Genomic DNA, 57,671 nt, shown 5'->3' with positions numbered 1-57,671 from the left:
CCATCCTAGCATCATGATTTCAATCTCCTGTAGTAGTGGGGGGTAAAAAGTTCTAACGCACGGTCAACTTGGCGTAATCGATATAAACCGATCGGGCTGGCTGAACGCCCAAGATGCGTTTTCGTACCAGCCGCGGCAAACGATCTTGATAAAGAAATACCCAAGGTGCATCGGCTGCAACTTGCTCGGTCGCCTGCCGGTAAAGTTTATTTTTTTTGTCTGCATTGACTTCACCGCGTGCTTGCTCAAACAGTTTGTCGACATCAACATTTTGATACCAGCCGCGATTCACACCGCGTGGTGGCCGCTGCGGACCGCTAAACATCCGTTCAAACCAGTAACCACTTTCGGCGCCAGTAGTCCAGCCATTAAATGAACCATTCACATCATCGTTATAGCCGGGCGACTCAAGCGATACGAGCGTGGTGAAATCAAGATACTGCGTTTGCAAATTGATACCGACCGCCTTCAAATCCTGCTGGATGAGCGACATAATCTGCGTTGCCAATCCAAATCCGGGGCCGCTATTTGGGGAAAGTAACTTTAAGGTCACTGGAGTCTTGATACCCGCCTGTGCGAGAAGTTGCTTCGCCATCGCCGGGTTATAACCATATCGCGGCGTTGACGACGCGCCGCTAATCTCATTACCCAGCGGCACTGGACCAAAAATAGGACTGGCCTGCCCATCCATGACCGCTGCAATTCCGGCGCGATTGATTGCATAGTTCAGCGCTTGCCGAAAGTGCATATCTTTAGTAATACCGCTGCGCGTGTTTAATCGAATGAAATAAAGATTTGCCGGCTCCGGATATAACACCTGTATGTTTTGATCCATTTTAAGTTGCGCAACCTGCTGGGAACTGGCGCTTGGAATGATGTCGATTTGACCGGTCTGCATTGCAATCGCCAACGCGGTCGGATCGGTAATCGGCTTAAAAATCAAACGCGCGACTCCGGGAACCCCGCCCCAGTATTTTTCATTCCGAAGCAAAATCAATTGCTGCCCCTGGGCGAATTTTTTCAGCATAAACGGCCCGGTTCCCACCGGCGTATAGCCTAGCTGATCACCTTTAAATTTGTTCAACGCATCAGGACTGACAATCGACATACGGCGATCACTGAGCAGCCGCGGCAGCCCTGTAAAAGGCTCCTTTAACACGATCACAAAAGTATGCGCATCGATGACCTTGGTGTGTTTAATCCAACGCGTAAGAAAAGTCATATTGCCACTCGCCCTTTCATCAAAAAATGGCGAGGACTTGTCAAGAATTCTTTCAAAATTGCTTTGTACGCTGGCCGCATTAAATGGCGTCCCATCATGAAACAAAACATTTTGACGAAGTACAAAAGTATAGGTTAAGCCATCTGCCGATACCGTCCAGGAACTGGCCAGCGAGGGCTGCAGCTCGGGCGCATTCAGTGTTGCTTTGCTAAGATCTTCACGCACGAGCGGATCAAAAATGGCATCGATCACACGCAGACCGATAGTACCGTTAGTCCGTTGCGGATCAAGGGCAGGAATTGCGCCTTCGGCACCGATCACGACCGTTTTTGGCGCTGCCGAAATGGCCTCTTTAACCAATCTAGTACTGGTTATCGCCAGCGCAATTATGACAAAAATCTGAAGTTGCCTGGCCTTGATTTGTTTGCTTTTCCACATGCGCATGTCCCGCTCCTTTATTAATGCAAAAACATTTATTAGGAAACCATTGCGCTATTTATTAACGGCAAAACCGCGCTTGGTGAATGATCCTAATCTGAAGATTCATGCCGACGCATTTACATTTAGTCTGCCCGAAGAAACAACAATTCAGTGGACCGACATGCGTGCAATTGGCATTTTTGGCAGGCTGACGTGACGCACAGCCCGACGTATGAATTTCATCTGATTTTTTTATTATTAGATTTATATGCACGTAACATTTTTGTTGCAATGATTATAGCGCCTCGAATAAAATAATTAAATACTATAATTTTTATTAAAATATTAGATTTATTTATATTTTTTCATTCATAAAACATTGTATTTTTAAGCAGCAACAAAAGAATTTGGTGTGTGCTCGGTTAAAAAATACTGATCACTGATAACAAAAAAGCGCACATGATTTCTCAAGCGCGCTTTTTCCAATTAGTCGTCAACTCACCAAGTGATCAATTCACTGATCCAGTCTCCATTAAAATCTATGACGCAGGCCAACAGTCACTGCTACCTGACTCTTATTCAGACCCGCAGCATTCCCCTCTACACCGGGATTATAAGCATCCGTCGCTTTCAAGTTCGATGCAAAAACATACACGTCGGTGCGTTTTGAAAAGAAGTAATCGGTTCCCAGATTAATTTGCGTCAACTTACCCTTGGTCTTGCCGCCGACAAAATCCAGCCTGTTATGTTGAACACTGGCCAGCAATCGCAACGGTCCGCTGATCGCATAATTCACACCAAGCTCGTAAAGATTAGCTTGTCTGTTATTAACCCCGCCAACAGTAAAGCCGGATGGCAGAATCCCGCTTGCAGGAACCACGCCAGCAAGTGCCTGCGGTTGCTTAGCGTTAGACCAGTTAGCGTAAAGACGTGCTGGCCCCGCTTGATAGCTTGCCCCAAGACTGAATACCTTTATCGCAGTGTCCCCTGCGACGCCATTACCCGCGACCAAACCGGCAGTATCGCTAGAAGTAGATGTTGCAGGCGCAGTCGGTGGCGTGCCCAGCTTCGATTGATAATAAGCTGCGAAAAGACCGAGCGGCCCATTTGCGTACTGTGCCCCCAACGCGAACGACTGTCCGGCAGAAGTCTGACCGGTTACCTCGCCGAGACCAATCATGGTACCAGCAGTAAAACCATCAAAATTTGGCGTATCGTAACGGATCGAGTTATTCGTACGCGCGCCTTCAGTGCGGTCCAGATAATGCCCCACCGTGCCGGTGGCGCCACCAAAATCTGCCACCGAAGTCCAGATAAAAATATCTTGCAAGAAGTCGGTCTGACGGCCCAACAGAACCGAACCGAAGTTCCCCGATAAGCCAACCACCGATTTACGGCGGAACAGGGTATTGGTGTTCGGGGCCTTATTGTTCGTGCCGTCCAGAGCGCCAGTATCATTGGCAAATCCCATTTCCAACTGGAACAGAGCCTTTAGCCCACCACCGAGATCTTCTATCCCTTTGAAACCTAGGCGTGAACCTGAATTAAGACCAGAATCCAGGCTCAATTTACTGCCAGTAGCGCCGCTTGTAGTTCCTGGCAGAAGCGCTTTTCTGGTGTAGGTAACGCTGGTATCGATGACACCGTAAATAGTAACGCTGCTCTGCGCTTGTACGGCACCGGCAATGCTACCGAGTGCGGCCAATACGACGAATGACTTCTTCATTTGACATCCCCATATAAAAATTATTTTGAATAGAAAAGTTGATGAAATCGTTGCAAAAAAACGGGCGTGTTACCCCATCCAGCCTAGGTAATCAAAGGCCAAACTTAATGCGCCGAAGCCGGCATTTTTTTGAATTTAATCGGCAATAAAAGACCGAACTGACAAATCTAGTTATTTAATTTTTTTGCCGTTCCCACTATCCGGTCAGGCTGTTAAAGCGCGTTTAGCCATTTCGGCCAACCGGCTTCATCCCATCAACTGATTTCAGAATAAGTTAAATGTCGATAAAACCACTGCACTGCAAGCACCATCTGCACTCTTCTACAAATTGCGCTAGCGGCTTTTTATTAGGCACAGTTCCCTCAACGCTCTCCTAAATCTAGCCAGAATTCACCAGAAAATATCTAGACTTCGTAGTCCGAAGGATCAACCGGATGTTTAGCCAAAGGCGTCACCGCGACATCACTCATCCAGGGGAAGGCGGGTAAGCCACTAATGATCTGATGTAATTCGGTCGCACTCTTTGCCCGCCAGACGCCCCAGTTTTCGAACCGACATGGCACCCGCCACATACGTACCAGATGGCCTTTTTCAATCAGGACAGCCGCATGGCTACGCTCATCGGTTATTACTTGCTGTTTCAGTGTTTCATCCATGTTTGGCGTCCACTGAAGTTTGATATTGACTAAAAATTCCATTTTATTTCCTAGGTCGGTTATTGAAATAATTGTTAGCTATTAGCAAGATCGCGAATCACCACATTGCTGGCGTTGAAGCCGGGAATACCGGTAACGTACCCGCCCGGCCACGTACCGGCACCGGAGAGGTAAAGACCTTTTAAAGGCGTGCGATAGTCGTGCGCATTCTGATGAGGCCGGGCACCGAATAAAGCATTCGGCAGCATGTCCCCATGCGTGATATTTGAGTGCACCAGCCCTAACTCAGACTCAAGCTCCACTGGACTCATGAAACGTTGCCCGACAATGCACTCTCTCAAGTCAGGCATAAGTTCGGCGAGAGTATCGATACAGCGCTGACCAAATAATTGCTTCTCAGTTTCCCAGTTCCCCTCCGCCAATTCATAGGGTGCATGCCATACATTGACACTGAGCAAATGACGATCTTTAGGCGCAACGCCTGGTGACGTAACGCTAGAAATAAGTCCCCACATGATGGGCTGATGTGAGCAGACACCACTCAGACCATCCATTACCGCGCGTTCGATATAGTCCATCGAAGGACCGATGCGGAATTGACATCCGGCGACAACTTCAGAGCCGATGGCGCTGGGAAGACCCGAATAACGCGGCAAGCGGTCAAGGGCAAGCGCAATCTTGAACGCTGAACCACGCATCGGGATGCTACTTATTTCACGACGTATGGTTGCACCGACCGCTTGATCATCTAAAAGGCGTGTAAATAGTGTCTTGGGATTAATGGTTGAAATAACGGTATTCGCAAAATACTCATCCCCGTTCGTCGACGCGACACCAATTGTTCGTCCACCATGATGTAGAACCTGCTCTACCGGTGTTCCCTTATGGAAGACAACCCCGTAATGAAGGCAGCACGCTTCCAGCGCATCGATAATCGCGCCCATACCACCCAAGGGAAGCCCGGTTGATCCGCGTAATGCAGAGAGCCGTGGATCTGCCGCATCGACTGGCGGCATTGATGCCAGCGACAGTGGGCGCATCATCAATCCGATAGCAGTCCCGCAGGCAGAAGGCGGCGCTAAAGTAGCGTTGAGGGCCACCATGCTAAGCAACGCCTTTGCTTCTTCAGACGCCAATTCTTCATCAAGAAGTTGTTTCAGGCTGCCCTGAAATACTCTCTTGAAAAGGCCGTGTTGCGATGTTGATAGTCGCTTTTCCAGATCGATCAAATTAGGTGATGTGGAGAATATAGATACACCTGCCGCGCAGACAGCCCGTCCCAACTCTTCCAGCTTATGTAACAAACCAAAATATCTGTCAGCCTCGCCCGGTGCGAATTGATTGAGTTGGGCAACTATCCGTTCTCGATCCCGCCATCCGATAAAACTGCCATTGGAAAAATGGTGCACCACCGTTGGATCGGTCCGCACGAACTGCAGACCGAAACGTGCCAGCTCTAGTTCTGAAACGAAGCGCGCCTCAAAGCTGCCCGGCGAGTTGGTTAAAGACGTGCGGTAGCCCGGCATGAATTCGTAAGTGCCGCATGGTCCGCCCAGACTTTCGCGTGCTTCCAACACTGCAACGCTAAGTCCGGCACGTCCCAAATAGGCCGCAGCGACCAGACCGTTATGTCCGCCACCAATAATGACAACGTCATACCGATGAGAAGACGCACGATTATCAAGCATCATTGTTCCTTTAAGACGAGCCCGCATAACGTTGCACCAATGCGGGCCAGCAGTGAATACTTTTCCAAGAAAATAACGCAGCATCAGAGTGCAGGTCATTAACTAACCTTACTTTTTTCCCACACTTCGATTTTTACCTCACTTACTCACTGGCTGGAAGCCCTCACGGAACATACGCAACCAGTTTTCGCCCGCAATCTTTGCTATCTCTGCCGCAGAAAATCCACGTTTTTCTAATCCAGCCAGCACATTTGGGAATGCTACAGGTGATGGGAACCATTCTGGCCAAGGCGAAAATCCCTTGATCGGAATAGCGCTTTCCCGTGCCCAGCGTCCGGCACGCCACCATTTAATTTCACTTTCAGGCCAACCTGTGTAGAAGTCTGTGCCGAAACCAACAGCATCAATTCCCACCAAATCGACCGTCCAGGATGCCATGTCAAGGAAAGTATCTAATGTGCAATTGGATCCGTTCTTCATTATCTTTGGATACATGCTCAATCCGACAACGCCGCTTGTTTCCGCAAGCCGCTTCAACAACGCAGTCGATTTATTGCGTCGATTCAGTTCGATGTCTGTACCAACGAAACCTGAAGGATTCGCATGCGAAATCGCAATCGGACGCGATGAATATTCGATTGCATCGAAGCAAGTCTTCTCGGTGCAGTGAGAAACATCGACCAGCATGCCTACGCGATTCATTTCCGCAATAACGCCACGACCGAAGAACTTCGATACACCCTGATCATCAGACTCCCAACACCCTGAAGCAACGCGATTCTGAACATTGTAAGTAAGTTGGGCAATACGTACGCCGAGCGAATAAAACACTTCAATTAGCTCAATATCGTCTTCAAAAGGTGAGGTATCCTGAAATCCATACACCACCGCCGTACGGCCGGATGCGACAATTTTTTCGATTTCATCAGCTGACGTTGCTAGCGCAATCAGATCACTATTTTTTTCCAGAAGGCGATTCCATTCGCCGATGACAGAGAGCGTTTCGCGTGCGTTTTCCCATATCGACAAAGTCACATGCACACACCCGACGCCGCCATCGCGCCACTCTTCAAAACGTGCCCTTTCAGGCTTGCTGTATTGAAGGGCATCAATCAGAAGCGGGCGCGAGCTTTGTATATTACTGGTAGGTTTCATACTAATTTTCCTTTAATTTGTACTGAGGTTAAGCAGTTATTCACATACCGAAGGGATTTTTGGCCGCGGCATAATCTATGATCACGGACTTGATCTGGCTGAACTCATCCAATGCTTCGACGCCATTTTCGCGGCCGATACCGGACTGTTTATAGCCGCCAAAAGGCACACGCATATCTATCGCGCGGTACGTGTTAACCCATACCGTACCCGCTTCAAGTTGACGACTTACCCGCCGAACACGGTGAAGATCACGGGTCCAGAAGCCCGCCGCCAAGCCGTATTGGCTATTATTTGCCAAGGCGATAGCCTCTTCCTCAGTATCAAAAGAATGCACAATAGCGACCGGACCAAATACTTCGTCTTTCCAGATAGCCATATCCGGCGTAACGTCAGCTAACACTGTCGGATTAAACCAAAATCCATTCTTTGCATCACCTTCCATGGACGGTGATGTACCACCAATAAGCACCGTTGCCCCTTGGGTAATTGCCTCATCCACCAAATGCTGAATACGTCCAAGTTGTCTACGAGATGCGATCGGCCCCAAATGCGTTTGCGGTGATGTCGGATCGCCCAAACGCAACTTGCGAATCAGGCCGAGATACCTATCCAGAAATGCCTGGAAAATCGAGGAGTGAATCAAAATACGGGAACCAGCAACACATGTTTGTCCGGTCGCAGAAAAAACGCCCTGCGTGGCAGCAATCGCAGCGGATTCCAGATCAGCATCTTCAAAAATAATATGGGCTGATTTGCCGCCTGCTTCGCAAACATAGCGCTTAAGTTGCCCTACCACTTGCGCACCAATGTTTCTGGCCGCCGCCGTGCTGCCGGTAAAACTCACCATGGCAACATCTTCATGCGCGATCAACTTCTCACCGACCGCCGCATCGCCAACCACCACATTCACCACACCCTTTGGAAACCCCGCTTCCAGTGCGAGTTGTGCAAGTCTGATAGTTGAACCCGGCGCCTCGGCAGGCGGTTTTAAGATAATCGTATTCCCCATTGCCAGTGCAGGCGCGAGTTTCCACGAACCCAGCGATAACGCCGCGTTGAAAGGCGTGATGGCGACCACCACACCAAGCGCCTCACGTGTAATGAATGCATCGACCGTACTTGATACATTACGCTGATGACTATCCCGCGTTTCTATTGCGCTGGCATAAAAGTGATACCACTGCGCAGTTGCGCGCATCTCAGCGAACGTGGCCGCGTGCGGCTTTCCATTCGCCAGACTTTCAAGAGCACCAAGCTCTGACGCATGCGCCACGATTAAATCGCCGAGCTTACGGAGCAACCCTGCTCGCTGAGCGGCGGTAAGGTCACGCCAGCCGGGATTTATAAATGCATTCCGGGCACTCTTGGCTGCGACATCGATAGCAGCCGAATCAATATAGGCTTTCGCCCAAATATTACCGTTACCGGGGTCGACAAGTGAGATAGCCGATCCGGTCTGTGCAGACGGTTCGCCGTCAATAAAAGAAGTAAATACGGGATGAGACTTCACCTTATCAGCATGTTGCACAGTGTCGTTATGCATTCCGGATGCCTCCCTGATTTATCAGCAAAACACGTGCGATATCAGCCATATTTTTATCCTTCAATTGAAATATACTAAAAAATTCTGATGAAAATCGATGGTCATTCGACGACAAAAACAGACCAGACATTGATAACTACTGAGGATCATTCGCGCCCTCAACTCCAGTCGTTCTTTACCACCGGTGATCAATACAATTCGGCATAATCCGATTTCATCAAACGACTTTACTTACTTGCCTGCATAAATTGTAGTGCGTCGCCAACTATTGTTAAAGTCTATAATTTTTATTAAAATATAATTTTTACTTATAAATGGCGCTCTCATCGTGTGTACGCCAATTAACCAAAGGGTCAGATCACATGAGTGCGTTACCGGACATTAAAATCGGCCAACTTCGTAATTTTGTCGCTGTCGTCGACCATCAGGGATTCAAGGCTGCTGCGCGAAGTTTGTTTCGGAGCCAGCCGGCCATTTCGATATCGGTGAAAGAATTAGAAAATTTAATCGGCGCTGCTTTGTTCGAGAAGAACATGCAAAGTGAATTAACGCCTTTTGGAAAGCAGTTTTATTTCACCGCCAAAAAATTGCTCGAACATTACAACAGCTCGATACGCGGCGCAGTCGATCTGGCACACTTGAACGCAGGACAAGTTCGGGTAGCTATCGTGCCATCCGTCGCACGTGATGTTCTTCCTCGTACCCTCACCCGGTTCATTGCCTCACATCCAAACATAGAGATCTGGGTCGAAGATGGCGATGCCAACTATGTGCGAGAGAGAGTAGCGACAGGAAATGTTGATTTTGGATGCAGCGGCGGTGCAAGCAATGACGCACGCCTAAGTTTCACCAAAGTTACTAGCGATGTGATGGGCGTGGTGTGCAGTGCAGATCATCCACTGGCAATGCAGAAACATGCCACGTGGCAGCAATTGGATGGTCAAACGTTAATTAGCAACGGCAGTATGCGGCTGATTGATAAGGCATTGATTGATCCCCTTTTGCGTAACTCTAAGATGCATATCGCCAATATCACGTCACTGCTGGGATTGATTGAAGCCAATGTCGGCATCACCATCCTGCCATCGTTAGCTTTTCCAAAACTGTCGGAAGGCATCTGTTTTGTGCCAATAAAATCGCCGGTAGCCAAACGTACAATTGGTATCTTGCAGTTAGCCGAGGTTTCTCTTAATCCAGCAGCGGAAGAATTTCGTTCTGAATTAATCGCGGATTTAGAGGTGCTCTAAGGCGACCTGCGAAGGGTTAAATGGTTAAATGGTTATAGCGTTGCGTGGACAAAAAAAGTGGTTGATGCTGCCGAGCTAAAACAACCGGCATCACTAAACCACTTTTTTGCACAAAACAACACAGCCAACGAAAACGATGTCACCGCATTTAATCGACTTTTAGGTGACTAGCAATGCGCCTTTTCAGTATAGGTTTAAGCCGCCTGGGTATTGTTTGCTGTAGCAGTCAACCCTGACGAAAACTGCGACAACAGCTTAGATTTTTTAACAGAGTACTCAGCAACAGCAACATCCTTCACATGCCCAAAACCGCGAATCTTCTCTGGCAGATTGCCAAGCTCCACCGCCACCTCGAGATTGTTGCTGTCCAGTGTTGCCAGCATGTGCGTCACCGCAGCACGGTAATCCTCAATCAAACGACGTTCCGTCTTGCGTTCATCGGTATAACCAAACAGATCGAACTTACCACCGCGCAGTTTTTTCAGTTTCGCCAGCAACTTAAAGGCGCGCCAGACCCATGAGCCGTACTCTGCTTTGATTAAATGGCCCTTGCCGTCTTTCTTAGAGAAGATCGGCGGTGCCAGATTAAATGTCAGCGAAAAATCGCCTTCGAATTGCTCTTTTAACTGTTTCTCAAACTGCCCATTGGTGTACAGACGCGCTACTTCGTACTCATCTTTGTACGCCAGCAATTTGAAGTAGTTTTTTGCGACTGCCGTTGCCAGCTTATTCCCAGTGCCGACTTTTGCTTCGGCTACGCGCACTTGCTGCACCAACGCGGCATACTGCGCCGCATAGTCCGCATCCTGATATTCGATCAAAAATGCCACCCGCCGTTTGATCAACGTATCCAGACTTTGCGGCAATTGCACAACAACTGATTTGACCGGGGTCGCAATACTCTCCACGCGCTTAAGATCGACCGCAGCCCGACGGCCCCACAAAAAGCTCTTTTTATTCGACTCCACCGCCACGCCATTGAGTTCGATGGCGCGGAGCAGCGCGGCCTCCGTCAATGGAATACAGCCTTTTTGATAGGCATATCCCAGCATAAAAAGATTCGCGGCGATCGAGTCGCCCATCAGCCCGGTGGCGATTTTGGTAGCATCGATAAAATCGACTTGCTGATCGACCGAAGTCGTGATCAGGCCACGGATATCTTCCACCGGATATTCCCAATCCGGTTTTTTAGCAAATTCGCCCGGCGGTTGTTCATGCGTATTCACAACGGCTTTGGTCCGGCCCGGGCGCATTTTAGAAATCGCATCATAGGACCCGGTCGTCAGCAAATCGCAGCCTAAAATCAGATCCGCTTCGCCCGTGGCAATCCGCACGGCACGGATGCCTGTGGAGGTTTCGGCGATCCGGATATGCGAGGTGACGGAACCATTTTTCTGCGACATGCCCGTCATATCGAGTACGGTGGCGCCCTTGCCTTCCAGATGCGCGGCCATGCCCATCAGCGCGCCGATAGTAATCACGCCAGTGCCGCCGATCCCATTGATCAGGATATTAAACGGTATGTTGCAAGACGGCAAATGTGGTTGTGAAATCGCCCCAAAGTCGTCTTGCTGCGCGGTGCCCGCTTTGGATTTTTTCAGCTTGCCACCGGCGACGGTGACAAAGCTCGGGCAAAAGCCTTTGACGCAGGAGTAATCCTTGTTGCACGACGATTGATCAATGGTGCGCTTCCGGCCAAATTCGGTTTCACGCGGCATGATCGAGGTGCAATTTGATTGCACGCCGCAATCGCCGCAGCCTTCGCAGACCGCCTCGTTAATGACCAGCCGCTTGTCTGGATCGGGATATTCTTTCTTTTTGCGCCGACGCCGTTTTTCTGCGGCGCAGGTCTGGTCGTAAATCAGGATCGACGCGCCGGTGCATTCGCGCAGTTCGCGTTGCACCGCATCCATATCCTTGCGATCATGCAGCGTGACAATCGCAGGTAAATCGCTGCGGTCGGCATAGCGGGTCAAGTCTTCGGTTACCAAGGCAATCCGCTTAATTCCTTCGGCGGCCATTTGTTGCGCGATCATCGGCACCGAGGTAATGCCATCCACTGGCTGACCGCCGGTCATCGCGACGGCATCGTTGTACAAAATTTTGTAGGTGATATTGACTTTGGCGGCCACCGCCGCACGAATCGCCAGAAAGCCAGAATGGAAATACGTGCCGTCGCCCAGATTGGCAAACACGTGCGGGACTTTGGAGAACGGCGCTTGTCCGATCCACGGTGCACCCTCGCCGCCCATGTGGGTCGTGGTTTTGTTGTATTCGGGATAAATCGCCGTTGCCATCACATGGCAGCCGATTCCGGCCAGCGCAAAGCTACCTTCGGGGACTTTGGTCGAAGTGTTGTGCGGGCAGCCCGAGCAATAATAGGCCGGACGTGGCGGGATGCTCAGCGCTTGTTTTAGTACGGCGTCTTTGGCATCAAGAAACACTAAGCGCGCCTTGATCAGATCGCTGGTATGGAATCGGGCAATCCGGCTGGCGATCACGCGGGCGATTTGCGCGACCGAAAAGTCGGCCTTGGACGTCAGCAGCCATTCACCACGCGGGGCGACCCATTCGCCTTTTTCGTCAAATTTGCCGATCACGCGTGGGCGCACGCCATCGTCCCAGTTATACAACTGCTCTTTCAATTGATATTCGACCATCTGGCGCTTTTCTTCGACGACCAGAATTTCATCGAGTCCGCGTGCAAACTCGCGCACGCTGTCCGGTTCCAGCGGCCATGGCATCGCGACTTTAAAGACCCGAATCCCGATTTGGGCGGCCATCGCTTCGTCGATGCCCAATTCTTCCATCGCTTCGAGTACATCCAGATACGATTTACCCGATGCAATAATGCCCAGCCGGGCTTGCGGGCTGTCGATGGTGACGTGGTTCAGACGATTCAACCGGGCGTAGGCTAACGCGGCATAGATTTTATAATCCTGCATCAGCGCTTCCTGCTTGCGCGCCTGCATGCCTAACGCATCGGTGGATAGACGGGCATTGAGACCGCCTTCTGGCATCACGAAGTCTTGCGGGATTTGTACTTGTACGCGCATCGGATCGGCGTCGACCGAGGCCGTCGATTCCACCGTATCGGCCAATGCTTTAAAGCCGACTGCGCAGCCGGAAAAGCGTGACATCGCCCAGCCATGCACGCCCAAATCCAGATATTCCTGCACATTGCAGGGATACAGCATCGGGATCATCGCAGCAGAAAAAATGTGATCGGACTGATGCGGCAAGGTCGATGAATACGCACCGTGATCATCACCGGCGACCAATAAAATACCGCCCTGACGCGCCGTACCTGCGTGATTCATGTGTTTAAAAACGTCGCCACAGCGGTCCACGCCCGGGCCTTTGCCGTACCACATCGCATACACGCCGTCGTATTTGGCGGGGCCGATGAGATCGACCTGCTGCGTGCCCCAGACGGCGGTGGCGGCCATGTCTTCATTGGTGCCGGGATTGAATTTGACGTGATGGGCGTCGAGATGTTTTTGCGCTTTCCACAAGGCTTCATCCAGACCGCCTAATGGAGAACCGCGATAACCGGAGATAAATCCGGCGGTGTTCAGCCCCTCCGCCAGATCGCGCTGCCGCTGGATAAGCGGTAACCGAACTAACGCCTGGATACCCGAGAGAAAAATAGTCCCCTTTGTGAGGGTGTATTTATCATCGAGGCTGACAGATGCCAGCACAACTTCAGCTGGCACAACATTTGGGGCAACATCGGTTGGCGCAACGACATCAGAATAACCAGCAGATGTCACTGTTGAATTGGCTAGCATTGTGTTTCTCCAAATGGATGATTCAGAATACGTTTGATATCAATGCGCCGGGTAAGCGCTGGACTAGCAAACAAGTTAACCGTGGTAACGGTCATCACAACAAAAATAAAACTGTCGAAATCTGCTGATGTGAAGAAGTGTACGGGGATCAAGATTTTTGAGGAAATACCGAATCGGGATAGGGCTATAAGAAAAAATGATAGCCCACTATTGATAAGGTAAAAAAAACCGTAGCAGCGAAGATTACGCTGTTACGGTTTCTTTAATGAGCGCTACGACAACACAAACCCGCCAAGTAAGGGGGATTTATCGCAATTCACATCAATCGGCAAACTCAATCAGCAAGTCCTTCGCGCTGATGACGGTGCCCGGTTTGACATGCGTATGGCCGACCGTGCCATTGCGCTCGGCGCGGATCATGGTTTCCATTTTCATGGCTTCAATTGAGACCAGCGGATCGCCTTTTTCCACTTTTTGTCCTGCCTTCACCGCCACCGTCACCACCATGCCCGGCATCGGCGCACCGACATGCTTCGGATTGCCTTCTTCGGCACGCACATGGGTCGCGGTCTTGACTGCACCGGCACGGTCGATACGGATCAGGCGCGGCTGACCGTTCAGTTCAAAGAACAGCTTGGTCTGACCATCATCGGTCGCTTCGGTCTGCCCTTGCAGACGTACGACTAGCGTTTTGCCCTGATCGATATCAATCGAAGTTTCTTGTCCGTCTTGCATCCCGTAGAAAAACACCGGAGTCGACAGCACGCTGACGTTGCCGTAATGACGGCGATGCTCTGCGTACTCTTTAAAGACTTTCGGATACATCAGATACGACGACAGTTCTTGCTCGGTGATGCTGCGCTCAACGGCTTTTTCAGCTTCAGCGCGAACTAACACCAAATCGACTGGCGGCAAATGTGCGCCGGGACGCCCAACCATCGGCTGGCCGCCTTTGAGTATTTTCTGCTCTAGCGGCTTCGGAAAACCATCCGCCGGAAAGCCCAACTCGCCCTTGAATAAGGAAATCACAGAATCCGGAAAAGCGACTTCTTTATCTGGATTACTCACATCCGCCGGGGTCAGATCGTTGGCGACCATGAACAACGCCATATCGCCCACTACCTTGGACGTCGGCGTCACTTTCACAATGTCACCGAACAGCTGATTCACGTCCGAATAGGCTTGCGAAACCTCGGTCCAGCGGTGCGCCAATCCCATCGCCCGCGCCTGTTCGCGCAAGTTGGTGTATTGACCACCCGGCATTTCATGACGATACACATCTGAGGTGCCGGACCGAATATCCGCCTCAAACGGCGCATACGCACGCCGCACGCCTTCCCAGTATTGTGAAATGCCAAACATCGCGGTCGAGTCGAGTTGCGGATCGCGTTCAGTGCCGCGCAAGGCTGCTGCAATCGCGCCCAGATTCGGCTGAGAAGTCAGGCCGCTCATCGCATCCATCGCGCCATCCACCGCATCGCAACCGGCTTCGATAGCCGCCAGCACACTGGCGGCGCTGATGCCGCTAGTGTCATGCGTGTGGAAATGAATCGGCAGGCCGACTTCTTCTTTTAACGTTTTCACTAGCAACCGTGCTGCCTGCGGTTTGCAAATCCCGGCCATGTCCTTGATCGCCAGAATATTGACCCCGGCACGCTCTAAATCCTTAGCCATCGTGACGTAATACTTCAGGTCGTATTTGACCCGTTTGGCATCCAGCAAATCGCCGCTGTAACAGATCGCGCCTTCACATAACGCGCCGGATTCGCGCACCGCGTCAATCGCCACGCGCATGTTCTCAACCCAATTCAGCGAGTCAAATACACGGAACAAATCGATACCACCCTTTGCTGCCTGTTCGACAAAATGTTTCACCACATTGTCGGCATAGTTGGTATAGCCAACCGCGTTAGAGCCGCGCAACAACATCTGAAACAGAATATTTGGCACGCGCTCACGCAATTGCGTCAGACGTTCCCACGGATCTTCTTTCAGAAAGCGCATTGCCACGTCAAATGTCGCACCGCCCCAACATTCCATCGAAAATAAATTCGGCAACGTCCGCGCATATGCAGGCGCAATCGCTAGCATGTCAGCGGTCCGCATGCGAGTAGCAAACAACGATTGATGCGCATCGCGCATGGAGGTGTCGGTCAGCAAGACTTGCGGCTGCTCTTTCATCCATTGGGCAAACTTGTCCGGGCCGAGGGCGATCAATTTGTCACGGCTGCCGGGCGCAATAGGCGCGAGTCTGTCGGTCTTGGGAATCAGCGGCGTCGGCACAATGCCCACCGGCTGCACGCGTCCCTTCATTTCCGGATTACCGTTAACCGCTACCTCACCGATGAAACGCAAGATACGCGTCGCACGATCACGTCGTTTGGCAAACTGGAATAGCGCAGGCGTCGTATCGATAAAGCGCGTAATACATTCGCCGGATTTGAATTGCGGATGATTGATGACGTTCTCAAGAAACAGCAGATTCGTCGACACGCCACGGATGCGGAATTCGCGCAGCGCACGATCCATTCGCGCAATTGCTTCTTCTGAACTAGGCGCATGCGCCGTCACTTTTACCAGCAGCGAATCGTAATACGGCGTAATCACCGCGCCCGAATAAGCAGTGCCGCCATCCAGACGAATACCGAAACCGGACGCGCTGCGATACGCGGTCAAACGACCATAATCGGGCGTGAAATTGTTTTCGGGATCTTCTGTCGTGACGCGGCATTGCAGCGCATGACCGTTCAGGCGGATATCCGCTTGCGCCGGGACGCCAGCAGAATGCTCGGCACTGGCGCTGGTATCACCAATCACCGCGCCTTGCGTAATACGGATTTGCGCCTTGACGATATCGATGCCGGTCACTTGTTCGGTGACGGTGTGTTCTACCTGAATCCGTGGGTTAACTTCAATGAAATAGAACTTGCCGGTATCGGCATCCATCAAAAATTCGACCGTTCCGGCATGGGTATAGTTGACCGCACGACCCAGACGCAATGCAGATTCACAGAGATCGGCGCGGGTCGCCGCATCCAGATACGGCGCGGGCGCGCGTTCCACGACCTTTTGATTGCGCCGTTGAACCGAGCAATCGCGCTCAAACAAATGCACCAGATTGCCGTGCTTATCGCCCAGAATCTGGACTTCAACGTGACGCGCACGCCGCACCAGTTTCTCCAGATACATTTCATCGTTGCCAAAAGCAGCCAGCGCCTCGCGCCGCGCCATTTCTAGCTGCCCCGGCAATTCCTCTGCGCTTTCGATCACGCGCATCCCGCGACCGCCGCCACCCCAGCTGGCTTTCAGCATCAACGGATAGCCGACTTCCGCCGCCATTTTGTGCGCCACGTCAATATCATGCGGCAACGCAGCCGTGGCTGGCATCACCGGCACACCGGCCGCCACAGCCGCATTACGGGCCGCAACTTTATTACCCAGCGTGCGCATCACGGTTGGCGACGGGCCGATAAAGGCGATGCCATTTTTAGCGCAAGCCTCGGCAAATTCAGGATTCTCGGACAAGAAGCCATAGCCCGGATGAATCGCATCGACTTTCGCTTCTTTAGCAATACGAATGATGTCGTCAATATCCAGATAGGCCGCAATCGGTTTTTTACCCTCGCCGACCAGATAGCTCTCGTCCGCCTTAAAACGGTGCAAGGCAAAACGATCTTCTGCGGCATAAATCGCCACCGTCCGAATACCGAGTTCGGCGGCGGCGCGCATTACGCGGATGCAGATTTCAGAGCGGTTAGCGACAAGAAGTTTACGGATAGGCGTTGAAACTGGCTTTTGGGAAGAGGTCGGAAGTGTATGGGTCATCGTGTTTGAAAAGGTAATTAAAAACCAATAAAACCTACGGTGTAGGCATCTTCCATCAAGTGGCCACACATAAAAGGAGAGATAACCCACTGCCCTGAGTTGCTAATTCGCACATAAAGCGCTATCAGTACAGCCACGCCGCTATAAAGCATGAACAATCTTGGCAGACCGGGGCCTTGCCATGCATGTTTGACGCCATATTGGTATTGGGGGGCGACTTCGACAACTTTACGCAACAAATTAACCTCAAGACGCTAGCGCTAAGAGCTACCCTGGCCGACTCGGCAAAGACTTTAATCTGTTCTGTATCCAGCATATAGAAATTTCTTAACCTAGACTATGCCGAAATTGTGCATTTAGCCTACAAAAATTTGCAACACAGCGTTGTTAATTTGCAATTAATTGTATAAATGATTCTGCACTTTCCTTGATCCACCTGCTAGCTACTCTGTGTCATCCGGCCAGCCATCGCACTTTTCCCGTCCATTACGCAAAAAGGGCAATGCACAATCGCATTACCCTTTTCGTACTTCCATCACACCATTCAGCGCATCGTCCTTTTGATGCGCTGAATGGTGAGACTTTTATTTACAAGCGCCGTTATCTTTCCAAGGATCGCCAGTCCATCCAGCGGAACCCGGGACGTGATGCGGCTCAACAAACCACTTCGACGTATAACTACGGCCATTTTTCTGCACTTCAGTACCGCCTTTATAGGACTTTTTGGTCCACTCCGGAACGCCTGCGCAAGCACCGACAACTTCAACGGGTGGCTGAATGACGCCCTTCTTTTCCACAACGATATTCTGCTGTGCAGTTGCTGAACGACCACCATGCGGGCTGGATACGTCAACAGTCGCCTGGTAATTACCCGGCATTAAAGTCGACAAAGGCAATTGCTGCTGCGAACCTTGCAAGATTTCAGCACCGTTCGGGTTGCGTACTTTCCAGCTATAGGTCGGTGCACTTCCACCAGAACCGCTAAAGTTAGCTTGCGCTTTCAGGCTAGAAACTTGCCCTTCCACGATCGAAGCTGCGCCAGAGATTTTTACACCGACCGCTGTCGCTGTCACTTTCATCGTTGACCGATGTTGCTGGCCGTCTTTGTTAGTGACCGTCAGCTCATACGTACTGACGCCAGTTTGATTTTTGCCAACGACCGCTTCTGCAACCGCGTTGTCAGCATTGCGCAATGAAAATGGACCGCTCAATTTATTCCATTGGTACGTTGCTGCATGCAAGCTCTTGCTGCCGTCAAGCTTGTAAGCAAAGCCGGAACTAGTCGTTGCAACGACGAAGATATCCTTACCGACAACGGCTTGTGCCGGCACTTCGCCCGGTACTTCTACGACGTTATTTGCTTTGACATCTAGCGCGTAGCTGAAACCGATCTTTTTGGCGTAGACCTGATAATTGGTTTTGCCCGAAGAAAGCGTGACATTGCCGCCTTGCAGAGAACCGATTTGGGCTGCAAAGTTCTTTGCATTAAACGCTGCTGCAATTTCATACAACCATTCTGCAGCGCTCATATCGCGGCTAAGCGACATAGACACTTCACCTGCAACCGTACCAGCACGTGCATTATCGAAAAGACGGAATTTGACTGTCGCGCCTTTTTTCAAATCTTCGGTCGCGCGAATACCCGTACCAACCGTGTTCCATGATTCAACACTCTCGCCCTGAATATCCACATCGCTGCATGAAATGAAGTTTTCATTAGTGCCATGACGTGCTTTCGACACAGGCCACATCAGTGCGATAACGTGTGGACCGCGTTGCCCCGATGGCAGACGTACTTTCTCCGTCCATTTTCCGCCGGGAGGATTTGTCACATTGGTGAATGTCTTGATTTCTTCCATATCCGACCATGCCAAAGGCTTGGTCAAGTCGGTACCATTTTTGGTAATGTAATACGTCATGAAATCGGTCGTGTGATGCGCGGTAAACAAATAGGTCAATGAAATTTCACCAGCACTATCAGGTTTAATCGCCGTTTTCGCCCATTTTGACGCAGGCAAATTCAGACTGTTATATTGCCCATTTGCACCACAAATTTTTCCATCAGGCAGTGAATTTTTGTAATCCTCATAATCTTCGCCCATATACAGAATGCCATTAGGGGTGTACATCGCTTCATTCTCACCATAGGACCGAATCGCATTGCAACCCTCTGAACTAGAGCCGGTATTACACATTTTGGAACGCACCGGAGGATCAAGTATATAGCCGTGCGCCAGCGCACCCTGGACTACAAATAATGCACTGCATGCAAGTAAAGATGAAAAGTTGAAGCGTTTTTTTGCAGGATATTTCATTACGTAAATTTCCACCTTGAAAAAGGGATGAGAAAACATTCATCAATTTTTATGCGATTTCGTCGACGCTCTCTAGCAGCAGTCATGCACACAAGTTGGCCTATGAACCAGCGCAAAAAATGGCAAGCATCGCTACGATGTCTGACGTGTGCAATCAATGTGGAAGAGCGCGTTGAAGCGATAAGAACTGAAGTCGAGCGTCCATTATCTTAAGGACGAAGACGGAAGAAAATGAGATAAGCACGGAGATCGATGCAGACGATTCTCTTTCTTCGCCGCAAAGCCTGCGCGCAGCTATCAACGCGAAAGTTGCAAAGAAAAAGAGTGCAGTCGCAACAGAGTTGTCCAATATACCCAGACAACGCTAATGACAATAAAGGGAGAGATTTCTCAGGGCGCTTTGACCGCGTCCATGCGTTGCCGATATTCGCCGGGAGATGCGCCAGTCCACTTCTTAAAAGCGCGATGAAACGCGCTAGGCTCGGCGAAGCCCAAATCCACGGCTATTTCCATGACGCTTTTTGAGGAATGGCAAAGATACTCAATCGCCATATCGCGCCGTAACTGGTCTTTAATCGACTGAAAAGACTGACCTTCTTGCTCAAGACGACGACGCAACGTCGATTGCGTCATATTCAAACCGGTGGCAAAGGCCTCAAAATCCGACCATTCGGTACGCGCCGTTGCACGTAATCTGCGCCTGATTTTGACTGAAAAACTGGCCGTATTTTTATATTTCAACACGATATTGGCAGGTGCAATCCGCAGAAACTCCGTCGCGGTCTGCGCGTTTTGAATCACTGGCAGCGCAAGATAGGCGGTATCGAACGTCAGCGAAGTCGCACTCTCGTCAAAGTGTAATTGCATGGCATACATGGCGCGATATTCAGCGCTATAAATAGGCTCTGGATAAGCAAAACTGGCCGATAGAACCGGAATGCGCCGTCCCACCAGCCAACAGGCCAGACCATGCTGCATCATCAGCAAGGTTTCATGACCGAAGATGCGCGGTTTCTGCGCCCGCGCCCGTTCCTCAATCACAATCCGGCTAGTTCGCCCGTCGGTCACCAGCGTGCTGTGATAATCATCCAGAAGCAAATTAAAAAAACGCAGCATGCACACCAAGGCGCTTTTCAACGTCGGGCAATGAATCAGCGTGCGGCACATCATCGCAAAACTGCCCACCTTCATGCGCCGTTCGTCCTGCCCAAACAGTTCATCATCCAGACAGCGTGCCACCGCCAGCCATAAAGCGCTGTAATGGCTGGCCGAAACCCGCGCCTGAGACGATTGCAGCAACGCCGGTGCAATCCCCGCCTCCATCAATATTGCAGCGGTATCCAGCCCACGGTCTTGCACCGAGCGCAGCGCTGACTGGACGAAATAGATAGAGATGCTGCCTTTTTCCATACCGGGCTTTAGGGCTACGCAAAGGCGTAATAGTGACAATTCGACAAATTCTAGTCGTAAGTGGCAAATTCTTCCAGCTAAATTGGGGCAATGCGGCATAGCCGCCAGCGTTCAGTTTCACTATTCTTACTTTAACGGTGCAAACTGCGCTAACGCAGTACTTTTGCCGCGCTCAATCGTGATGGACCATGATGGATCATGATTCAGCGCGCATCCGGCCTACTTTTACAAAATACAGGAGACGCCATGAATTTTGACTTATCGGAAGACCAACTCGCATTTCAACAAACCGCCCGCGATTTTGCGGCTGGGGAAATGGCCCCCCATGCCGCCCACTGGGACGAAGAAGGTATTTTCCCCCTGGACGTCATCAAGAAAGCCAGTGCGCTGGGATTTTGCAGCATGTACACCGCCGAAGATATCGGCGGCATGGGTTTATCCCGGCTGGACGCGACGATTGTATTTGAGGCATTAGCCAGCGCTTGTCCGTCGACCACCGCTTATCTGACTATCCACAATATGGTTTGCTGGATGCTGACCACCTGGGCCAGCCCTAACGTACGTGCACATTGGGGACCATTGTTGGCTAGCGGCGAAAAACTAGGGTCGTATTGCCTGACAGAACCGGGTTCAGGCTCGGACGCAGCATCCCTCAAAACCCGTGCCGAGTTAATTGACGGTCAATATCGTCTTAACGGATCAAAAGCTTTTATTTCTGGCGCAGGCGCGACCGATATGCTGATCGTGATGGCGCGCACCGGTGGCGAAGGCGCGGATGGCATTTCAGCGTTTGCGGTCCCAGCCGATACCGCTGGCATAACCTATGGTCGCAAAGAACAAAAAATGGGCTGGAATAGCCAGCCTACGCGCACGATCAGCTTTGATAACGTGCTGATTCCTGCCGAAAATTTGCTAGGCGCAGAAGGCGAAGGTTTCAAGATGGCCATGCGCGGACTGGATGGCGGCCGTATCAATATCGCGACTTGCTCTATCGGGGCGGCGCAGGCGGCATTAGACGCGGCGCAATTCTATTTGGGCGAGAGACGTCAATTTGGCCGCAAGCTGGCGGACTTTCAGGCATTGCAATTTAAGTTGGCTGATATGGCTACGGAGTTGGTCGCCGCCCGGCAAATGGTACGTCTGGCAGCGGTTAAGCTGGATAACAAGGCTTCTAACGCGTCAGTATATTGCGCGATGGCAAAACGCTTTGCGACAGATGTGGGCTTTAATGTCTGTAACGAAGCGCTGCAAATTCATGGTGGAAATGGGTATATCCGCGAATATCCGCTGGAACGATATCTGCGTGATGTGCGCGTGCATCAAATTTTGGAAGGCACGAATGAAATCATGCGTGTGATTATCGCGCGTCATTTGTTAAAAGCATCTACTACGGAAGAAATACGATGACCGGTACTTATACGAATTTGCAGCTGGAAATCATTGGGCACAGTGCGGTGGTGACGATTGCTAATCCGCCAGCGAATACCTGGACGTACGAGGGATTAGTGTCGTTGAAACAGTTGGTCAGTGATTTAAATGCAGACCGCACTATCTATAGTTTAATCGTCACTGGCGAGGGCCAAAAGTTCTTTTCGGCGGGGGCAGATGTGAATGCTTTTGCCGATGGCGACAAGTTCAGAGCGCAGGCGATGGCAGTGAGTTTCGGTGAGGCGTTTGAGGCTTTGTCGCAATTTCGTGGTGTGTCGATTGCGGCGATTAACGGTTATGCGATGGGTGGCGGGTTGGAATGTGCTCTGGCGTGCGATATCAGGATCGCTGAGGAGCAGGCGCAGATGGCGTTGCCCGAGGCGTCGATTGGCTTGTTGCCATGTGCTGGCGGCACGCAAAATTTGCCTTGGCTGGTAAGCGAAGGATGGGCTAAGCGAATGATTTTGTGTGGCGAGCGCGTGAATGCGGAGACTGCTTTGCGGATTGGATTGGTTGAGGAGGTTGTGCCCAAGGGGCAGGCGAAAACGGCTGCATTGGCGCTGGCGCAGAAGGTGGAAAAGCAGAGTCCGTCTAGTGTGACGGCCAGTAAGAAATTGATTCAGGGTGCGCGAAGTAATCCGTTGGCGCAGTGGCTGCCCGCAGAGCGGGAGATGTTTTTAGCATTATTTGATACTGCGGATCAGAAGGAAGGCGTGAATGCGTTTTTGGAGAAGCGTCCGGCAGAGTGGAAGAATGCTTAATTTGTAAAGTGGGATATCGGAAGCGATCCGACGCTGTCATCGTCATCGCTAAAATGCTGCTGATATTTCCGGAATTTTTGTTTATGTGGTGTTTAGTGCGGGCGCTTGTTTTGGTCCGCGTCTATTGTCTATTACTTGTTGGGGGGAGATGGGCCATCTTCGTTAATCCAGGCGGTGTGTTTGATGGCGTATTCGCCGAGTAATCGGGCTGAGCTTAGAGCGAATGTTTGGAGCGGTTCGACGTGTTCGGCGCAGAATTCCGCGGTGTCCTTGATGGTGAGGTCGTTTGCGGTGGAGTCGGCTTTTTCGATGACTTCAAGGCAGCTGGTAATGCCCTCACCTCACAAATGTTTGTTCTTAGTTCTGCAAACTCATGCAGGAAGTAGCGTTTTGAATAGTTTATGACAGGTCCCAATTACGGGATTTTTTCAGCTGGTGACTGAGGGAATTTTGGAGATAAGTTACGTGGATTGGTATCTGGCATAGTTCATCCTTTAATTATCTGTAGTAATCGTAATTTTATCTGACAGGACATGTCAGCTCGGGCAGGCGCAGCAGGTCAGCAGCACCGGTTCAGATAAGTCGATGCGGATTGAGTGACTATTCGCATTAAAGTAGCCGCTCATTCGCACTTCAAAGTCACCACCAACTGGCATCTCAAAATAGCCACTACCGATATGATGAAATGTCCGCTTTCCTCAAACCAGACGATCATCCAAATTTCTTTAATGTCTGCAAAGCAGCGGATGCAGCCGTTGGCTATCAATGAGGCGGTCATTGTCCCCTACTGTATTCGGCTTCCTTTGATAGGATTTTGGGAGGCCGCTCAACTGCGCATTACAGCCATTCGCCAATTAAGAAGACAACTACCCACAAATGCTTTTTGAACGGCTGGTTTCCGCCCCCTGTAAGACCGCAGCTGACCCGGAACGGCCATTAGACCGAACAATCAAGGTGACCGCTTTGCAATGCCTGTCAGTCGTTCCGGCTGACTTTACTTACGATCTCGTCTCCAATGGGGGCCTTGAGCTGGTTGACCAGCCACATTGCCAACGAAAAGTATTTGGGGTGCTGCGGATCTAGCCAGCGACGATCACGGCCAGACGTCGTCCGAGCATGTCAACGATCGTAGTTCGATTCGCCAAATTCATACAACGACCCAAGGCACGATTCTCCTCTGGCAAAGTGGTGCGCTAGCCGACGTCGATGAGGTTCATGTAATGTGGCTTGAATCCTTGTCCATCACACCAAGCCCTCAGCCGTGCAGCGTCCATGTCCACGTAGCCAGTGCCATCATCAAACGATGCAATTAGTGCTTGGCCTGTTACCTTTTGCAGAGTGTTCTCTCGCTTGCAGAAGGTGCTGGTGCCAACAAGTTCTGCAACGACATCATCCAACGCGACGCAATGCTCGCGTTGAATGTAGTTGTCAAGAGATTGTTCAAGCTCCAGACGGCCGCCCTTAAAAAAAACGAACTCCGCCAAGGCAATTGCCCCGGCGCTAAGTTTAACTGGCTCCCAAACCGTGACGGCGGCCCGCCGTAGCTTTTTCTCGGAGTAGGAAAAAGACCGCAATTCGAACCCTACTCGCTCATCCTTACAAGCACCTCGAGCCAACAACAGCTCCTTGATGTTCTCGTGATCCATGTCAAGCCCGAAAGGCATGCATACCTCACAAAACACCGAAATTTTGGTCCAGAGGAACTCGAGGAGGATTCGGGCGACATTGTGCCTGGCAGATGCCAGCAGTACCCATGTATCCTTCGGCCCACTGACAAGGTAAGGACGACCAGTGCACTTCACCAAACTAAAGGTGCCGGCGGTAATCAACGAGGGGAGTAGATCGGGCGATGTATCGCTGTCATTTCCAAGGTTAGACTCGACGATGTCCACCATAGCTTCTCGAAGCCCATGCTCGGTGCCGTAACCATCGAACCCAAGAAGCACAGTTACTGGGGCGTAGAGATGCCTAGCGAGCGTTGCGAACAGCAGCCTGTCCGGAGCGGGCAAGGCGTCAAGTGCAGCGTCGGTACGAGGTCCGGCACGCCCAGTAAGCTTCGCGTACGACTCTCGAGCCAAGTGGAAGTCAAACTCTTCCCCCGCCTCAATTCGAGCCGAGAAGCGTTGGCTAAAAAGTCGCTGGACCGCAGCCAGATGCTGGATTCCATCAATGAGATCCGACTTATTAAGCGTCTTCTTCACTTCCAGCACGCACAGCACCTGCTCAATGGGATATATGTACTGGTCGGTCAAACCATAGCGTTGGCCTTCTCCTCTGACCAACATGCCATCTATCTGGTTGGGAATGCCTTCGATGAAGCCGGATACGACTCGCAGGTCCAAGTTGGGAGGCAGAACGAACTCATTTTCGATGCCTGCATTGGCGATTGCCTCATATGCACTCCCAAGTGTGGGCATGTGTGGCATGTTGATTAGCTCAACATTCTTTCGTTCGGCGGCAATGAAGGATGTCAGGAGCTCGGAGGCGTTCTTAATCATACAGGGATTGTTAGAGATAGGTTATTAGAGTTCTAGAGCAGGTTGCCCGGACAAGCGCGCCGGACTAGTTCAAGCAGCACTTCTTGTATTTAAGCCCACTGCCGCAGTGGCACGGGTCGTTCCGGCCGAGTTTCTGGCGGCTGACTTCTCGCAAATAGTGGGGAAAAGCATCCCGCACTTTAGACATCGGCTTCATGTCGGCTGTGAGTCGCTCCATTTCTTCAGAGGCTTCCCACGGGAAGTCCAATGTGACGCCGAACTGGACTTGCCCAGCCGGGCTCACAGAGACACCAAACCACTGCGCCGCACGTTGCCAGTATTTGCGTTTCGCACAGTGTGTCTCCAACACTGCAATCGCTTCGGGGGATGGCGTTGGATTGCAATGGAAGCTGACCCCGCAAGGTTGTGTGCTCGATGCGAGCGTGACGTCGCGTCGCTTACCGTCGAGCTGTGCTTGTCGGGTGATGGACTCGAGTATGCGATGGACGTTCCTGCACGTATCTTCGTCCATTGAAAGCAAGTGAAATCCGAGTTCGAGAGTTGCCGGGTTTGCACTGCTTTCAATCTCTTTGATGAGACTCTCGTAGCGAGTTCCGCGCATCTTCGTGAGGATTCCCACCGGTGTATCGTCGCCAAGCTGGTTATCCCTGCGGACCATCATCGCTGTATCCATATCTTGAGCGACGGAGTCCTCGAGCATGACACAGTCGTACTTCTCATCCAGCCAGAGGTTCTGTTTCAGGTGGTAGCCAAGCACGGTCAGCTCGTGCCCGCTCATCAGTTTGTCCGAGACAGCTACGCGCAACTTCACGTAGCCTAACAGTCGCAACGGCGTCGTCAGCATCTCCGTCAACGTGTCGAGAAGGAACACGTCCATTACGAACGGAGGTCGGATGACATCGGTAGTCTGGAACTTCAGCGACTGGTTTGCCTGAAAGGCCAACGCTGGATAGTGTTCCGACACAAGACTGAACAGAAAGACATCTTTGATGCTCGGTGGAAGCTCGACTTCTTTCTCATTGTCGTCAATCAGCCGACATCCGCCGGCAAGCATCTCGTTCGCGCATGTCCAGCCTTGGTCGTACGCGTCTTGGATTGCAGCAGCAAAGTCAGCCTTCAGCTGGTTATCGTTCCCTTTGCGTGCGGCGATGGTCAGTTTCTTCGCCTTCGCCTGCACAATAATGAGCCGGTCTCCGTAGATGACCAAAACATCCACCTCACCCACAATGTCTTTGCCGCGATGCAGGTTCACATTCGTATGGACATGCTCACGGCCAAAGACACCGGCCAACCGGCGCGCAGCGAACTGCTCGGTGAAGGCACCGCGATGCTTGGCGGCTGTCGGGCGGTAGGGCTTGTCGTCCCACATCCAAAAGAACGGAGACTCGTATAGGGCCTCGTATATGGCGTAGTGCGAGAAAAGGAGCACGGTCCCCCGGTCGGTAGTTAGCAATGGCCGAGCGGCAACCTCATTGAAATCGCCCACCTCCTTGAACCCCGAGTTGTCCCCCGCGAAGAGGAATGCGCGGAAGAAGGCTTCGACCACCTCCTTCGCAACACCGCTATGAAAAGCCACCTCATCCAGCGAGAACTCAAATGCGGGCAACCAAGTGGCGGGAGGAACGTTGGCAGTCCGGGCGTCCGTGAGGAGTCGCGTTCCCTTCTCCTCCATCAAGGCGCACATTGTCTTTGCGAAGATTCGCGCCTGGCCGGACGTGAAGCCTTTGGTCTTAAGCATCCAACCGTCATCGGCCCCGTACTTTTCGGGCACAAGGTCTCTATACTGGAAGGCGTAGGCTGACTCGGTGCCATAGAAGATGGGCTCTCGCATCCCCGGTCCGCGCCACGGGTCAGGTGGCTCGGTGCCCGCCTTCACCGCCTCGAACATGGCAGCGAACATCGGGAAGGACATCGCTTCGTGCAACTCTCCCATAAGGGAATCAGTGCGCTTGACGTAGCCCTCGACCGCTTCACACGGCTGCGGAGATAAGTCCAACGGTTTTTTCACCATCAAGCCTATCAGCGTCGTCAATTCCGTCCGAATCAGCCGCTCTCTACTGAACAGCCGTTCCATGTCGGACGGCTTCAGCTTGCCCTTGATGTGAATGACGTTGTCGCGATTACAGATGTACGCGATCGCGTGAGCGTATCCAGGCGATGCGGCTAGCATCGCTAGGTCCTCAAGAATTTGGGACTCTTCCCGCGGTTGCTCCATGGCTTCCCCTTTTAAGTTCGCAAGCCTCGTTTGCGAGGCCCTTTTCGCGCTGATTTCCCTCTTCGCTTCAAAAGGTCAAATGCGAGGACCATCGGAGTGACCAACGATTGACTTTCAGCGCGTCGGCACGGTCCATTGAACGACAGGCCCCTATTCAAACTGTCGTTGAACAGCCGAGCATCCACCGGCAGCCATCAGCCTGAAAGCGGTCGTTCCAGCCTCCCCCTGATCGTCTGCTACTGGCCCAGAGTGTGTGAAAACACGACGTTCCTTGGGCATTATATTTTCACCATTTTTCGGCCATCTGTGTAAACTAAGTTATTCCCGAAACGTTATTTAGCTATCTCATCAAACGGCGGGGTAGCTAGATGAAGCGCTTTATCCAAGGAGAGCATCGCACGCAAGGCACGTTGCTCCCCGAGCATTTGGATGACTACATCAGCGAACACAATCCAGTGCGCGTTGTCGATGTGTTCGTTGACGAACTGGACCTGGGCAAGCTTGGATTTGGTGGCGTCGTTCCAGCGGAAACTGGTCGACCTTCGTATCATCCCGCAATGCTCTTGAAGATTTACATCTACGGCTATCTCAACCGGATCCAATCCAGTCGGCGTCTTGAGCGGGAAGCGCAACGCAACGTTGAACTGATGTGGCTGACCGGTCGATTGGCACCCGACTTCAAGACCATTGCCGACTTTTGTAAAGACAATGGCAAGGCGATTCGCAATGCGTCTCGCGAGTTTGTGATGCTATGCAAGAAGCTTGACCTGTTCTCCGAGGCGCTCGTCACCATTGACGGTAGTAAGTTCAAGGCAGTCAACAACCGCGACCGGAACTTTACCAAAGAGAAAATGCAACGGCGGATGAAAGAGATTGAAAACAGCATCAATCAATATCTCACGGCCCTCGACACCGCCGATCGTCAAGAACCCGAAGTAGCCCAATTGAGAACGGTACGCTTGCAAGACAAGATTGCCGCCCTCAAGAAACAAATGCAGGCACTCAAGGAAATCGAGGTCCAGCTCAAGGATGCGCCAGATGGACAGATTTCCCTGACCGACCCCGACTCCCGTTCCATGAAGACGCGCGGAACCGGGATGGTCGGCTACAACGTCCAGACGGCAGTCGATGCGAAACACCACATCATTGTCGAGCATGAGGTCACCAACGTAGGATCAGATCGGGAGCAGCTGTCCTCCATGGCCGAACAAGCACGCACTGCCATTGGGACCGAGAAGCTGACTGCCATTGCAGACCGGGGCTATTTCAAAAGCGAAGAAATTCTGGCGTGCGACAAAGCCGGCATCACCGTCATTGTTGCCAAGTCCAACACCTCCGGCGGCACTGCAAACGGGCGATTCGGCAAGGACGATTTCATTTACGACGCGCAGAACGATGAGTATCGCTGTCCAGCGGGTCAACGCCTGATTAGGCACACGACCACCACCGTGCGTGGATTGACCTTCCATCGTTACTGGTATTCAGACTGCAAAAATTGCGCCATCAAGGACAAATGCACGCCAGGCAAAGAGCGACGCGTTACGCGTTGGGAGGACGAGGCCGTACTCGAAGCCATGCAATCGCGCCTGGATCACTTTCCGGATGCGATGCGAATTCGACGCCAAACCGTTGAACACCCGTTCGGGACGATCAAGTTGTGGATGGGATCGGCGCACTTCTTGACGAAGACTTTGAAACGGGTCAAAACCGAGATGAGTCTGCATGTACTCGCCTACAATTTGAAACGTGTGATGCGGATCTTGGGTATCGGTCGATTAATGCGAGAGATGCGGGCCTGAAGTACTCTTTTTCTGTGAAAATGAACGCGATTTGGACCGCATTGCAGCGGTTTTGAGACCGCCATTCAGAAAATATTTTGTGCCGCAGTCGGAAAAGCTCGTCAGAATAAACCGCCCTGGTGACTTTGTTGGCGGTCGTCGAACACGTTATTGATAGTGCCAACGAATTTTTGTGTTTTTACACACTCTGGGCCAGAAGCCGACAGTCAACGGACCTACATAGATATCGCAAACAATAGCCGCCGGTTCGACGCCCAAAAGTGCTCAACAGTTTCAATATGCCCCAGGCATTGCTACCCAGGCCCCAAGCGGTCCTACGTTGATTCGATACTCGATTGTTCAAGTTTGCTGCAATAAATTGCGGACTCCATAAGCAACGTCAGAGCGATATCGGGGGCCAACACTTGTTTCACGTCTTGGATAGGGCGATTCGAGGCTTGTGCTGCGATGGCAGACCACCATGCGACAGGTGCGGCTCCAAATTCGCGCTTGGCACCAGGAATTTTTCCTGAAAGACAGGTGAGCGCTAAAGGCCACACTAGCTTCAGCAGATCTCGTGCCGCAAGGTGAGCTTGATGCTGAGCAGGAACTGAAGATCGACCTTCATTTATTCCGCCAATCGTCGACACGACGTGTTTAAACATTGCATCGAGATTGGGTATTTGTTGAGGCTGCAGGCCAGCACCTAGTGCGCCGCCAGCCGCCAACGACCATAGGCAGCGACTCCCATCGGCTTCCGTTTTGGGCATGAGCATATTGTTCAGTGCATCGCCAAACCAGTACTGTTCGCCAGACTTCGTGTCTATGCGATGAATGTTGCGCCCGACAACCGGCGGCGTTTCGGCGAACAGCGTGCGCTGCGCAGCGTAGCCCGCAATTGCACCGACCGCCGCAATATAGGTTTCAGCATGGACACGGCCATTGACCTGCAATCGCGGCTGGAGGTTCATAAGAAGATGACCCATCGCAAGATTGCAATCCATCTCATACGGGGTATTTTTCCAGGGAAGTACGTTTGGCGTGGATTTCATTTGGTCTTTCTCGATATTGGCTGGATATGATTTCTTAGCGGCCCACAGTCCGAGAAATTCTATCGCATCCACATGATTGTCGGATAAATGGTCGCGTCGAGCGTCCGATGTGGAGAAAACGGACAGACCGCTTCGGGTCGAAATCGGTCCCTAGCCTATGAATGTGACCGGTAGCTGCCGCGGCTACTACATGCGGGGCAGGCCGCTGCCGCGCTCGCTGTGCGATGGCCGTGTACTGGTGCTGTGCATCTAGACATGTCGTAATCCTTCTATTTTTAATCGTTTTTTTTAAGTAGAGGGTTAAGCAGCCGTTTGTACCGAGTACCATCGACTCGTTCTAGCTTTACCACAGAGCGCCGCGCGGTAATGCTGGATGAGAACTCTAACTCATCTGACAGCTTGTGTCAGGTCAAGGCTGAGCTAATACAAATTATCAAATAACCAAAATAACCAAAAACTATATCAACGGTGATGACCGAAATAAAACCGTCTTCAATGCAAAACTAGATTTAATATGCGCCACCCCCGGAATCCGTGTCAGCGTCCGCGTCAAAAATTCGTTATAGGCATCCAAATCCCGAACAACAACCCGCAAACTATAATCTGTATCCCCCGTCATCAAAAAACAACTCATCACCTCGGGCGCCAACGCAATTTTCTCCTCAAAACTAGCAATCACCTCCTCCGATTGCAACGCCAACGTCACCGACACCAACACACTAATCCGCCCCGCCAAACGCCCCTCATCCAGTCGCGCAACATACCCCTGAATAAAACCAGCCTCCTCCAAAACCCGTACCCGCCGCAAAACCGGCGTCAACGACAACCCCACCTGCTCCCCCAATTTACTCCACGCCATCCGGCCATCCTTAGCCAGCTCTTTCAAGATTTTAAGATCGATTTTATCCAAATCATCAATCGTAGTCATATATACCTACCTATTAAACAAAAAGTAAGCCAATTATACTAAAAATAGCCAATTCAATGGCTAACTACGGTTCCAAACACTAACCCCGAAAGCGTAATATTTCTTACCTTCCCGAGACAGCATTTGGAAACAAAACATGCCCAAAATCAACCAAACCTTTAATGCCAAAAACATCTACACCCACGTAGAAGGACGCACCTTTCTCACCGGCATTCAAGCCCTCGTCATGCTCCCAATGCTGCAACGGCAACTTGACCGCCAAGCCGGACACAACACCGCCGGACTGGTCTCGGGATATCGCGGCTCACCACTCGGCGCCTACGACCAGCAACTCTGGAAAGCCGCCAAAGACCTCGCCGCCCACGACATCGTCTTTCAACCCGGCCTGAACGAAGACCTTGCCGCCACCGCACTCTGGGGCGCGCAAATGCACAGCGCTTACGGCGCAACCACCGCCGATGGCGTGTTCGGCGTCTGGTACGGCAAAGGCCCCGGCGTCGACCGCACCGGCGACGTATTCCGCAGCGCCAACATGCTCGGCACCTCGTCACTGGGCGGCGTACTAGCTGTCTCCGGCGATGACCACGCCGCCCAATCATCTATGTATCCGCATCAAACCGACGGCATTTTTCAATCGGCGTCGATACCCGTTTTACAACCTGCCAGCGTACAAGAAGTCATCGACCTCGGTTTAGCCGGGTTCGCGATGTCACGCTATTCCGGCCTGTGGGTCGGCCTGAAAACGATTGCTGAAGTTATCGAAACCGCCGCCTCATTTGATATCGGTCAATTACCCTCCTACGTGATGCCAACCGATTTCATCGTCCCAAGCCACGGCCTGAACTGGGACCCTAGCATTGCCTGGCCCGGTCAACGCGCTGAGCTTGAACGCCGCTTAATAGACGAACGTCTGCCCGCCGCCCGCGCATGGGCCCGCGCCAACAAACTAGACCGTACTATCATCGTCGCACCAAACCGCAAACTCGGCGTGGTAACCGTCGGTAAAGCACACCAAGACTTGATGCAAGCGGTGGAAGATTTAGGCTTAAGTAAAACTGATCTGGAAGCCATGGGCGTGTCGGTCTACAAAGTCGCCATGAGCTGGCCGCTGGAAACAACTGGCATGCTGGCCTTTGCCGACGGCCATGCAGAAATATTCGTCGTCGAAGAAAAACGCGCCACGGTCGAAATCCAAATCAAAGAAGCGCTGTACCACCGCGCATCTGACCAACGGCCAAAAGTCAGCGGCAAAACCGATCCAGATGGCGCGCCGTTATTGGCCGAGGTATCTGAATTCACGCCGCTATTAGTCGCCCGTAAACTGATCGCCCGTCTGGTCGAAGCTGCACCAGATATCGCGCCAATGCTGCATGAACGTCTGATCGCGCTGGAAGCACGCCACAAGCCGGTGCGCGCAGCGGTCATCCCGATTCGCACGCCCTACTTCTGTTCCGGCTGCCCACACAATACCTCCACCAAAACACCTGACGGTTCGGTTGCCGGTGGCGGTATCGGCTGCCACGTGATGGCATTGGCGCAACCCGAATTGAAGACTAAAACGTTTAGCCAAATGGGTGGCGAAGGCGCGCAATGGATCGGTGCCGCGCCGTTCTCTGCGGTTAATCATATTTTTCAGAATCTTGGCGATGGCACTTATCAGCACTCAGGCTTGCTGGCGATTCGCGCCGCAGTTGCCGCCAAAACCAATGTAACTTACAAGATTTTATATAACGACGCGGTCGCCATGACCGGCGGTCAGGCGGCAGAAGGCTTGATCGACCCAGCGCGGATTACGCGCCAACTACACGCAGAAGGCGTCAGCCATATCGCCCTTGTCTCCGAAGATCCGCGTCGTTGGGATGGTAATCAGGATCTCGCCGCAGGCACCGTGGTTCACCATCGCGACGCGTTGGATACTGTGCAACGCGCCTTGCGCGAGATGCCGGGCGTCACCGCCATTATCTATGAGCAAACCTGCGCCGCCGAAAAACGCCGCAAACGTAAACGCAAAGAAATGCCAGACCCAGATAAACGCCTGTTTATCAACGAACGCGTCTGCGAAGGCTGCGGTGACTGTTCGGTGCAGTCCAACTGCATCGCCATCGAGCCGCTAGAAACCACTTTTGGCCGCAAACGCAAGATTAACCAAAGCGCGTGCAACAAGGATTTTTCTTGCGTGAAAGGATTCTGCCCGAGCTTTATCGAGGTTGAAGGTGCACGCTTGAGAAAGCCCGATGCCGCGCCACTTCTGGCATTGGAAACAAGCGTCGCTGCAACGCTGCCTATGCCGGTTATTCCTGCCATTTCCGGCACATTCAACGTGCTGGTTACCGGTATCGGCGGCACTGGCGTGTTGACGATGGGCGCATTACTGGGCGGAGCCGCGCATCTGGAAGGCAAAGGGTCGACGGTACTCGATTTCACTGGTTTGGCGCAGAAAAATGGCGCGGTTGTTAGTCAAGTGCGGATTGCGGCATCGCCTGAAGATATTTACGCGGTACGGATCGGACCGGGATCGGTCGATTTGTTGTTGGGCGCGGATCTGGTCGTGGCGTCGGCTGCCGATACGTTGATCAAACTATCGCCGACTTGCACAGCGGCCATATTGAATCTGGATGAGACACCAACCTCCGCCGTGATTGCCGAGCGCGATGCAACCCTGCCCGTGCAGCGGATGGTAGACCGGGTGAGTCAACGTTGTGCGGATAGCGCCTTTCATTCGTTGAAGGTCGGTGCGCTAGCCCAGAAAATCTTCGGCGATACGGTGACGACGCATACGTTGATGTTAGGTTATGCGTGGCAAAAAGGCTTGGTGCCGTTATCGTTTGAGGCGATCGATCGGACGATTGAATTGAACGGTGCGGCCGTGGCGCTGAATCGGCGTGCCTTTACGTGGGGGCGGATTGCTGCTGCTAGTCCAGAGACTTTGTTGATGCTGGATGGCAATGCCGTCGCTGACATTGCTGAAACTTTGGATCAACTTATTGCACGTCGTTTTCAGGATTTGATTGCGTATCAAAATATTGGTTATGCAGAGCGTTATCGGGCGCTGGTAGAGCGTGTGCGTTTGGCTGAAAAGGCTATCTCGACTAGCGAAGAATTGACCCATGCGGTGGCGGTCAGTGCGTATAAATTGATGGCTTATAAGGATGAGTACGAAGTAGCACGACTGTATGCCAGCGCTGAATTCAAGGCTTCTCTTGCGGGTCAGTTTTCAGATTCCAAGAAAATTTCTCTTTGGTTATCGCCACCATTGATTTCTAAAATTGATCCCGCTACAGGACGGCCGCAGAAACGGAAATTCGGTCCTTGGATTTTGTCTGCGTTTAATGTTCTGGCGCGGCTACGGGGCTTGCGGGGAACGCCACTGGATGTATTTGGCTATAACATCGAGCGTCAGCATGAGCGCCGTCTGGTTGCGGAGTATTTTTCGGAGATAGAGGAGCTGTGTTCGACTATTACAGCGACCAATCTTTCGCAGGCGATTTTGCTGGCGGCATTGCCACAGGATATTCGTGGTTTTGGTCCGGTGAAGGCGGAGGCGATTAAGAAATATGCTCTTCGTCGGGCGGAACTATTGCGCAGTCAACCGGAGGAAGCTGTGTTGAAGGTGGCGTGACAGGTTGGTTGCCTGTTCACGCAGTTTCAGTCAACTCTTGGTCTATTAACGTTGGGGATTTACTGCGTTAGTAGACTTTTTTCCATCTAGTGCGTCGATAAGGTTTTGCGCTGCGCAGACGGCCATACCGTGTCGGGTTTCGTGTGTGGCTGAGCCGATGTGCGGCAGCGCAACGACGTTTTTCATACGTAGTAATGGGGAGTCTGCGGATACGGGTTCTTGGGCAAATACGTCTAGCCCGGCACCGCGTAGCTGGCCTTTTTCTAGTGCGGCGATTAATGCGGGTTCATCGATGATGCTGCCACGTGAAATGTTGATCAAAATGGCGTGGGCAGGCATTAGTGCTAATTCGCGCGCGCCGATCATGCCTTGGGTTTCTGGTGTTAGCGGGACTGTGACGCAGACGAAATCGGCGGTTTTTAGCAGGTCATCTAGTGCGGTGAACCTGGCGCTGTAGGCTTGTTCTGCGGCGGGATTAGGGGAGCGGTTTGTATATAGCACGCGCATGCCGAAGCCGAGTGCGGCGCGGCGGGCGACTGCACCGCCGATGCGGCCCATGCCGATGATGCCGAGGGTTTTTCCCTGGACGTCGGTGCCGAAACAGTCGGGGCCGATGCTATGTTTCCAGTTTCCGGCACGGACGTAGTCGGCCATTTCTACTACGCGTCTTGCTGTGGCTAAGATTAGGGCGAAGCCGGTGTCGGCGGTTGTTTGCGTCAGGACATCAGGGGTGTTTAACAGGACTATGCCGCGCTGGGTTAGGTCGGCTGGATCGAATTGGTCAATGCCTACGGAGATTGTTGAGATGGCTTTCAGGTTGGGGGCTGCGTCGAGGATTGCGGCGTCAATTTTTACGCTGGCGCCGATGAGTCCTTCGGCGGTTGCCAACTCGGCGATAAAGGCATCGTGGTTGGTAGCGTTGATGGTATCGAACTGGGTTACTTGGAAGCGCGCTTTTAGCATCGCCAGGACGTCGTTGGAGACTTTTTTGTAGAGGATGATTTTAGATTGCATGATTAATTTTTGGTGTGGTTTAGATTGAGTGGTAATTGAAACGGTTTGCGCTCCGTAGAGGCTCTGTCGGCGGTAGCCCGACCGGTAGTCACTTTTTCTTGCTTCGGCTAGGCACCCCCGGCGAACTAACCGCGAAGAACATAGCATTTCAATTACCGACTAACCGAACCAAACCCTTACGCCGAACGCAACTGCCCACCCACAGCCTTAACTTCAACCGGCCCCTTAACCCACAAAGTCAACACCACCGCCATTAACAATCCCCCAGCCATAAACAAATACGACGCCATCGGGCTACCAGTAGCCCCATTTAAATAACCCACAACATACGACCCCAAAAACGACCCCAACGCCCCCATACTATTAATCAACGCCATCGCACCACCAGCGACATTCTTCGGCAACAACTCCGGAATAATCGCAAAAAATGGCCCATATGGCGCATACATAGCGGCCCCAGCAATCACCAACAAAGTATATGACCACCAAAAATGCCCACTACCAATCAAAAACGACCCCAGAAAAGCAATCGCCGCAATCAACAAAGCAGGCCAGACAAACAACTTCCGATTCTGCAATTTATCCGACGCCCATGACGACAACAACATCGCAATAATCGCAGCCAGATAAGGCACCGCAGACAACCACCCCGTCTCAACCATACTAATCGCCGAAGCATTCTTCAAAATCGACGGCAACCACAAAACGAATCCATACACCCCAATACTCCAGCAAAAATACTGCGCGCAAAGCTTCATCACTGCTGGCGACTTGAATGCCTCGGTATAATTACGCACCGGCTTCATCCCTGCTTGTTCGCTATCCAGCGCCGCTTTAATATCCGCCTTTTCCTCCGGCGATAACCAAGTCGACTCAGCCGGTTTATCCTGCACCACAAACCACCAAATTACCGCCCAGATAATCGCCGGGATACCCTCTGCAATCATCATATGACGCCAGCCGAAACTGTTGACCAGATAACCCGACAGCACTGACATCCACAAGACCGTCACCGGATTACCCAGAATCAAAAATGTGTTCGCACGCGAACGTTCCGTTTTGGTGAACCAATTGCAAATGTAGATCAGCATCGCTGGCATTACCGCGGCCTCCACCACGCCGAGCGTGAAGCGGATCACCATCAGCATGGGGATATTGCTGACCATCCCAGTCAACGCAGCACAGGCACCCCACAAAATCAAGCTCCAGAAAATCATTTTCTTGACGCTGCCGCGCTGGGCATACATTGCGCCTGGAATCTGAAAGAAAAAATAACCCAGAAAGAACAACGCACCGATTAACGATGACGTGCCATGCGTAATACCAAGGTCTGTATTAATTCCCGCAGCGGCTGCAAAGCCATAGTTGGCGCGATCCAGATATGCCAGACTATAGGTAATAAAAACGATCGGCATGATATACCACCAACGCCGGGCTGCTAATTTTTTTGTCTCCATGATTTTCTCTTAGATAGATTGTTTTTAAGGTTCTTATTGAGGACTTACGAAATTTTTTAAACGATCATACTCAGGCAACTAATAACTCTTCTTGCGCCAGTCTGGCCCGCGTCGGCAATCCTTCGCTATCGCCGATCACTTGAATCGCCATGCCGCCGATGCGATTCCCGCGCTCTACTGCAAACGCGATATCGCGGCCTTCCAGCAATGCGCTAATCACGCCGACTGCAAAGCCATCGCCCGCGCCGACCGTATCGACCACTTTTACAACAGGTTGCGCGGCGATGGTGCATTCACGTTCTGCGGTGCGGACATAAGCGCCCTCTTCGCCCAACTTGATGACGACGCCTTTTGCACCTTGCGCCAGATAGAAATCGGCGATCTCACGCGGGGTATCCAGCCCTGTCAAAATCCGTCCTTCCGCCAAGCCGGGCAGGACCCAATCAGCGTAGGAAGCCAACGTATTCAAGCGCGCAATCATAATTTCACGCGAAGCCCATAACGTTGGCCGCAAATTAGGATCGAAGCTGATACTTTTTCCAGCGGCGCGCATTTCTTGCGCAATATGTAGCGCCAGCGTGTACGACGTTTCAGAAATTGCCGGTGCGACGCCAGACAAATGCAGATGACGTGCTGCGCCAAAATAGTCAGCGTTATAGTCCGCCAACGACAAATGACTGGCTGCCGAGCCTTTCCGAAAGTATTCAATTTGCGGATCGCTGCCGTCGTCGCTGCGGGATTTCAACTGAAAGCCAGTACGGTATTGGGGATCAACAGTCACTGCGCCGGTATCGATATTTTCATCCGCCAGTGTTTTCAACACAAAGCGGCCGAAAGAATCAGCCCCGACACGACTGGCCCAGCCAACTTTAAAACCTAAACGGGCTAACCCGATCGCCACGTTTAGCTCTGCACCAGCGGCGCGTTTGACGAAGGACGTGACATCACCCAGATCGCCGGTTTCAGTCGCCACGAATAAGGCCATCGCTTCGCCGTAGGTGATTACATCAAGTGCTTGCATACAACTCTCCAACTGAATTTTATAGTGTGATTTTTTTAAACTGTCAGCGCCGGGCTTATCTGTTTAGACCGTACTTACTTGTTGCAACTGACGCAATTGCAATACATGCTGTCTGGCAACGGCGACCATGCCGCCTTTCGGCAGCGGATATTCAATCCCGCGTGGAACTTCGTTCGGCAATACATCCAGACAGGCGTTCCAATAGGCCAGCGTCTCTGCATCGGGGACAGCAGCAAATCGACGCACTCCTTCGCCTTGCACGCCTTTGAAATGGATGTAATCCACATACGATGCGAGTTGCTGCGCAGCCTGTAAGGGATCTTCGCCAGTCCAACGCCAATTGCCGATATCAAAAGTCATGCTGACCGCAACATCTGCCGCGTTACAACGGGCGAAAAAATGCGCAAAGTCGGCGATGCGTCCACCAGTCGGCAATTGTCCATTTTCAACCAGCAACGCGACCTTGGTCGTCGCTAAAACGGCGCGCAAATCAGCGACGTCAAAGTCGCCGGAATAGTCTACGAACTGAAGTTTAAGAGAGCGCGCATTCAGTGCTTCAGCTTCACGCAACAATGCGCCAAGTTCGGCCAGATTCAACTGACCATTTTCGAGAAATAACGATGCTGGCGCAGAATACACGGCATGCAAATTGTGCTCGCAGATAAGCGTTGCCAACGCCCGTAACGCAGCATCGGTAGTGCAAAGAGGATCGTGGAATAGTTCACGCCGGATTTCAATGCCATCGGCCCCGGCAGCCGCAGCCATGGGCACTATCTCGGCATGACCGTGTTTGATGACGTTATCCGCGCCGTACGCCGAAGCGACAACAACAATGTGTGGTGATGGCAAAACTGTCTCCTAATTTACCGGCGGCCTGATATGGCTCGCTGCGGTAGATGTTGCAATTCTTATTATTATTTGCTTAAATTTTCATGGTTTTAATGCTGCTGCAATACTTGGAACCGATTCCAAAAATAATTACAATTAAACCTAAGTTGTCAGATTTTCTATGCTTGTTAGAAAGAAATATCAAACAAAATAGCTTGGAACCGATTCCAAGATAGTCGGTAAAAAACCCTTCGTCAAGTTTTTTTTGGTGATATCACTGGCAATGTTGAGCTGCGCACTTTTAGCTCGCCTGGAAAACTCAAGACCCGCGCAGCTGGCGTCGCGCCCTCGATACGCTGAATCAAAAATTCGACCGCCGCATGGCCAATGTCAAAAGTTGGCTGGCGAATACTGGAAACATCCGCAGCAGCCAAACCGGCCCATTCCGGATCGTCAAACCCCAGCAATCCGACATCTTTCGGCCACTGCGCCCCAAGTTCACGCAACGCCAGCGCGACCCGTAATAACACCCGTCCATTACTTGCCAAAATAGCCGTGTGGCGCTGCGCCGCGTCTGCCAAACATAATCGCAATGCCGCATCCAGTGTTTGCGTATCACTCAAATCCACCTCCGAGGTCACGCCGATACATGCGCCGCCGCTGGCATTGACCAAGGTGTGCATAGCGCGTTGACGTTCCAACCGACTACTAATAAATCCAATGGGTTCGGTGATGAAATGAATCGCGCTGTAGCCCTGATCCATCAGATGTTGGGTTGCCAGACTGGCGGCCTGATCGTTATCCAGCCCCACCATGTCGCATTTGATCCGATCGGCGCGGCGATCAATCAGCACCATTGGCACGCCGGTGCGCTGTATCACTTCCAGATCTTCCTCTGGCAATGCAATTGGATTGATGACCAAACCTTCTACCCGATAGTTGGTCAGCAACGCCAGATAACGCTGTTCCAGCTTCAAATCGTTGGCCGAATTACACAGCATCAACATAAAGCCGTGCTGCTGACAGGCCGATTCCACCCCGCGCATGATTTCTACTGAATAGGGATTAGTAATATCGGCGACCACCATGCCGATCAGACGCGTGCGCCCACGCTTGAGGCCCTGCGCCATTTGATTCGGCCGAAAGCTCAGCTTCTCGATGGCGGCGGCGATACGTTTGCGTAAATCTTCTGACAACGCATCCATTTCGCCATTGAGATAGCGCGAGACGCTGGTCTTGCCCACCTTCGCTTCCCGCGCAACATCGCTGATGGTGGAAGTACGAGGAATGCCGGATGCAACGCTAGTTTTTTTAATCATGGTCTGGTAGGTGATGGCAACTGTTTTGCCGCGCCTATTATTCCACGCTTGTTTGCGCTTGTGTGTGGCGATAATCTCTTAAAACGGGAATAAAAGGCGGGAATAGCAGGCATCCCCGCCCCGGAAACAAGCATCCTAAACGGGTTGGATTACTGCGCGACTAACGTCAGTAACTGCGTACCGTCAGCCACCTGATCACCCACTTCGAACAGCAATTCTTCGATCACATCGGCGCTTGGGGCTGAAATGGTATGTTCCATTTTCATGGCCTCCATCACCAACAGCGGCGCACCTTTAGCGACAATTTCACCTTTTTTGACGTGAATCGCGACGATTTTTCCCGGCATCGGTGCCGTCAGACGCCCGCCTTCGGCCTCCGCTTCGCCGGCATGCGCCATCGGATCGGTATAGATCAACTGCGTATGCGGGTTCTGTCGCGTTGAGCAAAGTCATCGAGCCGCTCAGGTAGACTGCTGTCTTTGAAAAAAGGGCGAACCGACATGCTCAAAACCAAAGGAATGCGATTTCCCATCGACGTGATTCTGGTCTGCATCCGTTGGTACGCAGCCTACCCATTGAGTTACCGTCACCTGGAAGAAATGATGGAAGAACGCGGCGTGGTTGTCGATCACTCATCGATCAATCGCTGGGCGATCCGGTTTCTGCCGTTACTTGAAAAGGCTTTCCGCAAACACAAGCGGCCGGTTGGCGGAAGCTGGCGAATGGACGAGACCTATATAAAAGTCAAAGGCGTCTGGAGGTATCTCTATCGGGCCGTGGACAAGGACGGCAATACGGTCGACTTTCTATTGACGGCCAAGCGGGACAAGTGCGCTGCGAAACGTTTTTTCAACAAGGCCACGCAAGCTCATGGCGTTCCTGAAAAAGTCACGATGGATAAAAGCGGCGCCAACAAGGCGGCGATTGATGAGATCAATGCCGGCATGGACATTCCGATGGTCGTTCGGCAGGTCAACTACCTCAACAATATCGTCGAACATGACCATCGGGCCATCAAGCGCGTGACCAAGCCGATGCTCAACTTCAAATCATTTCGGTCCGCCAAACACATCTTGGCCCGCATTGAACTCATGCACATGATCCGTAAAAGCCAGCTCATGATGGAAGGCACCGATGAGATGACTTTTGCGGACCAATTTTATGCATTAGCGGGAAAAATCCGTCGAGTTTGAAGGCCGGTGCACCCGCCAGCTAGAAATCCGACTTGTCCTTGCTAACGCGACAGAACCCATCAGGTCGGGAACGACGCGCTTAGCGCGTTTTCAGCAAACGATTCGTGAACAATCAACAGCCATCGAATCTCGCCCGCCCCCGCCTGACGCAAAAATATCAGCGCGACATCAAGCTGCGACGACGCTTTTTTCTGGATGCCGATAACGGGCTAACAACTGCGTGCGCTTTTTATCGGCGGCGGCCATGTTGCGTTCTTTGACATGCCCAAAGCCGCGAATATCATCGGGAATGTTGGCTAGTTTTATCGCCAGATCTAAGTTGTCGCTGGTTAATGAACCGGACAACTCGTTAATCAAGCCGATGTAATCCTCAACCAATGCACGCTCGGCTTTACGTTCTTCGGTATAGCCAAAAATATCGAACGACGTTCCACGTAAACCTTTGCATTTCGCCAGCAATCGGAATGCAGGCAACATCCAGCTACCAAAATTCCGCTTAATCAACTCGCCCTGATTATTGCGTTTAGACATCAGCGGCGGCGCAAGATGAAACTTCAGTTGATAATCCTTGCCCGGTTCGCCCTCAAATTGCGAGCGCATTTTTTCAAGGAATTCCGGTGCTGAATACAGTCGAGCAACTTCGTATTCATCCTTGTAAGCCATCAATTTCGCTAGATTGCGGACAACCGTCGTCGTCAATGAATGTCCGCCGTCCAAGGTTTTTTCCTTGGCCCTGATACGTTCGACTACTGACAGATAACGGTCGGCATAAGCCTGATTCTGGTAGGCGGTTAACAGCTTTTGGCGATAAGCGATTAACTTGTCGAGCGACTCCGGCATATGTAAAACAATCGCGGTTTCGTTCGCTGGTGCCATAATATCTGCCAGCACGGCAGCGCCATGTTCGGCCAGATAACGGCCCCAATCGAAGGCGGATTTATTCTTCTCAACCGCGACCGCATTCAGTTCAATAGCGCGAATCATACTTTCGTAGGCCAGCGGAACCCAGCCTTTTTGCCAGGTATAACCGAGCAGCAAAGGATTGGCATAAATCGCATCGCCCAGCAGCACCAGCGCGCATTGATTTGCATCTAAAAATTCGCAACCTTCGCCGATGCTCTGACGTAATTCACTGCCGATTTCTGCGCTAGGGAAAGACCAGTTCGGATTCGTCAAAAATTGCGCTGTCGGCGTTTTTTCACTGTTGATGATGGCGCGGGTGATACCGCGCCGTGTCTTCGATAAAACATCTGCCGACGCCGACACAATCGCATCGCAACCGATGATCAATCCGGCCTCACCGGTGGCAACACGGGTCGCATAAATCGCGTCTGGCGTAGGTGCAATCTGGATGTGGCTGACGACTGCGCCGCCCTTTTGTGCCAACCCGGCCATGTCTAATACCGTCACGCCCTTGTTTTCCAGATGTGCTGCCATCCCTAGCAAACCACCAATGGTGACCACGCCCGTCCCGCCGACGCCGGTGACCAAAATGCCATATCCAGTCTCTAACGGCGCAATGATCGGACGCGGCAATGTAGTGAAGTTTGGCGTTGCGCCGTTACCCTTGGCCTTGACCACCGGCTTGCGCATTTGCGCGCCTTCTGCCGTCACAAAACTAGGGCAAAAACCCGTCACGCAAGAAAAATCCTTGTTGCAGGAAGACTGATTAATCTTGCGTTTGGTGCCCAGCGGCGTGCCCAGCGGCTCCACCGATAGACAGTTGGACTTGACCGAACAATCGCCGCAACCTTCGCACACGGCATCATTAATAAACACGCGCCGCGCCGGGTCTGGATACGTACCGCGTTTTCTGCGACGACGTTTTTCTGTCGCGCAAGTCTGGTCATAAATCAAGATCGACGTGCCCGGCATATCGCGCAGTTCGCGTTGCAGATCATCCAATTGTTCGCGATGATGGACGGTCACGCCTTCTGGCAATTTAACGTCGGTCGTGTATTTTTCAGGCTCATCGGTGACAATGATGATCTTCTTGGCGCCTTCGGCATGCATTTGATGCGCAATCTGCGGCACGGTCAGAATCCCGTCGACCGGCTGACCGCCAGTCATCGCGACGGCATCATTAAACAGAATTTTGTAGGTAACGTTGGCACTGGCGGCAATCGCAGCGCGGATGGCTAACAAACCCGAATGGAAATACGTGCCATCCCCCAAATTCACAAAAATATGCTTGTCATGGGTGAAATGCATCTGGCCCAGCCAAGACACGCCCTCGCCGCCCATTTGACTGAACGTTTCGGTGCTGCGATCCATCCACATCGACATATAGTGGCAACCGATTCCCGCCAGCGCACGCGATCCTTCTGGCACTTTGGTCGAGGTATTATGCGGGCATCCTGAACAAAACCACGGCGGACGCTCGGTGACGGCATGAGGCTTGCTGGCTTCGTATTCCTTGGCTTCGATAATCGCGATACGCGCCGCAATCCGTGCGCGGATATCCTCGGGCAGATCGGCCTTTGCCAGCCGTGTCGCAATCGCTTTGGCGATCAACGCGGGCGACAACTCGTAACGCGCTGGCAGCAACCAGTCGCCACGCGGCACCGACCATTCGCCGCCTTCATTATCGCGCTCATCAAATTTGCCATACACTTTTGGGCGCACGTCATCGCGCCAGTTGTACAACTCCTCTTTCAAGGCATATTCAAGAATTTGACGCTTTTCTTCCACCACCAGAATTTCTTCCAATCCGGTCGCAAAGGCGCGGGCGTCTTGCGCATCCAGCGGCCAGATACAACCGATTTTGAGCAAGCGAATCCCAATTTTTGCGCAGGTTTCATCGTCTAGCCCCAACTCTACCAACGCCTGACGCACGTCCAGATAAGCTTTACCAGCAGTCATGATGCCAAAGCGAGCAACCGGCGATTCGATCACGACGCGATTAAGTTTATTGGCGCGGACATAGGCCAGTGCTGCATACCATTTATAGTCGAATAATCTGGCTTCTTGCGCCAGCGGCGGGTCTGGCCAGCGAATGCTGACGCCATCGGCAGGCATCACAAAATCTTCAGGAATAACGATCTTGACGCGCTCTGGGTCCATTTCAACCGAAGCTGTCGATTCAACCACATCGGTGACGCATTTCATACCAACCCACAAGCCTGAATAGCGGCTCATCGCCCAGCCATGCAAACCGTAATCGATGTATTCCTGCACGCTAGACGGATAGAGCACAGGAATCCCGGCAGCGATCAGCGCATGCTCAGATTGATGCGCAACAGACGACGATTTAGCCGCATGATCGTCACCAGCCAGCAACAGCACGCCGCCATGCGGAGACGTTCCGGCAGAGTTGGCATGCTTAAAAACATCGCCGGATCGATCTACGCCGGGGCCTTTGCCGTACCACATCCCAAACACGCCATCGTACTTACCGGTCGGCCACAAATTTGTTTGTTGCGTACCCCAAACGGCGGTGGCGGCAAGCTCTTCATTGACGCCTGCCTGAAAGACAATGCTATTTTCCGATAGGTGTTTTTTTGCTTTCCACAATGCCAAATCGACCGCACCAAGTGGCGAACCGCGATAGCCCGAAATATAGCCTGCTGTGTTCAGACCCTGCAACTGATCGCGTTGCCTTTGCAACATCGGTAATCTGACAATCGCCTGCGTTCCACTGATGTAGACGCGACCTTTGTCGACGGTATATTTATCCTCAAGAGAAACCGCGGACAAAGCTTCCTGCATGGGGATCGACAGTGGAGAATTCACGCGGCTTGCCTCTTAATTTTTAATTAGGAGAACAGTATATTTATGCGTTAATCTTCCGTAAAACCACAAATAAGCATACCCAGTATCGGAAAAACGCATGGCATCCAATCTTACGCTCAGGCAACTTCGTTATTTTGTGGCAGTGGCGCAAGCCGGACAAATTTCATTAGCCGCCATTCAAGAAAACGTCTCCCAATCCACCATCAGCAATGGCGTGATAGCGATTGAGGATGAGTTGGGCGTGCGGCTGTTTGACCGGCTGCCGCAAGGCGTTTCGTTAACGCCCGAGGGTCAAGATTTTTTGCGTCATGCGCGGCATATTTTGGAGTCGGTGCGGGATGCTGTAGACAGCCCACGTTTTAAAGAAAAATCGCTATCAGGAACGGTAAAAATTGCGGCTTCGTACACGTTGCTAGGATATTTTTTACCAGATCAAATGGCGCGGTTTCGGGCCAGTTATCCAGATGTTGAGATTCAATTGCAGGATATGAATCGATTGGATATCGAGGATGCCGTGTTAGCTGGCGAGGTCGATATCGGCATTGTAATTTTGTCGAATGTGCAGCGGCAAAATCGCTTCGGTCATGCAGTATTGGTACGATCAAGACGGCAATTATGGGTAGCACCGACGCATCCTCTGGCACTGATTCGCTCGCCTTCGCTGAAAGATATCGCTGAATTTCCGTATTTATTATTAACCACGGATGAAGGCGAACATTCGGCGTTGCACTACTGGCGGCAAAATAGATTGCATCCAAATATTGTGATGCGAACCGGATCGATTGAGGCATTGCGCGGGTTAGTTGGACATGGCTTTGGCGTGACTGTGCTGTCAGATATGGTGTATCGCCCCTGGTCTTTGGAAGGAAAACGGATTGAAGCACGTCCGGTGCTGGACACTATTCCACATATGGATGCGGGGATGTTGTGGAAACGCGATGCAACGTTTTCAGAGGCAGCGCTGGCGTTTCAGCAATTCCTTATTCAGTCGTTTGGGGTGTAAAGAGCTGAAGTGACGGGTGAATTTTGTCCTGCCTGCCGCGAATCAATTTTAGGTGTAGATGAATCCCGGCGCAAAAGAGGCCACTTTAGGTAAAGTGTTAGTATCCGTACTAACCTGCTCATCAATAGCACTATCCCACGTGCATTGGATTCACCTATTCGGATCACAGTAGGTGACAAATCGTGGCCAACTTTGCCCCCACATCCAATTCGTGCGCCAACGCACATACAGTTCCAATTTTGCTATGTATTCTGCATAAGTTACCATGCAGTCAAAGCAGCTATTCCAAATCGCCTCAAATAGAGGTGATTACGTTTGAAAATTGACGTTCTAATGCATCCATTGCAACTTTAAGAGTTTGATCTCTTTAGGACGGTTATTGCGAAATGGACAAGTATGTATCTCGTTGGTTTTCTTGTCCTGATTTGCGGTCTTCTGGCGGCTATCTGGAAATTAGATACCCAGTGACCGTCTGGAAAGGGAAAGCGCCATATGAAAGAATCGTCAGAGTTAGCGGAGTTAGTCACCGCCAATAAAAAGCTTGCATTTCAAAACGATGAGAAAGAAAAACGGGCTGCTGAGCTCGTTATTGCGAACAAAGAGCTTGCCTTTCAAAACGGAGAGAAAGAAAAACGGGCTGCTGAATTAGCCATTGCCAACAAAGAACTCGCCTTTCAAAACGAAGAAAAAGAAAAACGGGCGGCTGAGTTGGTCATTGCCAACAAAGAACTCGCCTTTCAAAATGAAGAAAAAGAAAAACGGGCGGCTGAATTAGTCATCGCCAACAAAGAACTCGCCTTTCAAAACGAAGAAAAAGAAAAACGGGCGGCTGAGTTGGTCATTGCCAACAAAGAACTCGCCTTTCAAAATGAAGAAAAAGAAAAGCGCGTAGCAGAGTTAGTTATCACCAACAAGGAGCTTGCCTTTCAAAACAAAGAGAAAGGAATACTTGCCATTGAGCTGAATAACTTAGCCTTCTACGATACGCTGACCGGCTTGCCCAATCGACGGCTTTTGCTAGATCGGTTGCATCAGGCATTCGCCTCCAGTGAGCGTAGTGGTCGCGACGGTGTGCTGATGTTTATTGATCTGGACAAGTTCAAAGACCTCAACGACACGCTCGGCCATGACTTTGGGGATTTACTGCTACAGCAGACCGCCCTGCGCCTGGAATCCTGCACCCGTGAAAACGATACCGTCGCACGACTGGGTGGCGACGAATTTGTAGTAATGATGGGGGATTTGAGTCATCAGCCCATTGAAGCGGCATTACAGGCAAAAGCCGTGGGCGATAAAATTCTCTCGGCGCTCAATAAGCCTTACCTGCTGGCCTCGCATGAGTACCACAGCACCCCCAGCATCGGTGCGGCGCTTTTTAACGAGCAGGGAAAGTCTGCCGAAGAACTGCTGAAACGTGCCGATATCGCGATGTATTAGGCCAAGAAAGCAGGCCGTAACACCCTGCGATTCTTTAACCCGGAAATGCAGGACGTGATCAACGCCCGCACTTCGCTTGAAGCCGATTTACGCAAGGCACTTGAGAGCCAGCAATTTCAGTTGTATTACCAAATTCAGGTGGATGGTGCACACCGTCCTTTTGGCGCTGAGGCATTGATTCGCTGGCTACATCCAGAACGCGGCTTGGTATCGCCCGCACAATTTATCCCGCTGGCGGAAGAATCTGGTCTAATCCTGCCCATCGGACAATGGATACTGGAGACGGCTTGCGCTCAGCTCAAAATATGGCAGCAACATGCGCTCACCCGCGATCTGATTCTGGCGGTTAACATCAGTGCCGTGCAATTTCACCAAGCCGATTTCGTGGGGCAAGTGCTATCGCTCGTGCAACGCCACGGCATCACCCCAACGCGACTTAAACTGGAAATTACTGAAAGCTTGCTGCTAAAGAATATCGAAAATGCTATCGCAACCATGATTGCTTTGAAAGATATCGGTGTCCACTTCTCACTGGATGACTTTGGCACCGGTTATTCCTCCTTGCAATACCTGAAACGTCTGCCGATCTCTCAGGTCAAGATCGATCAATCGTTCATCCGCGATATCGCTACCGATATCAGTGATAAAGCGATTGTGCGTGCAATTATTGCCATGGCGCACAGTCTGAATCTGGACGTTATTGCAGAGGGAGTTGAAACAGAAGAACAACGACAAATTCTGCTGAACAAAAGCTGCACGCATTTTCAAGGATATCTGTTTAGCAAACCGATACCGATAGCCCAGTTTGAGGCTTTACTAAGGCAGCGTCACAATAGGTAAAGCGCGGACCGGCAGGCTGCAAGCGATCAAAATCAGAGATTGATGCACGAGGCGTACAATATCGCGAAGTTTAGTTAGCAAGCACAACGCTGACTGACACAAAAAACTGCCGTGCTTTCCAGCCCTGCCAACGCACTACGATGTAATGCGAACTGCACGATTGCCGACAAGCTTTTTCCACATCGCTTTGGCAATTATCTCTAGAAAATTTTCATGACATCTCAATTCAACTTCGCTATTTTTGCCCTAAGCACGGCGGTCATCCTGCTGACGCCGGGACCGACTAATACCTTGCTGGCGGCGGCTGGCATGGAACGAGGCGCAAAGGGCACGTTGCCACTCATCGCATGCGAACTACTCGGCTATTTGATCGCGATCTCGGTGTGGGGTGCGGTGCTGGCGCCCATGCAAAGCAGTTATCCGTGGGTAGCGATCCTGGCCCGCTCTGCCAGCAGCCTTTATCTGATTTATATTGCGGTGACGGTATGGCGGGCGGCATCCGTGCTGCCGACATCGGGACAACGGTCGATTGGTCCCAAAGCCTTATTCGTCGCAACCCTTCTCAATCCAAAGGCGCTGCTTTTTTCATCCGCGATTTTCCCCGTCTTTGCGTCTGATAACATGCCAATCTATTTGGCAGCGATGGCACTATTTTCTTGCTTGTTGATTCCTATTGGCATCATCTGGACCATGTTCGGCGCAGCGCTAGCCAACGGACGCTTGAAGTTTGTGGACCGGGTCAAGTTGCAGCGCGCAGCTTCGTTGGTACTTTGCGCGTTCTCGGCAACCATCGCTTGGGCTACTTTTCGTTGAATTTATGCGGTGGCGTTGTTGGATGCCCTATTTGCCAACGGTGTGAACATTAGCGCTTACGCACCCTACTCGGCCCTGCAATGCGATACTCGTGCTAATTTATTTCTGCCATAGTGCGGTCAGCCGCCGTGAGGTTTTGTTAGTTAGATGCGTGTTGTCGGCCAAAATCTGACATTCGCGACGGATACTCAATTTAGTCGCCCGACCGCTATTTGAGTGGCAAGTAAATATCCGTTATCAACGCGTGTTCAGGGGTCTCCGGCATTAAGTTCCGGTAATGGAAATACAACGGAAAGTCGCGCAATTCCTCCCCGCTCTCAGGCAACCATTCCCGATACAGGTAATAAACACTCCCCCCTATCCTATCGTGCGAACCGAAATGGCGTATCACAGCGCAGCGACCGCCTGGGATTACCTTATTACCCACCCGCTGTGGATTATCCGGCACGTCTTCCGACACTGAACCGCAGATGTCGAAACGAAATTGCGCCGGCTCTGTCGTGTCGGGATTGTCGTACACAATGCCGAAAGACTGGCTGGATTCGACGGGAGACAATCCGCTTGCCTTACGCCACGCGATAAAAATGCCGACCGAGTCGTTTATAGATCCCGGAGAGCCGCGATGTTCCAACACCGCGACCTTGGTTTTTTCAAATTCGACAACGTTAACTTCCATACTATTCTCCCTTTCTCTGCTGGGTAAATGATAACGTTCAGTCCAGGGTTGCCATGCAGGACTTCTCCGAAACTCAGAAGGAGTTTGTCCGAACGTATTTTTGAACGCACGGGAAAACGACTCCGGATTTTCGAAACGGGCATCTAAGGCAATGTCGGTAATCTTTTCCAACTGATTGAACACAAGCCGATAAGAAGCCCGTTTTAGCCGCATCAATTGGATATATCTGAAGACGCTTATGCTCGCGTACTCAGAAAATTGCCGGTGAAAGTGATATTTCGAAAAATTCGCCACTTGGCTCAACAAGTCCACAGTCAGCGCATCACCAAGGTGTTCGTCGATATAATCGAACACCCGGTTGAACTTTGCCGCGTAAGCGCTGGCCTTCGACATATTTTTCGTCCTTTATCCTTGACTGAGACCAAACTATACGTTGTCGTACAGTGCGTGTCCTGACTGAAATTGCGGAATTCAGGTATTAAAAAAATCGCCTCGATTCGGATGCTAAAGACCGCTTTGCTTAAGCATGAGGACTGCTGCGAGTAACGTACTGCCAGTCACGAACCATAGCAATCTGCCACCAGTAGTCATTGATTGACGAACATACATAAATATGCGATCTTAAAACCTATGAAATTCTTCTACAAAAAAAACTTCGGCGATTATTCGCACCATTCAAACAATGGTGGGATAGCGCTTGTTTTGCAGTAGCGAATAACCCGCCCTCGAGGCGGTTTTTTTTCGACTGCTTCTTGGGAATTCCCCATGTAAACAGGAGGTGTAAATGAAAACGAATACGAGTACGGGTACGCAAGAGCTTCAACAATTTATCGCATCTGCGGATAACGCAATCAATCGCGAGGATTTCGACGAACTAATGCGTTTTTATTCGGATGACGCGACGCTGGTCATCATGCCAGGCAAAAACGTCAGCGGAAAAGAGTCTATTCGTAAAGCATTCGTTGCTATCGCCGAGCACTTCAATCACAGCCTGGAAGTGACGCAAGGTGAAATAGTGGTGATCGAAGCCGGCGACACCGCACTGGTCATTGCGAATACGCAGCTTGCAGCAAACAGCAAGACCGAATCACCATTTTCAATGGATCGAAACGCGAACTACGTCTTTAAGAAACTGGACGACAGATGGCGCTGTGTGATCGATAATTCCTACGGTGCAGAGCTGTTAACAAAGACCAATGTCCCCACTCTGCACATGATCTGCGGAAAAATTGCCTCTGGAAAATCGACGTTGGCCCACCAACTCGCTGAAAAACCAAAAACAATACTTATCAGCGAAGACGAATGGTTGAGTCGGCTTTATCCCGGCGAGATAAACACCGTAAACGACTATGTGCGATGCGCGGCCAAACTTCGCGACGTAATGGGTGGTCACATTGAACAACTGCTTCGAGCAGGAAATTCAGTCGTCCTGGATTTCCCTGCAAATACACCGGATACCCGCCGATGGATGCGAGATATCTTTAAAAATGCCGACGTTGCTCATTGCCTGCACTATCTGAACGTCTCGGATGAAGAGTGCAAAATGCGGCTACGTCGTCGCAATGAAGACGGCTCGCACCGATTTACGACAAGCGAAACAGAATTCGACACGATTACCCGGTACTTCGTGACGCCGTCTATCGATGAAGGCTTCAACGTCGTGGAAGAGTAACTTATGCTGACCATGCGGACATGACGTCAATGTACGCATGCCGTCGAATGCTCCGGATCAGGATAGGCAGCATTCGACTAGAATTTATCGAACAAGCTAGCGCTCGCAAAAATCGAAATTACGAGTAGGTCGCAAAATGTCGCAATCTTGATAACCAGATATCCGAACCAAAAGAAAACGAAACTACAAATCAGATATCTAAAAAATCCTGAAACAATGCCGACAAATATTTCCATCCGGTGCACTCTCCTCAGAACCTGTTAATTAAAGCCTATTCAATGCCATGCCTTAAGGAAGAAATGGGGTATCGCGGATTAAGGCTGTGGATGCTGCCAGCTCTTGTAGACTGCCTCGATGCTATAACCATCGGGATCTAGGATATTGGCTGCGTAGTAGCGTGGATCGTAATAGACGCGAGCGCTGGGCGGGCCGTTGTCCGTGGCTCCTGCCGCAATGGCTGCAACGTAAAAGGCGTTCACCTCGGACTCACTCTGGGCAACAAAGCCGACGTGAGCAGCCTTGGCATCTGAACTTCCCCGTCGCAGCCAGAAGAATATCCGACCATCGCGGCCGAAGCCTTTCAGATCGGGATGTCCCTCAGGACCATCGGCTCCGTCATAGTCCACTAAATGACGAATGCCTAGCGGTGCTAATGCTTGCTCGTAAAAATCAATAGATCGATCCAAGTCGCTGACCGTGATGAAGACGTGATCCAACATAACAACTACCTTCCTTGATATAGATCTATGTTCGTTCAAATACTGCCTGAAACAGACTTCATGAGGCAGGTCCGGCGCGGCACATTATCCAAACGCGCCGCACTGCATTTATTTATTCCCGTTTTTCTCTAGCGTGGCCTTATTCCGTTAACGATCAGCCGTCGACCCTATCGCCAGAATCTGTTTTCTGGTTCATTTCAGTCGGTCTTTGGGTGACTAGTTTAGCGGCGCGCTTCTAACGCCATGCGAACGGCCAAGCCAGCGAGTACCGTACCCATCAGCCAGCGCTGAAACACCATCCATATCGGACGCTCTGCGAGAAAAGTAGCGATTGATCCAGCCATGATGGTGATCACGCCATTCACGCTTAAACTGATAACAATCTGCGTGGCGCCAAGAATGAGCGATTGCGTGAGCACGCTGCCATGGTCCTTGCTGATGAACTGCGGTAGTAAAGATAAATACATGACCGCAATCTTGGGATTTAAAAGATTGGTGACAAAGCCCATCAGAAACAGTTTTCGATTACTGTCATTCGGCAGATCACGCACTTCGAAAGGAGAACGGCCACCAGGCTTCACCGCCTGCCACGCCAGATAAAGAAGATACAGCGCACCGCCGAAACGCAACGCATCGTAAGCAAAAGGCACCGCCAGCAGTAGCGCGGTGATACCAAACGCGGCACAAAGCATGTAAAAAAGAAAACCCGCGGCCACTCCGCCCAACGAAATCAGCCCAGCCTTTCGCCCCTGACAAATCGTGCGCGAAGTGAGATAGGCCATATTCGGGCCGGGTGTCAGGACTAAACCGAGGGCAACAAGGCTAAAAGCCAGCAAACTGGATATTTCAGGCACGACGCATCTCCATCAAGAAGGACAAGGGATTTTCGGGTAAATAATCGATACACAATAGGGCAATTTCTGACGGAGATCTCGCTGTCAGAAATTCTGTAGCCCATATTGAAAATGGCCAATCATCATACTAGAAAATTGACTAATCGATTAGCGTTGCGAAGCCGTAATTCGATAACGAGGCTGTGAGCGTCGGTGGGGTCATAACAGTTGTAAGGTCATCGGCCGCAAACGACCGAGGCTGTGTAAAAACGTAAATATGACAAAAATTCGTGAATAGAGAGACCATTGCGGACCTGCGAAAAACGGGATAGCAGTTGTTTTAAGAAGTCGATTTTTCATTTGTGTTTTTACGCAGCCTAGGCCGGAAGCGATCTTTCTGCTACCGGCGCATCACTGAGAAACTATCACACCACAAACCGCAACGCCATCTTCCGTCAATAACAACCCCGGCATCGAATCCCGGCTTTACGTTTCTACCTATTTTGTATGCGAATGCAGTCTGAGGCCATCCGGAATAGTTCGTTTATCTAGCCCACCCGCTTCGAGCCATAGACGGGTCTCCATTCCTGCACGATCAATCAAATGGCCGCACTGACTATAATCATAAGGCGAGATATCCAGCGGGCACAGCGGGGCAACCACGGCAATCGCGGCCTGCGAACTCCAGCGCTCCAGATCCGATACCAACTGCCGTGCAACCAGCAGATTGAGTGCGCTCATGGCGTGCTCGAATGCGCCTTTAGGCTGTCGGCGTTGTGCACAGGTGAAGCCGGTAGTCAGCACAATGACGCGTGTAGCCCCCAATCGGATCGCCGTAGAAACAGGCGTATTGTTGGCTACGCCGCCATCGATCAGCATGTTTCCAGCAAATGAGACCGGAGGAAAAACACCCGGTATTGCCGTGCTGGCAAGCACTGCATCCACTGCTGATCCAGATGAGAGTACGACTTCGTTGCCGGTTCTCATTTCGGTTGCGACCACATGCACAGGGAGTTCCGCATCCTCCAGATGACGATTGCCATAGTGCATGTAAAGCAGTCCGCGCAATTTCTCGGAGCTAATCAGATGCGTGCCATCTCTACGGAAACCACTCAGCAAAGACAGCAATGACCAGGGCATGATGTGGTGGCGACGAATGCCGCGCCACACGTCCTCCAGCGCCAAGGATCCGGCCTGATGCGGCTGAAAAGCAAAAAACACACTATTGATGGCACCGGCAGAAGCGCCGACCAGGAAATCTGGGCGCACGCCAAAGGCAATCAGCTCGCGCAACATGCCAGCTTCAATGGCGCCGAGACTTCCACCACCGGCAAATACAAATGCGGTTTTTTCCATAAGGACACCTTGGGCGGGCGGACATAAATAATGCCGGAGATAGGTAAAGACTACTCTGGCTGGCGTGATTTTTCCAGAAACCAGCTTTATGAATCAGAAAAAAGGCTATTTAAAACACAATCGAACACCTCGCCCAGAGTACTGCATGTTGCCGATGCATAAACAGATTGCCCCAGTCTGCTCAACACTGGTCCTTGTCAAGCACCTGCGTCAGACGCATCGTGGTTACCACACACAGGCAGTCAGTCGAGATTGCTTGCTTTTTTGCAAGAAGTCCGTCGGCCGAACCACTTCCTACAGACTGGCGGCAGCGCAAAAAATTGTTGATACGCTGAAGTGAAGTTATATCCTGATCCCGGTGTGAGGCAAATCACCAAAAGCTGCCGGTATAGGAAACTGGCAGCGACTGAAGTTCACATACGGGCAGATTCTGGACCGGCCGACTTAGCCTTGAGGTCCTTATGCTCTTGCCTATGTTCGGCAATTTTGATCAGAAAAGTCATGAAGAAGGAAATCGCGAGCAATACGGCCAGGAATAACAAGCCGGTAGTAGTGCTATTTCCGCGGCCTTTGATATAACCGATAAGGAATGGTCCGACGAAGCCACCTAGGTTACCGATCGAATTGATAATTGCAATGGACACCGCTGCAGTCTCGCGTGTCAAGAACAAAGTGGGCAATGCCCAGAACGGCGACTTAAATGCATATAAACCCGCCAACGTAAAACTCACCATGGTGATCGACAAATATGGATTGCTGACCAATCCAGCCCCTAACATTGCCAGTGCGGCTAACGCTAGTGGAATTGCGGAGTGCAGACGGCGTTCACTCCGTTTGTCTGAGCTGCGGGACCACAACACCATGATGATCGTTGCGAAAATATAAGGAATCATCGCAATCAGCCCAACTTCGGTATGCGATAGTGATGCGGAAAAATTCTTGATGATTTGTGGCATCCAGTAACCGACGCCTAGACTGCCACACTGATATACGAAGTAAATGAACGACAGGTATAGCACGCGAGGATTGCGCAGTGTCTTCAATAACGGGAGGTGTTGCGATGCCGGGCGCGACTTGCGATCATTCTCCAACTCATTTTCCAGCCAGGCCCGTTCCTCCGGCTTGAGCCATTTTGCGTCCTTTGGCTTGTCGGTCAGATATAGAAAGCACAGTACGCCGCCTACAACGGCGGGCACGCCTTCAAGAACCAGCATCCAGCGCCAACCTGACCAGCCTAACCAATTCACGTTGTCCATTATCCAGGTGCTGAACGGGGCGCCGATAATGTAAGAAACTGGAATCGCAGAGGTAAATAACGCGACGGTCGTTGCCAACTCCTTTGCCCTGAACCAATGGGTTAAGTAGACAATAATGCCTGGAAAAAAACCAGCTTCCGCAACGCCGAGAAAAAACCGCAAGACATAAAGCTGGTTCGGTGTTTGAACAAATCCAGAGGCAACTGCAACTACTCCCCAGGTCAGCAGAATCCGGGCAATCCAGATTCGGGCGCCATAACGGTTAAGCATGATGTTACTTGGCACTTCGAATAGGAAGTAACCAATGAAAAAAATTCCAGAAACGAATCCGAAGGCTTCACTACTGAGCGCCAGCTCTTTGTTCATTTGCAACGCAGCGTAACCGATGTTGGCGCGGTCCAAATACGAAATCACATATAGGATGAAAACAAAGGGAACAATCTTCCACGTGATCTTCCTTACTAACGCGGATTCGTTAACGTCATGACGAACTTGCATATTGATGCCATCGGCCGATGAAAGCCGATGTCCTTAAAAGATTAAAAGGTAAAAATCAGGCATTTCCTGAAAACACCATGCACACGGGGCTGCCGCAAGCTACTGAAAAGCCGGTGGGTCGTAACTTTCCAGTAGTCTGATCAACTGTCATCGCGACAATGGTGTCGCTGTCCTCATTCAACGCATAGAGGAATTGGCCATTCGGTGTGAGCGTAAAAAATCGCGGGGTCTTGCCTTGGGTCGTCTCGACATCCACCAGTGATAACAGGCCGCTGCGCTGATCGATTTTGTACACGGCAATGCTGTCGTAGCCTCGGTTTGAGGCATAAAGATAATGTCCGCTGGCATCGACTTCAATTTCAGAGGCTCGGCTGTTTCCAGTAAAAGTACTGGGCAACGTAGACAAGATCTGCAGAGGTGTCAAAGCGCCAGAGGCAACGGTCCACGTGTAGGTCGTTACTGTGGAATCCAGCTCATTAGCTACGTAAGCAATACCCAGTTTTGGATGGAACGCTAAGTGGCGTGGGCCGGCCCCTTCTCGTGTCACCGTGAACGCCGACGTGGCTGGCGTCAGCTTGCCATCGGCAAAACTGAACGTAAAAATGCGATCCAGGCCTTTGTCCGGTACGACCACAAAGTGGCCGCTGGGGTCGAACGGATTGAAATGCGGCTTAGATAGCTTTTGCTCGACCCGGTGCGGTCCCAATGGACCGGTCAGAGTGAC

General features: G+C 51.5%; 40 protein-coding genes and 1 pseudogene (2 of these 41 only partly in view). 12 read left to right on the top strand and 29 right to left on the bottom strand.

Annotated elements, in window-relative coordinates:
* From C7W93_RS01455 to C7W93_RS01425, 7 genes are all read right to left on the bottom strand, one after another.
* Positions 1-15: the 5' portion of an aspartate/glutamate racemase family protein gene (locus C7W93_RS01455; protein WP_108438423.1), read on the bottom strand. It extends 708 nt beyond the left edge of the window; only the first 15 of its 723 coding nucleotides appear in the window; it begins with the start codon at positions 13-15; its stop codon lies beyond the left edge, outside the window.
* Positions 16-52: 37 nt separating this feature from the next.
* Positions 53-1,666, bottom strand: a complete 1,614-nt coding sequence (locus C7W93_RS01450; RefSeq protein ID WP_201747139.1) for an ABC transporter substrate-binding protein — start codon at positions 1,664-1,666, stop codon at positions 53-55.
* A 508-nt stretch (positions 1,667-2,174) separates the two neighbouring features.
* Positions 2,175-3,368 carry a porin gene (locus C7W93_RS01445; protein WP_108438422.1) on the bottom strand — a complete coding sequence of 398 codons (1,194 nt, stop codon included), beginning with the start codon at positions 3,366-3,368 and terminating at the stop codon, positions 2,175-2,177.
* Between the two features lie 404 nt (positions 3,369-3,772).
* Positions 3,773-4,066 carry a muconolactone Delta-isomerase gene (locus C7W93_RS01440; RefSeq protein WP_108438421.1) on the bottom strand — a complete coding sequence of 98 codons (294 nt, stop codon included), beginning with the start codon at positions 4,064-4,066 and terminating at the stop codon, positions 3,773-3,775.
* 32 nt (positions 4,067-4,098) lie between these two features.
* Positions 4,099-5,811: an NAD(P)/FAD-dependent oxidoreductase gene (locus C7W93_RS01435; RefSeq protein ID WP_201747138.1), complete on the bottom strand. Its 1,713-nt coding sequence runs from the start codon at positions 5,809-5,811 to the stop codon at positions 4,099-4,101.
* A 39-nt stretch (positions 5,812-5,850) separates the two neighbouring features.
* Positions 5,851-6,867, bottom strand: a complete 1,017-nt coding sequence (locus C7W93_RS01430) for a membrane dipeptidase (RefSeq protein ID WP_108438419.1) — start codon at positions 6,865-6,867, stop codon at positions 5,851-5,853.
* Between the two features lie 40 nt (positions 6,868-6,907).
* Positions 6,908-8,413 (bottom strand): aldehyde dehydrogenase family protein, encoded by a 1,506-nt coding sequence (locus C7W93_RS01425; protein WP_108438418.1) that lies wholly within the window; start codon positions 8,411-8,413, stop codon positions 6,908-6,910.
* 362 nt (positions 8,414-8,775) lie between these two features.
* On the opposite strand from C7W93_RS01425, the gene C7W93_RS01420 reads away from it, so the two are divergent.
* On the top strand, positions 8,776-9,660 hold the full coding sequence (locus tag C7W93_RS01420) for a LysR family transcriptional regulator (RefSeq protein WP_161539850.1): 885 nt from the start codon (positions 8,776-8,778) through the stop codon (positions 9,658-9,660).
* Positions 9,661-9,854: 194 nt separating this feature from the next.
* On the opposite strand, the gene C7W93_RS01415 is transcribed toward C7W93_RS01420, so the two are convergent.
* From C7W93_RS01415 to C7W93_RS01400, 5 genes are all read right to left on the bottom strand, one after another.
* Entirely contained in the window at positions 9,855-13,451 is a 3,597-nt protein-coding gene (locus C7W93_RS01415) for an indolepyruvate ferredoxin oxidoreductase family protein (RefSeq protein WP_108438416.1), read from the bottom strand.
* A gap of 321 nt (positions 13,452-13,772) precedes the next feature.
* A complete protein-coding gene (locus C7W93_RS01410; protein ID WP_108438415.1) occupies positions 13,773-17,276 on the bottom strand; it encodes a pyruvate carboxylase in 3,504 nt (1,167 codons plus the stop codon).
* Positions 17,277-17,293: 17 nt separating this feature from the next.
* On the bottom strand, positions 17,294-17,512 hold the full coding sequence (locus tag C7W93_RS24375; protein WP_146177499.1) for a hypothetical protein: 219 nt from the start codon (positions 17,510-17,512) through the stop codon (positions 17,294-17,296).
* Between the two features lie 348 nt (positions 17,513-17,860).
* On the bottom strand, positions 17,861-19,591 hold the full coding sequence (locus tag C7W93_RS01405) for a lytic polysaccharide monooxygenase (RefSeq protein WP_161539849.1): 1,731 nt from the start codon (positions 19,589-19,591) through the stop codon (positions 17,861-17,863).
* 390 nt (positions 19,592-19,981) lie between these two features.
* Positions 19,982-21,040 (bottom strand): AraC family transcriptional regulator, encoded by a 1,059-nt coding sequence (locus C7W93_RS01400; RefSeq protein WP_370446380.1) that lies wholly within the window; start codon positions 21,038-21,040, stop codon positions 19,982-19,984.
* 207 nt (positions 21,041-21,247) lie between these two features.
* On the opposite strand from C7W93_RS01400, the gene C7W93_RS01395 reads away from it, so the two are divergent.
* The 3 genes from C7W93_RS01395 to C7W93_RS24370 all read left to right on the top strand — a co-directional run bounded on the left by C7W93_RS01395 (position 21,248) and on the right by C7W93_RS24370 (position 24,077).
* The gene (locus C7W93_RS01395; RefSeq protein WP_108438412.1) at positions 21,248-22,408 is read left to right on the top strand and encodes an acyl-CoA dehydrogenase family protein; all 1,161 of its coding nucleotides are present in this window, start codon (positions 21,248-21,250) and stop codon (positions 22,406-22,408) included.
* Entirely contained in the window at positions 22,405-23,190 is a 786-nt protein-coding gene (locus tag C7W93_RS01390) for an enoyl-CoA hydratase (RefSeq protein WP_108438411.1), read from the top strand. The genes C7W93_RS01395 and C7W93_RS01390 overlap by 4 nt, the downstream gene beginning before the upstream one ends.
* A 596-nt stretch (positions 23,191-23,786) precedes the next feature.
* Positions 23,787-24,077 (top strand): hypothetical protein, encoded by a 291-nt coding sequence (locus C7W93_RS24370; RefSeq protein WP_146177498.1) that lies wholly within the window; start codon positions 23,787-23,789, stop codon positions 24,075-24,077.
* Positions 24,078-24,383: 306 nt separating this feature from the next.
* On the opposite strand, the gene C7W93_RS01385 is transcribed toward C7W93_RS24370, so the two are convergent.
* Positions 24,384-25,688, bottom strand: coding sequence for a DUF6602 domain-containing protein (locus C7W93_RS01385; RefSeq protein ID WP_108438410.1), 1,305 nt, complete (start codon positions 25,686-25,688; stop codon positions 24,384-24,386).
* A gap of 64 nt (positions 25,689-25,752) precedes the next feature.
* A complete protein-coding gene (locus C7W93_RS01380; RefSeq protein ID WP_108438409.1) occupies positions 25,753-27,903 on the bottom strand; it encodes a nuclease-related domain-containing protein in 2,151 nt (716 codons plus the stop codon).
* Between the two features lie 368 nt (positions 27,904-28,271).
* Here C7W93_RS01380 and C7W93_RS01375 point away from each other — a divergent pair, with 368 nt between their 5' ends.
* Positions 28,272-29,702: an IS1182 family transposase gene (locus C7W93_RS01375; RefSeq protein WP_108438408.1), complete on the top strand. Its 1,431-nt coding sequence runs from the start codon at positions 28,272-28,274 to the stop codon at positions 29,700-29,702.
* 314 nt (positions 29,703-30,016) lie between these two features.
* Here C7W93_RS01375 and C7W93_RS01370 read toward each other — a convergent pair whose 3' ends face one another.
* Both C7W93_RS01370 and C7W93_RS01360 read right to left on the bottom strand, forming a co-directional pair.
* Positions 30,017-30,733 carry a hypothetical protein gene (locus tag C7W93_RS01370; RefSeq protein WP_146177497.1) on the bottom strand — a complete coding sequence of 239 codons (717 nt, stop codon included), beginning with the start codon at positions 30,731-30,733 and terminating at the stop codon, positions 30,017-30,019.
* Between the two features lie 457 nt (positions 30,734-31,190).
* Positions 31,191-31,661, bottom strand: coding sequence for an Lrp/AsnC family transcriptional regulator (locus tag C7W93_RS01360; RefSeq protein ID WP_201747137.1), 471 nt, complete (start codon positions 31,659-31,661; stop codon positions 31,191-31,193).
* Positions 31,662-31,797: 136 nt separating this feature from the next.
* On the opposite strand from C7W93_RS01360, the gene C7W93_RS01355 reads away from it, so the two are divergent.
* Positions 31,798-35,280 (top strand): indolepyruvate ferredoxin oxidoreductase family protein, encoded by a 3,483-nt coding sequence (locus tag C7W93_RS01355; protein WP_108438406.1) that lies wholly within the window; start codon positions 31,798-31,800, stop codon positions 35,278-35,280.
* 45 nt (positions 35,281-35,325) lie between these two features.
* Here C7W93_RS01355 and C7W93_RS01350 read toward each other — a convergent pair whose 3' ends face one another.
* The 6 genes and pseudogenes from C7W93_RS01350 to C7W93_RS01325 all read right to left on the bottom strand — a co-directional run.
* Entirely contained in the window at positions 35,326-36,294 is a 969-nt protein-coding gene (locus C7W93_RS01350) for a D-glycerate dehydrogenase (RefSeq protein WP_108438405.1), read from the bottom strand.
* A 176-nt stretch (positions 36,295-36,470) separates the two neighbouring features.
* A complete protein-coding gene (locus C7W93_RS01345; RefSeq protein WP_108438404.1) occupies positions 36,471-37,751 on the bottom strand; it encodes an MFS transporter in 1,281 nt (426 codons plus the stop codon).
* A gap of 70 nt (positions 37,752-37,821) precedes the next feature.
* Complete coding sequence (locus C7W93_RS01340) at positions 37,822-38,772, bottom strand: sugar kinase (RefSeq protein ID WP_108438403.1); 951 nt, start codon at positions 38,770-38,772, stop codon at positions 37,822-37,824.
* A gap of 63 nt (positions 38,773-38,835) precedes the next feature.
* Positions 38,836-39,621 (bottom strand): sugar phosphate isomerase/epimerase, encoded by a 786-nt coding sequence (locus tag C7W93_RS01335; RefSeq protein WP_108438402.1) that lies wholly within the window; start codon positions 39,619-39,621, stop codon positions 38,836-38,838.
* Between the two features lie 233 nt (positions 39,622-39,854).
* The gene (locus C7W93_RS01330; protein ID WP_108438401.1) at positions 39,855-40,919 is read right to left on the bottom strand and encodes a LacI family DNA-binding transcriptional regulator; all 1,065 of its coding nucleotides are present in this window, start codon (positions 40,917-40,919) and stop codon (positions 39,855-39,857) included.
* A 149-nt stretch (positions 40,920-41,068) separates the two neighbouring features.
* Positions 41,069-41,344, bottom strand: a pseudogene (locus C7W93_RS01325) (acetyl-CoA carboxylase biotin carboxyl carrier protein subunit); the annotation flags it as partial.
* 75 nt (positions 41,345-41,419) lie between these two features.
* On the opposite strand from C7W93_RS01325, the gene C7W93_RS01320 reads away from it, so the two are divergent.
* On the top strand, positions 41,420-42,112 hold the full coding sequence (locus C7W93_RS01320) for an IS6 family transposase (RefSeq protein WP_108438400.1): 693 nt from the start codon (positions 41,420-41,422) through the stop codon (positions 42,110-42,112).
* Positions 42,113-42,280: 168 nt separating this feature from the next.
* Here C7W93_RS01320 and C7W93_RS01315 read toward each other — a convergent pair whose 3' ends face one another.
* Entirely contained in the window at positions 42,281-45,844 is a 3,564-nt protein-coding gene (locus tag C7W93_RS01315) for an indolepyruvate ferredoxin oxidoreductase family protein (RefSeq protein ID WP_108438399.1), read from the bottom strand.
* 97 nt (positions 45,845-45,941) lie between these two features.
* Between C7W93_RS01315 and C7W93_RS01310 the strand changes: the two genes are divergently transcribed.
* The 4 genes from C7W93_RS01310 (at position 45,942) to C7W93_RS01300 (ending at position 49,937) form a co-directional block, all read left to right on the top strand.
* A complete protein-coding gene (locus C7W93_RS01310; RefSeq protein ID WP_108438398.1) occupies positions 45,942-46,847 on the top strand; it encodes a LysR substrate-binding domain-containing protein in 906 nt (301 codons plus the stop codon).
* A gap of 492 nt (positions 46,848-47,339) precedes the next feature.
* Positions 47,340-48,284 (top strand): diguanylate cyclase domain-containing protein, encoded by a 945-nt coding sequence (locus C7W93_RS25390; protein WP_370446379.1) that lies wholly within the window; start codon positions 47,340-47,342, stop codon positions 48,282-48,284.
* Positions 48,285-48,338: 54 nt separating this feature from the next.
* Positions 48,339-49,124, top strand: coding sequence for a putative bifunctional diguanylate cyclase/phosphodiesterase (locus C7W93_RS25385; protein ID WP_370446378.1), 786 nt, complete (start codon positions 48,339-48,341; stop codon positions 49,122-49,124).
* A 213-nt stretch (positions 49,125-49,337) separates the two neighbouring features.
* Positions 49,338-49,937 carry a LysE family translocator gene (locus C7W93_RS01300; protein ID WP_108438397.1) on the top strand — a complete coding sequence of 200 codons (600 nt, stop codon included), beginning with the start codon at positions 49,338-49,340 and terminating at the stop codon, positions 49,935-49,937.
* 208 nt (positions 49,938-50,145) lie between these two features.
* Here the strand turns inward: C7W93_RS01300 and C7W93_RS01295 are convergent, their stop codons facing one another.
* Positions 50,146-51,006: a GyrI-like domain-containing protein gene (locus C7W93_RS01295; RefSeq protein WP_108438396.1), complete on the bottom strand. Its 861-nt coding sequence runs from the start codon at positions 51,004-51,006 to the stop codon at positions 50,146-50,148.
* Positions 51,007-51,397: 391 nt separating this feature from the next.
* Between C7W93_RS01295 and C7W93_RS25380 the strand changes: the two genes are divergently transcribed.
* On the top strand, positions 51,398-52,285 hold the full coding sequence (locus C7W93_RS25380; RefSeq protein ID WP_370446377.1) for an SgcJ/EcaC family oxidoreductase: 888 nt from the start codon (positions 51,398-51,400) through the stop codon (positions 52,283-52,285).
* 314 nt (positions 52,286-52,599) lie between these two features.
* On the opposite strand, the gene C7W93_RS01285 is transcribed toward C7W93_RS25380, so the two are convergent.
* From C7W93_RS01285 to C7W93_RS01265, 5 genes are all read right to left on the bottom strand, one after another.
* Positions 52,600-53,004, bottom strand: a complete 405-nt coding sequence (locus tag C7W93_RS01285; RefSeq protein ID WP_108438395.1) for a VOC family protein — start codon at positions 53,002-53,004, stop codon at positions 52,600-52,602.
* 221 nt (positions 53,005-53,225) lie between these two features.
* Entirely contained in the window at positions 53,226-53,858 is a 633-nt protein-coding gene (locus tag C7W93_RS01280) for a LysE family translocator (protein ID WP_108438394.1), read from the bottom strand.
* A 477-nt stretch (positions 53,859-54,335) separates the two neighbouring features.
* Positions 54,336-55,193: a patatin-like phospholipase family protein gene (locus C7W93_RS01275; protein WP_108438393.1), complete on the bottom strand. Its 858-nt coding sequence runs from the start codon at positions 55,191-55,193 to the stop codon at positions 54,336-54,338.
* 413 nt (positions 55,194-55,606) lie between these two features.
* The gene (locus tag C7W93_RS01270) at positions 55,607-56,947 is read right to left on the bottom strand and encodes an MFS transporter (RefSeq protein WP_108438392.1); all 1,341 of its coding nucleotides are present in this window, start codon (positions 56,945-56,947) and stop codon (positions 55,607-55,609) included.
* A 55-nt stretch (positions 56,948-57,002) separates the two neighbouring features.
* Positions 57,003-57,671: the 3' portion of a lactonase family protein gene (locus tag C7W93_RS01265; protein WP_108440410.1), read on the bottom strand. It continues 390 nt past the right edge of the window; only the last 669 of its 1,059 coding nucleotides appear in the window; its start codon lies off the right edge, out of view; it ends in the stop codon at positions 57,003-57,005.

The organism is Glaciimonas sp. PCH181 (assembly GCF_003056055.1).
Lineage (GTDB): Bacteria > Pseudomonadota > Gammaproteobacteria > Burkholderiales > Burkholderiaceae_D > Glaciimonas.
The sequence above is the reverse complement of the archived record's forward strand: the minus strand, read 5'-3'. Positions and strand labels throughout refer to the sequence as shown.

Excerpts from the sequence above, each read along its gene's own strand:
- C7W93_RS01440 (WP_108438421.1), bottom strand. The coding sequence starts at position 4,066 with ATGGAATTTTTAGTCAATATCAAACTTCAGTGGACGCCAAACATGGAT.
- C7W93_RS01360 (WP_201747137.1), bottom strand. The coding sequence starts at position 31,661 with ATGACTACGATTGATGATTTGGATAAAATCGATCTTAAAATCTTGAAA.
- C7W93_RS01345 (WP_108438404.1), bottom strand. The coding sequence starts at position 37,751 with ATGGAGACAAAAAAATTAGCAGCCCGGCGTTGGTGGTATATCATGCCG.
- C7W93_RS01415 (WP_108438416.1), bottom strand. The coding sequence starts at position 13,451 with ATGCTAGCCAATTCAACAGTGACATCTGCTGGTTATTCTGATGTCGTT.
- C7W93_RS01395 (WP_108438412.1), top strand. The coding sequence starts at position 21,248 with ATGAATTTTGACTTATCGGAAGACCAACTCGCATTTCAACAAACCGCC.
- C7W93_RS01300 (WP_108438397.1), top strand. The coding sequence starts at position 49,338 with ATGACATCTCAATTCAACTTCGCTATTTTTGCCCTAAGCACGGCGGTC.
- C7W93_RS01390 (WP_108438411.1), top strand. The coding sequence starts at position 22,405 with ATGACCGGTACTTATACGAATTTGCAGCTGGAAATCATTGGGCACAGT.
- C7W93_RS01295 (WP_108438396.1), bottom strand. The coding sequence starts at position 51,006 with ATGTCGAAGGCCAGCGCTTACGCGGCAAAGTTCAACCGGGTGTTCGAT.
- C7W93_RS25380 (WP_370446377.1), top strand. The coding sequence starts at position 51,398 with ATGAAAACGAATACGAGTACGGGTACGCAAGAGCTTCAACAATTTATC.
- C7W93_RS01350 (WP_108438405.1), bottom strand. The coding sequence starts at position 36,294 with ATGCAATCTAAAATCATCCTCTACAAAAAAGTCTCCAACGACGTCCTG.
- C7W93_RS01270 (WP_108438392.1), bottom strand. The coding sequence starts at position 56,947 with ATGCAAGTTCGTCATGACGTTAACGAATCCGCGTTAGTAAGGAAGATC.
- C7W93_RS01275 (WP_108438393.1), bottom strand. The coding sequence starts at position 55,193 with ATGGAAAAAACCGCATTTGTATTTGCCGGTGGTGGAAGTCTCGGCGCC.
- C7W93_RS01355 (WP_108438406.1), top strand. The coding sequence starts at position 31,798 with ATGCCCAAAATCAACCAAACCTTTAATGCCAAAAACATCTACACCCAC.
- C7W93_RS01435 (WP_201747138.1), bottom strand. The coding sequence starts at position 5,811 with ATGACCTGCACTCTGATGCTGCGTTATTTTCTTGGAAAAGTATTCACT.
- C7W93_RS01405 (WP_161539849.1), bottom strand. The coding sequence starts at position 19,591 with ATGAAATATCCTGCAAAAAAACGCTTCAACTTTTCATCTTTACTTGCA.
- C7W93_RS01380 (WP_108438409.1), bottom strand. The coding sequence starts at position 27,903 with ATGGAGCAACCGCGGGAAGAGTCCCAAATTCTTGAGGACCTAGCGATG.
- C7W93_RS01375 (WP_108438408.1), top strand. The coding sequence starts at position 28,272 with ATGAAGCGCTTTATCCAAGGAGAGCATCGCACGCAAGGCACGTTGCTC.
- C7W93_RS01445 (WP_108438422.1), bottom strand. The coding sequence starts at position 3,368 with ATGAAGAAGTCATTCGTCGTATTGGCCGCACTCGGTAGCATTGCCGGT.
- C7W93_RS01425 (WP_108438418.1), bottom strand. The coding sequence starts at position 8,413 with ATGCATAACGACACTGTGCAACATGCTGATAAGGTGAAGTCTCATCCC.
- C7W93_RS25390 (WP_370446379.1), top strand. The coding sequence starts at position 47,340 with ATGAAAGAATCGTCAGAGTTAGCGGAGTTAGTCACCGCCAATAAAAAG.
- C7W93_RS01340 (WP_108438403.1), bottom strand. The coding sequence starts at position 38,772 with ATGCAAGCACTTGATGTAATCACCTACGGCGAAGCGATGGCCTTATTC.
- C7W93_RS01285 (WP_108438395.1), bottom strand. The coding sequence starts at position 53,004 with ATGTTGGATCACGTCTTCATCACGGTCAGCGACTTGGATCGATCTATT.
- C7W93_RS01385 (WP_108438410.1), bottom strand. The coding sequence starts at position 25,688 with ATGATTAAGAACGCCTCCGAGCTCCTGACATCCTTCATTGCCGCCGAA.
- C7W93_RS01310 (WP_108438398.1), top strand. The coding sequence starts at position 45,942 with ATGGCATCCAATCTTACGCTCAGGCAACTTCGTTATTTTGTGGCAGTG.
- C7W93_RS01420 (WP_161539850.1), top strand. The coding sequence starts at position 8,776 with ATGAGTGCGTTACCGGACATTAAAATCGGCCAACTTCGTAATTTTGTC.
- C7W93_RS01320 (WP_108438400.1), top strand. The coding sequence starts at position 41,420 with ATGCTCAAAACCAAAGGAATGCGATTTCCCATCGACGTGATTCTGGTC.
- C7W93_RS01450 (WP_201747139.1), bottom strand. The coding sequence starts at position 1,666 with ATGCGCATGTGGAAAAGCAAACAAATCAAGGCCAGGCAACTTCAGATT.
- C7W93_RS01370 (WP_146177497.1), bottom strand. The coding sequence starts at position 30,733 with ATGAAATCCACGCCAAACGTACTTCCCTGGAAAAATACCCCGTATGAG.
- C7W93_RS01330 (WP_108438401.1), bottom strand. The coding sequence starts at position 40,919 with ATGATTAAAAAAACTAGCGTTGCATCCGGCATTCCTCGTACTTCCACC.
- C7W93_RS01410 (WP_108438415.1), bottom strand. The coding sequence starts at position 17,276 with ATGACCCATACACTTCCGACCTCTTCCCAAAAGCCAGTTTCAACGCCT.
- C7W93_RS01430 (WP_108438419.1), bottom strand. The coding sequence starts at position 6,867 with ATGAAACCTACCAGTAATATACAAAGCTCGCGCCCGCTTCTGATTGAT.